The sequence below is a fragment of the Aeromonas sp. 9A genome, assembly GCF_963900955.1.
Lineage (GTDB): Bacteria > Pseudomonadota > Gammaproteobacteria > Enterobacterales > Aeromonadaceae > Aeromonas > Aeromonas salmonicida.
The window spans coordinates 3,047,371-3,103,295 of record NZ_CAWRFG010000001.1 but is presented as its reverse complement, the minus strand read 5'-3'; the positions used below and the strand labels follow the sequence as shown (position 1 = coordinate 3,103,295).

Sequence of the window (55,925 nt, the reverse complement as noted above, 5' to 3'; positions counted from 1 at the left end):
CCAAGATAGGATTTCGTAAAGGATCTTTCCTGCGCACCTATATGTATGACTTCATGACCCGTTTCGCCCCGCACCTGACCCGGGATGTGGTGGAGCGCGCCATCGCGCTGCGCTCCAGCGATGACGTGGATGCCATGTTTGCCGACATAGAGCTGCCGGTTCGTTAGCGTCATACCAGCCAGCAGTATGGATCAATAAAAACGCCTCCCGATGGGAGGCGTTTTTATGCCAGCGTCTGGTCACCGGAGTCATTTTCTGAACCTGTGATCCAGCTTGTTCGCTTTGGCCAAAAGGCAGGCCTCTTTGTGAGGCTCACTTCTTGAACATGTGGTCCAATTTATTCGCTTTGGTCGAGAGATAGAACTCGTTGTGAGGATTGCGGCCCTCCTGCAGGGGAACTCGCTCCGTCACCGGAATGCCAAAGCTCTCCATCGCCTTCATCTTGCGTGGATTATTGGTCATCAGGCGCAGGCTGGTGACGTTCAACGCTTTGAGCATATCGGCACAGATGGTGTAGTCGCGCATGTCGGCAGCAAAGCCCAGCGCCACATTGGCTTCGACGGTATCGGCGCCCTGATCCTGCAGATGATAGGCCCGGATCTTGTTGAGCAGGCCGATGCCACGCCCTTCCTGGCGTACATACAACAAAACGCCACGACCCGCTTTGGCGATGTTCTCCATGGCGGCCTGCAATTGGAAGCCGCAGTCGCAGCGAAGGCTGAACAAGGCATCTCCGGTCAGGCATTCAGAGTGAATACGGCCCAGCACAGGTTCATCGCCCGTGACGTCGCCCATCACCAGCGCAGCATGATCCTTGCCGGTGCCGGCTTCCTGAAAGCCTACCAGCGTGAAGGTGCCCCAGGGGGTCGGCAACTTGGATTTGGCCACGAGGGTAACGCTGCTCATAGGTTGCTCCTTACTACAGCTGCTTAAAAAGGGCGGCCAGTTTAGCGCGCCTTGTCCATAACAACCATAAGAACAAAACCTTGTGCTATTTAATGACTTGAGCAGTTGTATATAAACAACGCAGTCGCGACGGCTTTTGCGCAAATGTGCGCCCTGACGACTGCCAGACTCGGCACATTTGGGTATAATCGGCGCCCATTACCTCATTCCCTCCGGGATGTGTGCAACAAGTGTGCAGGAGATAAGTTATGCCTCAGATGGCCCCCGTGATGACAATCGATGGCCCGAGTGGTGCCGGTAAAGGCACCTTGTGTCAGTTGCTGGCTGAAAAACTGGGTTGGCACCTGCTCGATTCCGGCGCCATCTACCGGGTATTGGCCCTGGCTGCCTTGCACCATGATGTGGAACTCGATTCTGAAGCTGCGCTGGTCCCCCTTGCCGCCAATCTGGATGTGCAGTTCCAGGTGGATAGTGAACAGGTCAAGGTGGTGCTGGAAGGGGAGGATGTCTCCCGCACCATTCGTACCGAAGAGGTGGGCAATGCCGCGAGTAAAATTGCTGCCTTTCCGCGAGTGCGTGAAGCCCTGCTGCGCCGCCAGCGCGCATTTCGTCAAACCCCTGGCCTGATTGCCGACGGCAGAGACATGGGGACCGTGGTTTTTCCGGAGGCAGAGGTAAAAATTTTCCTCGACGCCAGTGCGGAGGAACGGGCCCAGCGCCGCTATAAGCAGTTGCAAGATAAGGGCTTTGATGTTAACTTTGAGCGTCTTTTAACCGAGATTCGGGAACGTGACGATCGCGACAGAAATCGCGCCGTAGCGCCCCTTAAAGCGGCAGAAGATGCTCTCGTGGTGGATTCTACCTCCATGACCATAGATGAAGTGCTGGCAACAGTGCTCGCCTATGCAGAGCAACAACTTGGTGATGCCAGCGCAAGCTGACATCCGGTCGTCTGCACCAAGGATGGCGCAGATTATTTAAAACAGCCCCGCTTGTGCCGGATTGCAAGTGGATGTTTCATTTGTGAAATAAACAATGATCGAATCTTTTGCTCAACTCTTTGAAGAGTCCCTGAACTCCGTTGAAACCCGTCAAGGTTCCATCGTCAAGGGTACTGTCGTTGCTATCGAGAACGGTTTCGTACTGGTTGACGCCGGTCTGAAATCTGAGTCCGCCATCCCGGCTGAAGAATTCAAGAACGCCCTGGGCGAGCTGGAAATCAGTGTGGGTGACACTGTTGACGTAGCTCTGGACTCTATCGAAGATGGTTTCGGCGAAACCAAGCTGTCCCGTGAAAAAGCCAAGCGCCACGAAGCCTGGCTGCAGCTTGAAAAAGCTTACGAAGAGCAAGCTACCGTTATCGGTATCATCAACGGCAAGGTCAAGGGTGGTTTCACCGTTGAACTGAATGGCATCCGTGCCTTCCTGCCGGGTTCTCTGGTTGACGTGCGTCCGATCCGTGACACCGCTCACCTGGAAAACAAAGAACTCGAGTTCAAAGTCATCAAGCTGGACCAGAAGCGCAACAACGTTGTTGTTTCCCGTCGTGCCGTGATCGAGACCGAGAACACCTCCGAGCGCGAGAGCCTGCTGGCTAACCTGCAAGAAGGTCAAGAAGTCAAGGGTATCGTCAAGAACCTGACCGACTACGGTGCATTCGTAGATCTGGGCGGTGTTGACGGCCTGCTGCACATCACCGACATGGCGTGGAAGCGCGTTAAGCATCCTTCCGAAATCGTCAACGTTGGCGACGAGATCGCAGTCAAGGTTCTGAAGTTCGACCGCGAGCGTACCCGTGTATCTCTGGGTCTGAAGCAGCTGGGCGAAGATCCCTGGGTTGCTATCGCCAAGCGTTACCCGGAGACCACCCGTCTGTCTGGCCGCGTGACCAACCTGACCGACTACGGCTGCTTCGTTGAAATCGAAGAAGGCGTTGAAGGCCTGGTACACGTATCCGAGATGGATTGGACCAACAAGAACATCCACCCGTCCAAAGTTGTTAACGTTGGCGACGTGGTTGACGTGATGGTTCTGGATATCGACGAAGAACGTCGTCGTATCTCCCTGGGTCTGAAGCAGTGCAAATCCAACCCGTGGCAGCTGTTTGCCGAAACTCACGCCAAGGGCGACCGTGTTTCCGGTAAAATCAAGTCTATCACTGACTTTGGTATCTTCATCGGTCTGGACGGCGGCATCGACGGTCTGGTTCACCTGTCTGACATCTCCTGGAACAACCAGGGTGAAGAAGCAGTTCGTGAATTCAAGAAAGGCGACGAGATCGAAGCCGTTGTTCTGCAAGTGGACCCGGAGCGTGAGCGCATCTCCCTGGGTGTCAAGCAGATCGAAGAAGACCCGTTCAATAAGTACCTGTCTGATAACAAGAAAGGTGCTATTGTGAAGGGTAAGGTTACCGAGGTTGATGCCAAGGGTGCCGTGATCGAACTGGCTGACGGCGTAGAAGGCTACCTGCGTGCCTCCGACGCTGCTCGTGACCGTGTCGAAGACGCGACTCTGGTACTGTCCGTTGGTGATGAAGTTGAAGCCAAGTTCATGGGCGTTGATCGTAAGAACCGCACCGTAAGCCTGTCTGTCCGTGCTAAGGACGAGGCTGACGAGCGTGTTGCTATCGATAGCCTGAACCAACAAGAAGAAGTTGTGTTCAGCAATGCTATGATGGAAGCGTTCAAAGCTGCCAAGGGTGAATAATCCTTGATGCAAGAAAAGGGCGGCTTCACGCCGCCCTTTTTTATCTTGGCGTAATGAATATTGCATGTGATCGGGGAAGGAGATTTAACGTTATGACCAAATCAGATCTCATCGAACAATTGGCTGCGAGCCGCATGCATATGCCGGCCAAAGATGTCGAAGCTGCCATCAAGGAGATCCTTGAGCAGATGGCATCGACTTTGCAAAACGGCGACCGGATTGAAATCCGTGGATTTGGAAGTTTTTCACTGCACTATCGTGCCCCCCGCGTGGGTCGTAATCCCAAGACCGGGGACAAGGTTGAACTGACCGGGAAATATGTCCCTCATTTCAAACCTGGCAAAGAGTTGCGCGAGCGCGTGAACATTATTGAATAATGCAGAAAACGGCATACTTGGGTATGCCTTTTTTGTTTTTGTGGCTTCTCTTGTGTCAATTGTCTGGTTTCTCCAAGTCTTTTCCCATTCGCTCTAGAGTCTGCCCGTGATTTTAAGGATAATCAGCCTTTCATTAGATACTGACAGGGAGCTCCTATGAAGCGTATCTTGGCCCTCATTCCGCTGGTGCTGGTGTTTATTCTGACCCTGGCCATCGGTTCGCAAAATGGTCAGCTGGTGCAGTTCAATTATTTGATTGCCCAAGGGGAGTTTTCGCTCTCCATGTTGCTGGGTCTCTTCTTTGGCGGTGGCTTCCTGCTGGGCTGGCTGGTCTTTGGTCTGCTGTTCTTGCGTCTCAAGATGCAGAACCGCACACTCAATCGCACCATGCGTCGTCAATCCCGCGAGTTGGAGCTGGCTCGGTCGACAGTCAAGGAATAATGTCCCTCGATGCTTGAACTGCTTTTCCTGCTGTTGCCCATTGCCGCCGGTTATGGCTGGTACATGGGGCGCAGGAGTGTTCGCCAGGACACCCAGAAACAGAGTAATCAATTCTCCCGCCAGTACGTGGCGGGCCTCAACTATTTGCTGTCTGACGAGTCGGACAAGGCGGTGGATCTTTTTATCCAGCTGCTGGAAGTGGACAGCGAAACCATCGAAACACACCTCTCTCTTGGTAACCTGTTTCGCCAGCGTGGCGAGGTGGACAGAGCCATCAAGATCCACCAGAACCTGGTCACCCGTCAGCTGACCCGTGAACAGCGTCAGCTTGCGTTGCAGGAGCTGGCCCGTGACTTTCTGGCCGCCGGTTTGCTCGACCGCGCCGAAGCGCTCTGGAACGAGCTGTGCGAAGACAGCGACTATGAAGAGACGGCGCTGGCCCAGTTGTTGATTATCCATCAGCAGTTGCGTGACTGGGACAAGGCCATCGATGTCGCAGTGCGACTGCAGAAATATCAGGGCAAGAAGCTGGCCGATCCCATTTCCCACTTTTATTGCGAACAGGCGGAGAGTGCCTTGCGTGATGGCGATGAGTCTATGGGGCGCGCCAAGCTCAAACGCGCGCTGGGGGTCAATCCTGCCTGTGCCCGTGCCAGCCTGCGCTTGGCCGAGCTGGCGATGGTGGCACAAGACTATGAACAGGCCGGCAAGGATCTGCTGCGGGTGTTCGAGCAGGACATGGATTTTGCCTCCGAAGCCATCCCTCACCTCACAGAGTGCTACCAGCGCCAGGGGCGTTCCCTCGAACTCATTCCCTTGCTGGAGCAGGCGGTGGAGGATCACGCCGGGGTGAGCGTGACCCTGGCCCTTGCCAAACTGGTGGAGGAGCGCGATGGCCTGAACCAGGCCCGTGCTCTGGTGCTGCGTCAGTTGCGCCGTCACCCCTCCATGAAGGGGTTCTACCAGTTGGTGGGCTTTCAGCTGGCCAGCGCGGAGGAGGGGCCCGCCAAGGAGAGTCTGGAGCTGCTGCAACAACTGGTCGGCGATCAGATCAAGATCAAATCAACCCACAAGTGTCGGCAGTGTGGTTTTGCCACCCACTCGCTGTTCTGGCAATGCCCATCCTGTCGCCAGTGGGGTTCCATCAAGCCGATCCGTGGCCTGGATGGTGAGTAATCGATAGAAAATGAGATGCCAGATACTTCCAGTGCTGCGGCAGCGCCATCAGGCCGGGTCTGGATGGTGAGCAACAAACCAGATAGTGATAACAATCAATAGGAAGTGAGATGCTAGATCCCAAAGTACTGGTAGCGCTGGATTATCAGCACGAAGCCGATGCCTTCGCGTTCATTGAACGTATCTCTCCGGCCCAGTGCCGCCTCAAGGTCGGCAAGGAGATGTTCACCCTGTTTGGTCCCCAGTTTGTACGCCAGCTGGTGGTCAGGGGATTCGATGTCTTTCTGGATCTGAAGTTTCACGACATTCCCAACACAGTGGCCAAGGCTGTGGCCGCCAGTGCCGAGCTGGGTGTCTGGATGGTCAACGTCCATGCCAGCGGTGGCGAGCGGATGATGCGTGCCGCCAAGGAGGCGCTGGCTCCCTATGGTGACAAGGCTCCCCTGTTGATCGGTGTGACAGTGTTGACCAGCATGGAGCAAGCCGACATGGCGCCGCTTGGTCTGGATGTGAGCCCGGCCGAGCAGGTGATCCGTCTGGCCACACTGGCCAAAGCCTCGGGGCTGGATGGGGTGGTCTGTTCCGCTAATGAAGCCTGCGAGCTGAAAGCCTTGCTTGGTGCAGACTTCAAGCTGGTGACGCCAGGTATTCGTCCTGCGGGCTCTGATGCAGGTGATCAGCGTCGGGTGATGACGCCGCGTGCTGCGATGGATGCCGGGGCTGACTATCTGGTGATTGGTCGGCCCATCACTCAGGCAGATGATCCCGCCGCTACTCTCTCAAGCATCAATAGCGAGCTGGCAGGGCGATAAGGTTTGAAGGGGACAGGCCGATTGACCGCCCGGCCTGTCCTGTTCTGCCGGCACAGCACTCTGCCGGTAGAAGTCACTCCTTGACGGTTTGGGTACCCAGACTGACGGGCAGCAGGCCGAGCAACAGGCCCGCTCCCGAGCCAATCAGATGCGACTCTATGTGTACCCGGGCGCCGATAAGGGCAGATACCGGACTTCCCCCCGCGCTGTAGAAGTCCACCCCCAGTTTGATGGTCACCCCCAGCAACATCAGCCAGCCCGAATAGCGGCGATAGCGGATATCCTGCAAGGCTCCCCATACGAACAGGCCGTGCAAGGCCCCTGACAACCCCATATACCACTGGGTTTGCGGACACCACCACCAGATCCCGAGGCCGACGGCGCAACCCAAGAGCAGCAGCAGTACCGGCAGGCGGCAACCCGTCAGGTATTCCCGAAACAGACTGTAGAGCACGCACAGACCGCTCAGGTTGAGCAACATGTGCCACAGATTGGTATGGGCCAGATTGCCTGTTATGATGCGCCACCCTTCGCCTTGGGCGATCAGGGCTCGCTCGAAGGAGAGCAGGTGATTCGGTACGGTGAAAAAGAGCAACAAGCTGGCGAGTGAAAGCGTGATAACCCAGAGCAATCCTGATTTTTCAGACAACATGAAACGGCCCAACGACAAGAACAGTCGATACTGTACACGTTGCACCAGAGCCCTCAAAGCCTGCCTTTGTGATTATATTCGGCAGGTATCCCATCTCGCTCCCCTTCATATTCTGCAGCACCCGAGCGAAGCAGGGCATCCCAAGGGTACAGCCGCTCTGCTGGCCGCGTCCCTGACCCGGGCCCGTATTCATGTGGGAGAAGACTTTGCCGGGGCTCAGTGGCTCAATGCCTTGCTGGCGGATCCCAAGATGCACTGTTATCTGCTCTGGCCTGACGAGCAGGCTCTGGGGCTGGATCAGGTGCGAGAGCGAATCGTGCAAAACGATGAGGGCGGCAAGGTCTGCTTCATCCTGCTCGATGGCACCTGGCGCAAGGCGTATCGCATGTTGCACAGCAATCCGGCCTTGCTGCGGTTGCCCAGGATCAAGCTCGGCGCCATCCCTGGCCAGTACTCCATTCGCAAGAAACCCTTTCCCGAGGCACTGTCGACCCTGGAGGCTGGCTACCATCTGTTGTCCCAGTGGGAGGGGGAGCCCGAACGCTTCGCCCCGCTGATGACCCTCTTTACCCATTTAAACCAGCAGTGGCATGACTTTGCACAAGGTCGCCGCGTGTGAATTGCAAACCAGGAGTGATGAACGTGAAAAAAGCCGTCGTAGTATTCAGTGGTGGGCAGGACAGTACCACCTGTCTGGTACAGGCTCTGGCCCATTATGACGAGGTGCACGCCATTACCTTCGATTATGGCCAGCGCCATCGGGAGGAGATTGAGACTGCTCGCCGGTTGGCCACTCAGTTTGGGATCGCCGCCCACAAGGTGATGGATGTGACCCTGCTCAATGAACTGGCCGTCTCGGCCCTGACCCGGGACGAGATCCCGGTCAGTGGTGAATTGCAGGACAACGGCCTGCCCAACACCTTCGTACCGGGCCGCAACATATTGTTTCTGACCCTGGCGTCCATCTATGCCTACCAGGTGGGTGCCGAGGCGGTGATCACAGGGGTGTGCGAGACTGATTTTTCCGGCTACCCAGATTGCCGTGACGAATTCGTCAAGTCGCTCAATCAGGCCGTCTCTCTGGGGCTTGATCGCGGCATCCGTTTTGAAACCCCGCTGATGTGGCTCGACAAGGCTGAAACCTGGGCGCTGGCGGATTACTACGGCCACCTCGACACGGTGCGCCAGCAGACACTCACCTGTTATAACGGCATTGCTGGCGATGGTTGTGGTCACTGTCCTGCCTGCGAACTGCGTAGCCGGGGGCTGGATCTGTATCTGGCCGACAAGGCGGGGATCATGGCCCGGCTGTACGAGAAAACCGGATTGTGTGAGAAAAGCGGACTGTGAGCCTGCGTCTTGCCCTTGCTTGGGGTATAATCCGCGACTTTTGCAACAAGCCGTGACCGTGATGCACTACCCAATCAACGAGATATTCCAGACCATCCAGGGGGAGGGCATCTTCACCGGCCTGCCCGCCATCTTCGTTCGCCTGCAAGGCTGCCCCGTGGGTTGTCCCTGGTGCGACACCCGTCATACCTGGATTGTCGATCCTGCTCGTGAAGTGGGGGTACAGGCGGTGCTGGACTGCTCCAACGAGTCTGATAGCTGGAGCAAGATGAGCACGGATCAGATCCTGGCCAGTTTTCAGCAGCTAGGTTATCAGGCTCGTCATGTGGTGATCACGGGGGGCGAGCCTTGCCTTTATGATCTGCATGAGCTCTCCACCGTCTTGCTGGCGGCGGGATATCAGGTGCAGATCGAAACCAGCGGTACCAGCGAGATCAAGACTCACGACAGTACCTGGGTCACTGTCTCGCCCAAGATTGGTATGAAGGGGGGCCTGCCCGTGCTGGTATCGGCGCTTGAGCGTGCCAACGAAATAAAGCACCCGGTCGCGACCGAGCGCCATATCGAGGAGCTCGATGCCCTGCTGGCAACCGCCACTTTGCGCCCGGATGTGGAAATTGCGCTGCAGCCCATCAGCCAGAAGCCCCGTGCGACCCAGCTGGCGATGGCAGTCTGTATCGCCCGTAATTGGCGGCTATCTATCCAGACTCATAAATATCTGGATATTGATTAATATGGAGTGGTTATCCGACGAGCGTGTGCTGCTCACCCTGGCCAACAAGATGCCTTATGGCAAATATCAGGGGCGGCGCATCATCGATATTCCGGAGCCCTATCTGGTGTGGATGGCACGCACCGGTTTTCCTGCCGGTGCGCTGGGTCAAATGCTGGCCCTTGCCTATGAAATCAAGCTGAACGGGCTCGAATCCATGATTGTTCCCATTATTAACAGGATGTCGGTATGAGGATATATACGAGGCAGGGCGATAAAGGCATGACCCGACTGGCTGATGGTGTGCAATTGGCCAAGGATGAGCTGCGGGTCGAAACCTATGGCTATATCGATGAGTTGAATTCTCATATAGGTCTGCTCATTGCGGAGGTGCCCGCAGCTGAAACCGGTTTATTAGCCGATCTGGTATTATTGCAGCAAGAGTTGTTCGATTTGGGTGGGGAGTTGGCTTTTTCCAGCGATGGCCAGCATGAGGCCATCTGGCAGGTAAATAACGAATGGACCTTGCGCCTTGAGCAGCAAATCGATGCCTACAGCGCCAATTTACCCCTGCTGCGCAATTTCATTTTGCCCAGTGGTTCCCGTGCTGCGTCACAAGCTCACGTGGTGCGAACCCTGACCCGTCGCTGTGAGCGCCTGCTGCTGAGTTTGAGTCGTGCAGAGCAGATCAATCCGGCCATACTGCCCTATGTAAACCGGCTGAGTGACTGGTTCTTCACCATAGCCCGCTACCTGCTGGCCTGCACCGGGACGCCGGAAGTGCTCTGGGTCAAGGCGGCCGAACGGGGCTGATGGCGTTATATCAGGCAATAAAAAAACCTCGCAGTGCGAGGTTTTTTATTGGTCGGGGATTTGCCAATCAGATGGCAAATTCCTCGATGGATTTGCCTTCGGCAACGGCCTTGGCAATCGCGGAAGGCATACGACCCTGACCGGTCCAGGTCTTTTCAATACCATTATCCAGATAGCGGTATTTGGCAGGGCGTGGGGCACGCTTGCCTTTTTTCGCAGCCTTGGCTGGCTCGTTAGCCACTGTGCCAACCAGCTCGGCAGGATCAATGCCAGCGGCTTTCAGCATTTCGGTATATTCGTTAATTTTGCGCTGATGTTCTTCACGGGCCTGACGATCGGCGGCTTCATCCTGCTGACGTTCGGCAACAATAGCAGAGAGTTTTTCCAGGCCTTCTTCCAATTGTTCCAGAGTCAACTCACGGCACGCTGCGCGCAAGCTACGGATATTCAGCAGTACTTTCAAAAATTCGTTCATAGTGTCCACCACGCGAGCAAAGGAGGGAATTAAATCAAAAGAGTAATTTTGGGTAATTTATACGCCAGCTTGCTATTAAGTCAAGATAAGCAAAATAATAAATTCAGCGTGCAAAATAAGTGAACTGTTTTGAGTTCAGACTGGATTCAGTAATATTGAATACGTCATACCCGACTGAGTTCCAAGCAGGTGAAAATAGCGGCAAAACCAAAATATTTGCACCATTTGACTACCTTTTCCCCATTTTAAAATGGCCAACGTGGGGATTTAATCAAAAAACTTGCCATAACGTGCCAGCACGATAAAATGTGCCCCGAATACCTTTAAGTAGAGGCGCGCTGCCTATGACTACTTGTGCGGAGGGTGATGCCTGTGATGCACAAGGAAAGGAGTCAGCGCCGAAGTAGCCAGGCCATCATACCGGGCTGCTGGTTCTGCATCGAACAGGTGCAGGACTGCCATAGTCATCCACTATGGAGCGCTACCTGAAGGGGCTGAGGAGTATGACCTCCCCATGGGTTTTGTTTCTTTATCCTCTCGGTAGATCTCCACCTGCTGTCTTTAGGTGCAAAGAGATCATGGACATCATTCAGTACGCCGACTCAGGTTGGTCTGTCGTTCCCCCCTTGTTGGCCGTCGCCCTGGCGATCCTGACCCGCCGCGTCCTGCTGTCGCTGGGGGCGGGGATCCTGACCGGCAGCCTGCTGCTCAATCAGTTTTCTCCCCTCGACTCCCTGCATTACATCTTGAACACAGTGCTCAAGATCTTCTGGGTCGATGGCGCGCTCAATCGTGACAACGTCAACATGATACTGTTCATGCTGCTGCTGGGTGGCCTCATCAGCTTGATGAGCGTCTCCGGCGCCACCCGCGCCTTTGCCGAGTGGGCCGAGCGCCGTGCCAAGACCCGCAAGGGGGCCAAGGCGCTCACCGGCATGATGGTGTTTGCCTTCTTTATTGATGACTTCTTTCACAGTCTGTCGGTGGGAGCCATCTGCCGTCCGGTGACGGATCGCTTCCAGATCTCCCGCGCCAAGCTGGCTTATCTGCTCGACTCCACTGCGGCTCCCGTCTGTGTGCTCATGCCCATCTCCTCTTGGGGGGCCTACATTATCGCCCTGGTAGGCGGCATCATGGCGGCGCACGGTCTGACCGAGCAGAGCCCGATTGCCGCGTTTGTCGAGATGATCCCGATGAACCTCTATGCCGTCTTCACCCTGATCATGGTGCTGGTGGTGATCGCGTTTCAGCTCGATATCGGCCCCATGCGTCAACATGAGCAGTGGGCGCTGGAAGGCAAGCTGTGGGATGAGTCCAAGGGCCGTCCCATCGGTCTGGATATGGAGAGCCCGGAGGAGAGCAATGGCGGCATGATTGACATGGTGCTGCCGATCCTGACGCTGACCGCCGCCACCGTCTACTTCATGATTGACTCAGGGGCTGCCGTGCTGAGCGAGAAGGGGCTGCCCTTCAGCGTGCTCGGTTCGTTCGAGAACACCAATGTCGGCTCCTCTCTGGTTTACGGTGCCCTGTGCAGCCTGGTGGTTTCCATCGGCCTGGCGCTGCGCCTCAAGCTGGGTGCCAAGAACTGGATCAAGGCCGCGCCCCAAGGGGTGATGGCCATGCTGCCGGCGATCACTATTCTGCTGTTTGCCTGGGCTATCGGCTCTGTGGTGCGGGATGTGGAAACCGGTAAATATCTGGCTTCCCTGGCGAACGGCAACCTGCCGATCGAAGTGCTGCCTGCTGTGGTGTTTATCCTCTCCTGCGCCATGGCATTTGCCACCGGTACCAGCTGGGGCACCTTCGGCATCATGTTGCCCCTGGCCGGTGACATGGCGGCCGCCAGTGACATCAGCCTGATGTTGCCTATGCTGGCCGCCGTACTCGCAGGCTCAGTGTTCGGGGATCACAGCTCGCCCATCTCCAGTACCAGCATATTGTCGGCCACGGGTGCCGGTTGTCATCATATCGATCACGTCATGACCCAGCTGCCCTATGCGCTGACCATCGCCTTTGGTGCCGCGCTCGGCTACCTGGCCATGGGGTTGATGCATTCCGTGCTGGCGGGCTTTAGCGTCAGTGCACTCTGGTTCGTGGTGTTTACCACTTATCACCTGCGCAAAGCGAAAACACGGCCGGCGCTGGCCACCGCATAACGCACAAAAAACACACTTGAAGAGCAGGGGGCCCATGGGCCCCTTGGTTTTGTCCGGGGCTTTGGTTAGCATGCGCCCCATAAATTCAGTTTCGGAACAGCATAATGGCTTCACTGCACTACAAATTTGCCACCATGAATTCAGGCAAATCCACCCAGCTCATCCAGGCCCACTTCAATTATCTGGAGCGTGGCATGCAGCCCCTGGCCATGACACCGGCCATCGACGATCGCTTCGGTGCCGGGGTGATCAGTGCCCGGGTTGGATTGGAGTTGAAGGTGGAGGTGTTCAGTGATACCTGCGATCTGTTCGACATGGTCAAGGCGCGCCATGCAGTAAAACGCATCGATGTGTTCATCGTCGATGAGGCCCAGTTTCTGACCCGCGAACAGGTCTACCAGCTGGCCCGCATCGTCGATGAGCAGGATATTCCGGTGATCGCCTATGGCCTGAAGACCGACTTTCGGGGGGAGCTGTTCCCCGGCTCCTACCATCTGCTATGCCTCGCTGACAAGTTTGAGGAGCTCAAAAGCATCTGCTGGTGTGGCAACAAGGCCCACATGAACTCACGGGTGAGCGAAGCCGGGCAGGTGATGCGCGATGGGGAGCAGGTGGAGATAGGCGGCAACGATCGCTATGTGTCCCTGTGCCGCAAGCACTATCTGGCCGGGCGGGCATATAAATAGCCTGATAGGAATGACAGCAAGGGCGCCTCTATGGCGCCTTTTTTGTTGCCGCCCGCGGCTCAGTCTATCTCTATATCCACCGGCGCTATGATGGGGTCGGCCACCGGCAGGCGGTGAAACAGTTGGCGAAAATGGTGCTGTACCCGGCCTATGTCCACCAGAGACATGCCGGAGGCGAAACCAAACCAGACATAGAGTCCGGTGAGGTCGCGAAACATGGGGGGCAGATAGCGGGGGGCATCGATCAAGCCCTCAAGATAGTGCTGATAGAGCACTGGAATGTCATCCAGCGTCACCTTGCCGACGAACAGCATGGGCAGGATTTCAGGTACCCCTTCCAGCACGGCGCTGCGAATGAAGTTGACCGTTTCCACGTAGCCACGCACGTAGGAGAGATCCTTGGTAAAGCAGGCCCCCCCTTCGACCATGCCGCCGCGAAATACCCGCTGGGTGATCTTGTAGGCATCGTGCTCGCTGGTGCCTTGTTTCACAAAGTGCTGGAACACTTCGACAAAGTCGGCGCCGTGCTCCGCCATGTCGATGGCCATCACCCTGTCCGAGATGCGCTTGGCCCGATCCGGAAAGGAGCTGAAGGTGAGGGTTTCAATCAATACTGCCAGCCCCTCCTGACAAGCGGTGATCCGCGGCGAGCCGGCACTGAGCCAGGTGGCGTAGGGTTGCTGGCGGCCGTTCAAGGTCGTGCCCACGTGGACCCAGCCTTCGTGTACTTCCAGCACTTGCAGATCCAGCTCGGAGAAGCGGGCGTGGGAGCTGAGCTTGATGTAATCCCCACCGGCGGCGGCATCTGAAACGATGCCATCGCTCAACTTGACCTGCACAGTCCCCTCGCTGAAGTAGCTCGACAGCTTGCCCTGCAGCTTGGCGACCGCCGCTTCCCCCTCGAATTCCTTGGGATAGGGGCGCACCAGATGACGGGCGCCGGGCAGGGAGAAGATATCGCACAGACGGGCACCCAACTCCTTGAGGGTTTTGCGATCGCCGCGCAGGTGGTCGCTGGCGGAGCCATAGAGCAATTGGCTGTAGCGCAGAAAGTCAGGTTGTCCGCGCTGGCGGAGCATCTCGATCACCACCATGTACTGATCGACCGTTTCTTGCAGAATGCGGCCCAGATCGTCCTGGGGGCCCAGCTTTCTGCGGATCCTGTCCCTCAGCTCTTTGAGCTCCAGATACTTGTTGCGTGGATCGAAGCCAAGGGGGAGGGCTTCGTAGAAGTGCTGGCCGATGGCGGGCAACGCTCGTCCCCCCTTGGCCAGAAACTCGGCCTGAAGATGACGGGGCCACTTGATGGCATCCAGAATACGGATGGGCTTTTGCAGAGTCAGCAGTTCATCCGAGAGGGATTTCAGATGCAGGCGATACTTTTCTTGGATGGTCATCTGGCCTTCTGTCGAGCGAAGGTGGTGCGAGAATGGGCTGAGTATATGCATAGCGCTTGCCAAAAAGAAGCGGAGCCCCTGCTTATCCGGCCACTGCACTTTTGGTTGCCGGAAAATTGGTTTAGACTGCGCCCCTTGATCCTTATCGTGTCGTGGAAATGATGAATATCCCCAGCTCTGAAATGATAATGCGTTGGTTGCAGCAGGCTCGCATCGAGCACTATGTTTGCGACCAGTGTCATGGCATCCACATTGTCTCCCTGCAGTCTGTCGACGGCATTCAGGAGAGCCGGATCTTTGTCGAAGAGGAAGGGTTGCTGTTTTCATCCGAACTGGAAGTGCGCCCTTCGGCGCTGCTGCCGCTGATGGCCGAACTGGGTCGTCTCAACATGCAATACCCCTCGCTCAAGGTGTTCCTCGATATCATCGACGACAACCTGCCGCGCCTCATCGTCGGTCACACTGTCTTCACCAAGGCGGGCCTCTCCGTGGAGCAGTTCCTGTTGTTCGTTGAAAGCACCACGGCCGCGACCCACGAAGTGGTCTCTGAATGCGAGCGCCTCGGCTTCCTGAATCTGCCTGAAATCCAGGTCGGATCCGAATCTGTGCATTGATTTGTGCGTTAAATGTGCGAACGGTTTCTTTGGCGAAAAAAGCCGTTGACGCAGACGGGGCTTTCCCCTAAATTACGCCCCGTTCCAGCGCAACAGTGCTGCGAACCTAGTGTTGGCTGAACACGTTAATCAACAGACCAAAATTTGGTGGGGTGTCCAAGTGGCTGCCCACCGACGAAGTCGGCAAGAAAGCGCGCGTAGCGTGCTCCGAAAGCCACTTCAAAGAAGTAAAAATTTGGTGAGGTGTCCGAGTGGCTGAAGGAGCACGCCTGGAAAGTGTGTATACGGCAACGTATCGAGGGTTCGAATCCCTCCCTCACCGCCAAATAAAAGAAAAGGGCCTGTCTTGCGACAGGCCCTTTTCTTTTATTTGGCAATAGGAACCTGGTCCCAACTTTGCTCCATCGATAGTGGGTTGGGCAAAGGGGTGTGCCTGCGCTGTCACCTCATTAGCTGATGGAGTGAGGCAGGGCGCAGCAGCTTGTATTGCACCAGCAGCAGCTCTGCTGTGGCTACCGCATCTATCAGCGCCTCGTGGCAGGGATAACTGGGCAATCCATGTCGGCTTCTGACCGAAGAGAGGCGCAGATCAGCGGGTATATCCCTGATGTATCGGGTCCGACGGCGCTCGATTTCCAGCGTGTCCAGCCAAGGTAGCGGCAAAGGGGGCAGGCCATGGCGCTGTTGCAGGTAGTGATCGATGAAACGGCGCTCCACCGAGCTGCCATGGGCAAGCAAAATAGCGCCGCTCATGCGTTGAAGCAGTTGATCCATGGCCTGATCCAGACTTTTTCCGGTGGCCAGCAGTTGAGGGACCAGATGGTGGATGATGACGGTATCGGCTTTGACCGGGCAGGGGTTGTCAATCAAGGTCTGTCTTGCGGTTTGCAAGTCGATGCGTCCCTCTGTGATGTCGACCGTGCCGATACTCAAGATCTGATCATCCTGGGGTTGCAGTCCGGTGGTTTCGAAATCCAGCGCCAGCAGGCGGGTCCCATCCAGCGATGACTCCAGTGCAGTCACAGGCGCTTGCAGCAGCGCCTTGACCAGTGCAGGAAGTGTCGGCCGTGTCAGATAACGGGCTCTTGCCCGCTCGAGACGCTGGCGGGCAGAGAAGTAGTCAAGACAGCCCATCAGTGTGCTCACTCTTTGATAAAGCGAAATTTTGCAAAATCCTGCAGCTCGCCAATGATGCGAAAGGCATCTTTCAAGTGCTTGCGTTCGAAGCTGCCAAAGCGATCCGGGTCTATGTGATTGTCGGGTTTGAGGCCTTTCTTCAATGCCATGAGTTGGTGGACAAAGCGCACTTTCATGATGAAGCGATAAGCGCCGATGATATTCTTGTAGCTCTCTTCCGAGAGCTGTTGCTGCTCATGGGCGTGGAGGAAACGCGCCTCTGTGCCGTTATGGGTAGACCCGGCGCTGAGTCCGTAAATCCGGGCGAGATCGATGATCAGGGTCAATGCATAGCGCTTGATATTGAGGACCTTGCTGTTGTCGCCATTTTTCTCCAGTACCAGATTCTTGAAGATACCAAGGGGCGGTTGGGTTGAAATGGCATCCCGGGTCAAGGATCGAATGAACGAAGAGTGTGCCTGCACCAGGGAAAACAGATGGTGCTGCAGTTCATCGCACAACGCCATGTTGCCGTGGATGGCTCGCAGTTCGAGGAAGACGCTGGCATTGAGCAGCTTGTCGTACTCGGGATTGGCTATCCACTTGCGGTAGTACTCTTTCCACACCTTCAGAGGCTGGCACCATTTATGGGCGGCAGCCATGAAATGGCCGGAGCAGAGCGGATAACCACAGGCATCGAGCCCGTTGCAGACATACATCGCCAGGTGATTGAAGTAGATCCTGTCGTTGTCGGTGGCGTCATCCGCCAGAATGAGGGCGCTGTCCTGATCCGAGAGCATATGGACTTCGTTGCGGGCCTGTGAACCGGCTACCACCCAGGCATAGTCGCAAGGGGCCACTCCCAGTCTGGCTTCTCCCATCTGTAGCAGCCGTCGACAATAGGCATCCATGATGAGTGTCATGACGTTGCCTATGCTCTCTCCTGCCACTTCCCCTTCCACCAAGGCTTCAAAGATGGCCTGACGCTCAACCGTCAGGAGCGCCAGAGCCTCCACGGTTTCGCAATACTTGATCTTCTCGATGAGAAATATTGCCTGAACCCTGTGGTTTTGCACCAGATGGGAAGTGGTCAGCAATCCCAGCACCTGCTGCTCTCGCACAATGGGCAGGCCGCGAATATTGTGCTGCATCATCAGGTAGGCGGCTTTCAGGGTCAGCTCGTCCGGATGAATGGTGATGGGGGCCGGTGTCATTATCTCCCGGATAGGGCGACTGGTGGTCAGCCCTTCGGCGATCACCCGCATTGTCATGTCCCGATCCGTGACGATACCCATGATCTCTCCCTGCGCCATCACGACGGCGGTGGAGGAGCGGCAGACCATGCGCATCTCCTGGGCTACTTGCTGAATACTCATGTCGGCATCGACCACGGCTATCTTGCCGCTGTTTACCTCGCTGACCCTGCGCATGAAGAGCCCTTTGTCGTTGTCAGACCAGACGACATTGAGGGCCGATTGCAGGCGCTCCCTGGCCTGGGAGGCGAACAGATTGGCGTATTGCGGATACTCTGCCAACAGTTGTTTCAGTTTGCTGTGGGGGATCTGGTAGAGCAGGGTGTTATCGAGCGCGGTCACGTTGTAACAATCGGCAGGGTTGCCCGGTGTGCTCTCCAAAAACGTGAAGCCGAACAGATCGTCTGGCCCCAGCCGGCCCCTGAGTACGCCATTTTGCATGCGTTGCTCCAGCGACCCGGTACGTACTATATAGAGGTAGCGCTCCGGATCCTCGATGTTGAACGGCAGGCTTTCTCCCTGACCCAGATAACTTATCTTGACGGTACGGGCAACGCAGTGCTGCAACTGAGGGGGCAGCCTGTCGAAGGGATCTATTCTGGCGATGAAGTCGATGATATTGGGCAGCAATGTCTGGGGCATGATGGCGGCCTTATTGGCATGAAGAGAGGGAGGCACCGTGCCGAGGGCGTCTCCAGGCTATGGGGTTGCCCTGGGTGGTCAGACAGGATCTGCTGGCAGGGTAGCCAGGTAGAGGGCCGGTTTGCCATCACAGTCGGAGGTAAACAATACCTGCCGATCGTCCGGGGTAAAAGAGGGGTGTGGATGGGTCACTTGACGATCCCCCTGAAACACCCGCCAGGAGGTGTTATGGGCAGCCAGCTGATAGTAATACCCCTGGCGTACATCGAAAACATAAAGGAAGGGGTCATTGTCGATGGTGTAACCATGGGTATCCTTCACATCCACAGGCGTGCCGGATCCATCCCCCACCAGCAAGGAGCCGTCGTGGTTGCTCATCAGGTGTGAGCAGGCCGGCATAGCCATGACGGGCTCATCCACCCCACTGTCCGGGTTGAAGCGACGAATGATGCGATCCTGTTGTCCCTTGAGATAGGAGACGTACATCAGGTATGAGCCGTCCGGTACCCAGAATTCGTGAGTGCAGCTCTCACCTTCCAGATGGGATCTCACCTTGCGTACGGCCGAACCATCTTCATTGACCAGCCACATGCGGGCATCGACCAGATCGTGGGGCCCCTCATGGCAGAAGGCGACAGTCTGATCATCGAAGGGGCGATAGATGGGGTGTCCAAGCCAGCCTTGCTCCTCATGAATGACCCGGGTCTCTCCGCTGGCGAGATCGACCCGCAGCAGTCGGCAGTGGGGTTTGGTGTGGTAGAAAGAGTGGAACAGGCTCCAGTCGGTGAGCGGGATCCAGTCCGCCTTGGCAATTTCTATCCCCACCAGCTTGGTACAGTCACTGTTTGCCACCCAGGTACCATAGCCGACCCATTGTTCCGGGACCTGATAGACCTGTGTTTCGACCAGGGTATCCAGATCGACTCTCAGCAGATCCCTGCCATTTTTCACGTAATAGAGAGTGCTGTCATCGGGGGAAAGAAAGCCGCCAAAGGTGTTGTCACCGGCCCCCTCTGTCAGTTGGCGGGCCTGGCCACTGGCCAGGTCCAGCAAGTAGTAGTTCCAGTGACCATCAAACTCGCCGGCGAACAGCAGCTGGCTACCGTCATTGGTAAAACATTTCTGGTAGAAGTAGTTGCGGTGACAGGTTACCTCGGGTGGGGTGAGACGGCAGACAGCCGCACCGGTATCCGGATCCAGGTAGTGGTGATAGGTGAGTGAAACGATCGAACCCTTGGCCATATGTTCCTCTTGCTGGTTAGCATCCAAAGCTGGGCCTGTATGCCCATGATGGATAAATTATAGAAACATCGTTTTAATTTTTATTGACGCTGATCACCATAATGAAATGAGAGCGAAGCAACCACAATTAATGTGACAGATATCACAGGGTATGCGTGATCAAAGCATTGTTTTTGTTTATGAATTTTACCCCTTCCTTTGATATGCAAGTCATTTCAAATACAATGAAACAACTAACTCATATTTTTGGAATTTGACTATGTCGGTGATAGATAACTCTCCAGACTCGGTGTCATCCGTCCTCAAGGTGTTTGGCATCTTGCAGGCATTGGGAGAGCAAAAAGAGATAGGGGTGACTGAGCTGTCCCAGCGGATCATGATGTCCAAGAGTACGGTTTACCGCTTTTTGCAGACCATGAAAACCCTGGGCTACGTGACCCAGGAGGGGGAAACGGACAAGTACACCCTCAGCCTCAAGTTGTTTGAACTGGGCGCCAAAGCCCTGGAGCACCAGGATCTGATCCCGATTGCAGATGTCCAGATGCACCGCCTCGGCAAGCTGACCAAGGAGACCCTGCACCTGGGGGCGCTGGATGAAGACAGCATTGTCTATCTGCACAAGATCGATTCCGAATACAACCTGCGGATGTACTCCCGGATTGGCCGCCGTCGCCCGCTCTATAGCACAGGGCTTGGCAAGGTGATGATGGCTTGGCTTGAAGAGAGTGAGGTGCGCGCCATGCTGGCCAGTGTCACCTTCGAACGTTTTACCGAACATACCCTGGCCGATGTGGATGCGCTGCTGATGGAGCTCGCGCTGGTGCGCGAGCAGGGTTATGCCGAGGACAACGAAGAGATGGAACATGGCCTGCGCTGCTTTGCCGTCCCCATTTACAACCGCATGGGGCGGATCATCGCCGGCCTGTCACTCTCTCTGCCGGTGGTGCGCTTCCAGGAGGAGAACAAGCAGGCGCTTGTGGCGCAGCTCCATGGGGCAGCAGCCCGTATCTCCGCCGAGCTTGGCTTTCACGATTACCCTTTCCCTGGTGTGTGATGCTGCCCAGATGAATTAAACATCCGGCCCCTGACGTAAGGGGCCGGATTTTTTGTGGCTGCGGGTGACACATGGTCAGAGCTAGGGGGATGAGGTCTCGGCCAGGCCTGCACGACGCTGGCGATAGAGATGGAAGCTGGTATGGCCGTTGAGCACTATCACCAGGCTTTCCAGCATGATGCCACCCCAGGATCCCAGCCAAAGGTTGTGAGCAAGCCAGCCGATGCTGCTGGCCAGCATGCAGAGGCGAAGGGAGAGACTCTCGAGCCGGAACAGGGCATAGGTAGTGAGGGTGGTGCCCAGCAGCGGCAGCAGTTGCATTGGGTGAGTCAGCTTGGGCAGTACCAGTAGCCAGCTGGTCACCAGAAAGAAGGTCATTACCCCTTTGCCGCGGTAGTAGCCAGATACCAGGGTGCGCACGGCACTGAGGGTGGTGTTGATGGCCGAGGCGGGGGAGCCGAGCAGCAGAAAGTGCATTCCCATCAGCAGACCGTTGAGGGTGAGCTGAGCGCGCAATTGCTTATCCTGACGTTGCAAAAAGGCGCTGGCTCCCATCAGGCAGGCCAGCAGACCGATAAGTTGGGCAAAAAAAGGGTGATCCTGCAACAGCATTATGGGGTGACCGCAAGAGAATAAAAGGCGCCTGACGAGGCGCCCTGAGGGTTAACGGGCGAGCCAGCCGCCATCCACCGCTATGGTGTAGCCATTGATGTAATCGGATGCAGCCGAAGCCAGGAACACGGCCGGCCCCATCATGTCATCCGGGATACCCCAGCGACCGGCGGGAATGCGTTCCAGAATGGCGGCATTGCGATCTTCATCGGCCCGCAGGGCAGTGGTGTTGTTGGTGGCCATATAGCCGGGAGCGATGGCATTGACGTTGATCCCCTGGTTGGCCCATTCGTTGGCCAGCAGTCGGGTGATCCCCATGACACCGCTCTTTGATGCCGTGTAGGAGGGGACACGGATCCCGCCCTGGTAGGAGAGCATGGAGGCGATATTGATGATCTTGCCTCCCTTTCCCTGGGCCAGGAACTGTCTGGCAACGGCCTGGGACATGAAGAAGACGCTCTTGATGTTGATGTTCATCACGTCATCCCAATCCTTTTCACTGAACGAGATGGCATCTTCACGGCGAATGATCCCGGCATTGTTGACCAGGATGTCGACATGACCGAAACGGGAGACGGCCTGATCAACCAGGGCGGGCAGTTGATCTACCTTGCTGACATCGGCCTTCAGGCTCAGGAAGGCACGGCCTGTCGCAGTAACCTTGGCGATGGTATCGGTTGGCTCGACGATATTGATGCCGACGATATCACAGCCCGCCTGGGCCAGCCCCAGGGCCATGCCCTGTCCGAGGCCAGTGTCACAACCTGTCACTATGGCCACTTTGCCTGTCAAATCAAACGTATTGAGAATCATGGTGTTTCCTCTTGGCCACCACAGGTGGCGTTAGTCGTTGTCACGACCTGGCGCTGGCGACGGCGCCCGGTCGCCCTTGATTAGCGCAGATCCTGGACGGCGACATGATCCATGTCGGCAAAGACCTGGTTTTCTCCCACCATGCCCCAGATAAAGGTATAAGCCTGAGTGCCGACCCCTGAGTGGATTGACCAGCTCGGGGAGATCACCGCCTGCTCGTTGTGAACTACCAGATGGCGGGTCTCATCAGGTTTGCCCATCATGTGGAACACGGCACCATCTTCTTTCATGTTGAAGTAGAAATAGACCTCCATGCGGCGTTCATGGGTGTGACAGGGCATGGTGTTCCACAGATTGCCCTCTTCCAGCTGGGTCATCCCCATCAGCAGTTGGCAGGTTGGCAGTACGTCAGGTACCAGATACTTGTAGATGGTACGGCGGTTGCTGGAGAGCGAGTCCCCCAGGGTGACCGGAGAGGCTTCGGCCTGAGTGACCTTGCGGGTCGGGAAGTGGCTGTGAGCAGGAGCGCTGTTGTAATAGAACTTGGCTGGCTGGGCTGCTGTCACGCTGGCAAAACTGAGCTCACGCGCCCCTTGTCCCACATAAAGCGCTTCGGCATGACCTATCTCATAAGTGGTGCCATCGACCACAATCACTCCGGGCCCCCCGATATTGATCAGCCCCAGCTCGCGGCGCTCCAGGAAATAGCCCACACCAAACGCGGTGCCGAGATCGCCTGAGAAGGCCAGCGGAGCCTGGGCAGGCATGATGCCACCGAACACGATCCGGTCGATGTGGCTGTAAGTCATGGTCAGTTCATTGGGAACAAACACCTGCTCAACCAGAAACTCGCGGCGCAGCCCCTGGGTGTCCAGTTGTTTGGCGTGGTCGCTGTGGATACTCTGACGAATTTGCATATTGAACCTCGATTCCAGGCCGTTGCCGGCATTCATGAAGAGGGGTTAAAACCCCTTCGTTGCAGTGACAATATCAAAACAGAAAAATAGGATCAAATTAAAATAAAACATCGTTTTATTTTTTGTGATGCTGGTTGGTTAATTTATGCATTAGTCAGGCGTCCGCTTTTCTCTATGGGGTGCTGACGTGCGGATTAGTCGCATTTCCCGGCGGGCACTGAGATAAAGGCCAATGCCCGCCAGCAGCACCGCCAGTACGATCAGACCATGGAGGTAGTCTGTGGCGAGCCAGATCAGGGGGGATAGCAGGAAGGAGAGCAGCAGTAAGAGGCGGCCGAGCAGCAGGGTCTGGCGTGGATTGCCGAGGGTTATCTCTGACGGCTGCAAAGGCCGCTTCAGGTTGGCAAAAAATCGGGCCACCTGACGAGCCCGCTGAGGTGCATACCCTTTGGGTTGATACCAGAGGCGAGTGAGCAAGAAGAAGCCGCAGGTCACCACAAGATGTGCCAGCACTGTCACGGAAAACGTCAGATCCACAGCCTCTCTGGGGGTGAGTGTCGAGCCACTCAGCCAGGCGGGAAGCTGGGTGGGATGAAAGCCAAGATAGAGACTGGCCGAGACCAGGGTCCCCACCAATACGGTACTCCACCCAGCCCAGTCGGGGGTACGGCGTACTATTACCGCCAGCAGGGCTGGAATAGTCAGCGGCATCTGGATCAAGGAGCTGACCGCCATGACCAGTTCAAAGAAACCGAGCTTGTCTTGCTTCGCGATGGCCCAGGCCAACAAGGTAGCGAGCAAGCCGTTGAGCAGGGTTATCCAGCGTCCCGCCTTGAGTAGTCTGGCTTCACTGTGATGGGGGGCCTGGTAGATGTTGCGAATAAAGATACCGGCATTGCGATTGAGGGCGGTACTCATGGGCGAGATGGTGGCCGCCAGCATGGCGGCCAGCGCCAGCCCCAAGGTGCCGGCTGGCATCATATGGGTGACGAAGTACAGGTAGGCGCCATTGATCGCTTGCTCTCCCAGCTGAGGATAGCTGCTGCCTAGATCCACCCCCTGGCCTGCGCTGAACCAGGGGGGAATGAACCACATTACTGGCCCTATGATGAATAGCACGCCGGCCAGCCGCGCCGCCTTGCGGGCATCCGGTTCGTTGCGAGTGACCAGAAAGCGGTAGCAGCTGTTGGCATTGTTGGTCGAAACCGTCTGTTGCAGCAGCACCATGGCAACCCATCCCAGCAGTAAAGAACTGTGCGGCATCTCGCTCCCGAGCCAGAAATTGCCAGGAAAGTGTGTGATGAGAGGGCCAGGCCCGTCTGCGAGCCAGAGGGCGTAGGCACCAGTGATCAGGGTAATGGCCAGGATCAGCACCAGCTGGATCACATTGGTGGCATTGACGGCCCAGGCGCCGCCGCTGGCGGAGATAAGGGTAATGAACAGACCTGTAACCAACAGGGTAGGAACAATGTCAATGCCGCTGATGGCCGAGATGATATAGGCCAGCCCGTTGAGCCAGATGGCGGCCGTCAAGGTGGAGAGTGGAAACTGCAGCCAGGTAAAGAGGCGTTCAGTAGGGCGGCCAAAGCGCTGGGCAATGACATCCATTGGGGTCTCTACCCTCAACTTGCGGTAGCGGGCAGCGAAGAAGCGGGCGGCAATGAAAAAGCCCAGGGCATTGCCCCAAAAGAGGGCCAGGATGGCGACACCGTCAGTGAATGCCTTGCCTGCTGCCCCGGTGAAGGTCCAGGCTGAAAACTGGGTCATGAAGGCGGTGGCCCCGGCCATCCACCAGGGCATGGCATTGCCTCCGTTGATAAAGTGGTGGCTGTCGAGGGCGAACCGGCGAAACCCGAATGCCGCCAGTACGATAAAGATGAAGTAGCCGATGACGATGGCAAAATCGATGAGCTCCATGGCAGTTGGCCTGCTTGCAGTAAATAGAGAGGAAGGGTGGGCTGGTGGTGAAAACGGAAAAGGGCGCCTTTGGAAAGGCGCCACGGATAACGGTTTGAGGGATGGATCATGAGGCCGAGCGGCTTGCCATACTCGGTTTGAGTATGGGTTTAGCCTGCGGCAAGGCCCCTGCACTGCGTTTGAGCAGGTAACCGACCAGCAGGATTGCGCCCGCACAGGCGGCGAACAGCAGACGACCCCAGAGCGGGTTGGGTACCAGTACCATCAGCATCAGACCGGCGCCCATCATCAAGGTGATATGGCCCAGCTTGCTGCGTTGCAGGCGGTCAAACTCATCCTGCTCATCATCGGCAACCACCGGCGTTTCCAGCGCCACGAAGAAGTCGGCGGTGCGCTGACGCTCTTTTGCCGTGAAGGACTCTTCTTTATAGAAAAGGCTGGTAGCCCAGAAGAAACCACCGGTCAGGATCAGATGAGCAGCTACCGTGATGGTGGTGGTCAACTCGGACAGCTCGCGAGCGGTCAGAGTCACGCCGAACAGGCTGGCGCCCCACTGGGCGGTGAACACATTCATTACCAGCCAGGAGACAAACATGCCGAAGCAGACAGTGCCCCAGGCTGCCCATTTCGGGGTTCTGCGAATGAACATACCAAAGAAGAGCGGCACCAGCATGGGGGATTGCAGCAGGGTGGCGACGCGCATGGTCAGGTCAAACAGGCTCAGTCCCTTGAGCTGGGCAAACAGTTGGGCGATGAGGATTACCAGAATGCCGTTGATCAGTGTAACGCCCTGGCTAAGACGTAGCATGTTGGTCTCGCTCATGGGCTTGTTGCGGCAAATGATCGGTGCCCAGAAGCTGCGCACGAAGATCCCGGCGTTGCGGCACAGTGCCGAATCCATGGAAGACATCGTTGCGGCAAACAGACCGGCTACCAGCAGACCTATGGTGCCCAGAGGCATGTACTTCTCGGCAAACACCAGATAGACAGCATCACTTGCCTTGTTGCCCAGCTCGGCGTGAGCAGCGGCGGCATCCGGCACCATGATGGCCATGGCCCAGGGCGGGATGAACCAGATCAGGGTGCCGCAGATCATCAAGCCCATGGCCAGCAGTGCGGCTTTGCGGGCATTGTTGGAATCCTTGGCGTTGAGGAAGCGATAGGAGTCCTGGATGTTGTTGATGCTCTGCATCTGTTTGACGATGAAGAAGAGGAAAGAACCCACCAGCAGCACCCCATAGTTCATATCCGGCCCCATGATGAAGTCGGTCGGGAACTTGGTGATGATCTCGTCCGGTCCGCCAACGGCAAACAGGGCAACCGCAGCGCAGGCGACCGAGATGACGGCGACCACCAGGGTCTGCACGAAATCACTGGCGACCACCCCCCAGGCACCGCTCAGCATGGAGATAAGCAGTACTGAGAGACCGGTCACCCAGATGGTGGTCGTCATGTCATAGCCAAACACGGCACCGACAAAGATGGCCAGGCCGTTCAACCAGACACCGCCACTGAGGATGCTCAGGGGGATGATGGCCCAGGTAAAAAACTGCTCGTTGGTCTTGCCAAAGCGTTGTTCGATAGCCTCGGTCGGGGTATCCACCCGCATCTGGCGAAAACGATGGCTGAACCACCAGTAAGAGAGGATATAAGCCGCGATATTGCCAAGAAACACAAAGGTAACGGCAAAACCATCGGTAAAAGCCTTGCCCGCCGCACCGGTAAAGGTCCAGGCGGAAAACTGGGTCATGAAGGCGGTCGCCCCCACCATCCACCAGAGCATGCGGCCACCACCACGAAAGTAGTCACTGCTTGATTTGCTCGCCATCTTTTTGAAGGCAACACTGATGAGGATCATCAGTATGAAATAGCCTCCCACCACCAACATATCTATGTTCATAAGTTCACTCACTCATGGCAGTCCAGGGTAATCCTATCCTCATCAGAAAAAAGATGAGTTGCTGACAGGCGCATTTTTCAAAAAACGTTTCAAAAAAACCTTAAACAATTCGATGCTTCATTTTAGAAACGCTGTTCCAAAAAAATAGTGACGTAATTCCCAAAATCCTCACGGTGAAGGTAGCCATGCTGCCAATTGGGAGCTGGATCGTGTTTTGAAAAGGCGGTTCATTTTTCTGTTTGCATAAAAGCCTGCTGTTGTGGCAGCCCCTTTCGATCCTTTACAACAGATGTCAGCGAAGATTTGCGCATTGTCACAAAAAATTGAAATGTAATTTCAATTGTTTTGACTTGGTTGTTTTCAGTCATAAGATGGAAGCACTACCAGAAGGGGGAGCCTATGGCTGTCAAAATTGCCGTGATTGGCGAATGCATGGTTGAGCTGGCGCAGCGCAGCACAGGCATGACGCGTGGTTTTGGAGGGGATACCCTCAATACGGCTGTCTATTTGAGTCGCGTCAATCCGGCGTTGACTGTGCACTACGTAACAGCCCTGGGGACGGACAGCATGAGCCGTGACATGCTGACCCAGTGGCAAAAAGAGGGGATACACACAGATCTGGTGCAGCGCAGGGCAGACAAGTTGCCCGGGCTCTATCTCATCGAAACTGACGGGAGCGGTGAGCGCACCTTTCACTACTGGCGTAGCGATGCCGCAGCCCGTTACTGGTTACAAGGCGATGCGGCCTTGCAGGTATGCCAGCAACTGCCTCAGTTTGATTACCTTTATCTGAGCGGCATCTCACTGGCCATACTGGACGAAGCCGACCGCCACAAGCTGTTCGCCTTGTTGGCCGAATGTCGCGCCGGGGGAACCAGAATCCTGTTTGACAACAACTATCGCCCTCGCCTGTGGCAGAGCCAACATGCGGCACAAGCAGCCTATGGCACCATGCTGGCACTGACCGATATCGCTTTCCTGACACAAGATGATGAAGATGCACTGTGGGGCCTCGCCTCGCCAGAAACCGTGTTGGCACGGACCCGTCAGGCAGGAGTGGGGGAGGTAGTCATCAAGCGGGGAGCCGAGTCATGTCTGATCCTGCAGGGTGATCAGCAATACAGTGTGGCTGCCATACCCCTTGCCAAAGACGCTGTGCGCGATACCACAGCGGCAGGTGACTCCTTCAGCGCCGGTTACCTCGCCATGCGTCTGGCAGGTCAGAGTGCCGTGGCGGCGGCTCATTATGCTCACCAGCTGGCCGGGACTGTGATCCAGTACCCCGGCGCCATCATTCCGGCGGCCGTCATGCCGGTCGCACCTTTGTCTTCTGCCCTATCCAGTGAGGTTCACCATGTCAATATTGCTTGAAAAACTCTCGACCCTGAAAATCATCCCAGTCATCGCGATCAAGGAGGCCGATGACGCCGTGGCCCTGGGCAAGGTGCTGATTGAAAACGGTATGCCCAGTGCCGAGATCACCTTTCGTACCCCGGCGGCAGCCCAGGCCATCGCCCATCTGCGTGAAGCTTACCCTGATATGGTGATTGCAGCGGGAACTGTGCTGACCACGGATCAGGTGGATCAGGCTATTGCTGCCGGGGTTGATTTCATCGTCAGCCCGGGTTTGAACCCGCGTATCGTTCAATATTGTCAGGCCAGAGGGGTAACCATGATCCCGGGGGTAAACAGCCCGAGTCTGGTGGAACAGGCGATGGAGCTGGGGCTGCGCCATCTCAAGTTCTTTCCAGCAGAGGCATCCGGTGGCCTGGCCATGCTCAAGGCCATGAGCGCCGTCTATCCGGTACGCTTCATGCCCACCGGTGGCATTAGCCCGGACAACGTACAGGCTTACCTCTCCCTTGAGTCAGTATTTGCTTGTGGTGGTACCTGGATGGTGCCGACTGATCTCATCGATCGTCGCCAGTGGGACAAGATAGGCGAGCTGGTGAAGGCCGCCGTGGCTGCCTTGTAAACGAAAAAGCAGGATGGAATACCATGTTTGTCATCAATGAAGAGTGTGACCTGGATGATCTGGGGAACGGAGTAAAACGCAAGCTCCTGGCACATGCCGGTGGCCTGATGTCGGTGGAAGTGCATTTTGAGCACGGAGCCGTGGGGCCCTTGCACAACCACCCCCATGAGCAATTGACTTATGTGTTGTCCGGGGTATTTGACTTCACCATAGGGGAAGTGACCCGTCAGGTGCGTGCCGGTGACACCTTGTATAAGCAACCTAATATTATTCATGGCTGTGTTTGTCGCGAGAAGGGGGTATTGCTGGATATATTCACTCCGCAACGGCAAGATTTCTTGAAATCCTGAAGTATGACAAGCCATCCATCACGGATGGCTTTTTAATGAGTTGGTAAAACAAAAAAGAAACACTGTTTTGTTTTTGTGTTCTAGATCTAAAAATTATATTTTCAACTCGGTATTATTATGTTGTAACCAACAATAATCAGCGAGATGACCATGAAACTGACTAGCACCTCCACCCTGTTTACCCTGATCTCTTTACTCGGCGCCGGTTCACTTGGTGCGACCACGCTGGATTATCGTCATGAGTACCTTGATGATACAGAGCAGCATGCCGATCGGGCCCGGGTCTCCCATCGATTTGATAATCAACTGGGTTTTGCCGTGGAAGCAAAATGGGGTTCAAAGGCCAGCACGGGCGAGAGCAATCTATTTGAAAACAACTATGCCAAAGGCCATGAGTTTGAACTCAATTACCAGTACAAGGTTGGCCAAAAACTCACGCTATCGCCCGCCTTCGTGCTTGATTCATCATCTTCTTCAACCACTTACAAAGCACAACTGAAAGGGACTTACCAGCTTACCGACAAGTTGTACGGTGCGGTCAGATACCGTTATGGCTTACAGAACTACACCTCTGTGAGCACAGGTGATCGCCACTTCAATCAGGGTAACTTCCAGCTCGGTTACCAGTTTGGATGGGGCAAGGTTGAATATGATTTTGAATATAAGGATACCAATTACCCAAGCCTGCGCGGCAAGGATAATACCTATTTGCATAATCTGGTGGTACAGGTGCCAGTCAATAAAGAATGGGTACCTTACGTTGAATTAGGATATGTACCTTATCGCAATGATACCAAAGGTGGCTATGAGAGTGGTGCTGTAAAATATGACAATGATTTTCAAGTCCGCTATCGCATGGGTATAAAATATAATTTCTAAATTTCGTCTGTTCTAGTTTTTTCAAAAATATATGTCACCTCTTTCTATAGAGGGGGCGGGCACATCTCTATTTATTCGCCTGCCATATTCCATAAAATATGATTGGATTGAGAAAATGAAAACAAACTATTCAGTGATTTTTTTAAGCATGCTGATGGCCTCTGCTGCGTCTGCGCAAACGGATGCCTGGTTTTACAAGGCATTTGGCCAGTCCACTGACAGCAATTTTTCCAGCAATGTGCTGCCAGCCAAAGTCGGTGTCAATCAGGTTAGCCGCAGCGAGGGAGAAGCGCCGCTGCGGGCCGATGTCGCCTATCCCTTGCCTGCCTCTTTCATACTGGAGAGCCGAGGCGGCAAGCTGGCCAATTCCCATGATGGAATGACGGTGTTTTATCAGGCCATCCCGGTTGATCGGGCTTTCGTCTTGCAGGCGGAAGTGAGCGTCTCGCAGTTCGGCCCTGAAAACGGCAAGACGCCCAATGGGCAGGAGGGGGTCGGGCTCTTTGTCAGGGACAGCCTGGGACCCCAGCGCAAGGTACCGCAACCCCTCGGCCATGAGGAGTTTCCCCATGCGGCGAATATGGTGCTCAATGCCGTGCAGACGCACAACAAGAGTGACGACAATCGCGTTGACCTGGTGTCAGTGGCGCGCCAAGGGGTGGTCAATCCTTGGGGTAACGAAGGGGTGAAGGTGGAGCGTATCCCTTATCAGAAGGGGGTCTCCCTCGATGATGGGCACTTCCTGCTGCGCCTTGAACGCAAACAAGGAGTGTTTGAGCTGACCTGGTCGACACCGGATGGGCAACGGCAGGCCGTGCAGCGGGTGGTCGATAAACCGGGTCTGCTCGACAGCCAGGATCCTCGCCACGCCTATCTGGGATTTTTTGCCGCCCGCAACGCCAAGGTGCGTTTTGACAATGCCAGTCTGACATTGGGGGGCCCCATCGCCATGGTGGATGAGCCGAGTGCACCCGCAGCAGCTCAGTCACCTCTGCTGGAGATAGCCTCCGCCACCAACAGCTCCCAGCTCTCCTATCTGCTGCAAGTGCGCAGCAATCTGGCGGGGACCTTGCAAGTGGCGGGGCAAACAGTGACGCTGCAAGCGGGCCGTTTCAGCCAGTTGCCGTTGGTGTTGGCAGAGGGAGAAAATCTGCTGCAGCTGACATTTACGCCGGCCAGCCAGCCTGTCGCTACTGCAGTAGAACAAACGGTACAACAAATCGTCATCACCAGAGCGCCGGCCCGGGTTGCGGATGTTCGCCACATTTATGTCTCCCCAACGGGGCAAGCTGACAATGCGGGTACCCGTACCGCACCTGTGGATCTGGCCACTGCCCTTGAGCAGTTGGTTCCGGGCGGCACCATAGTGCTGGCAGATGGCCATTATCCGGGGATGACACTTGCAGCCGAGCAGAGTGGCCTGCCGGGAGAGCCCAAGCGGCTGGTGGCCGAGCATCGCCATCGGGCAATCTTTACCGGCCAGACATCGCAACTCAATGCCAGCTTCTGGCATCTGGATGGTCTGGTGTTTGATGGCAACCCCGATGGCGCCAAGGCCGAGCACGATCCTGCCTTCTTGCGGGTGGCGGGCAGCCATAATCGGCTTGAGCGTTTGATTGCTCGCAACAATGCCGACACTGGCGTCTGGATCACCGGCAATGGTGTGTATGGTCAGGCCAGCCTGTGGCCTGCATACAACCAAGTCATCAACAGTGATTCTTACAATAACCGCGATGAATCCGGGATCAATGCCGATGGGTTTGCCGCCAAGCTGGGCGTGGGGCCGGGTAACTTGTTCAAGGGCTGTGTGGCTCACAACAATGCAGATGATGGCTGGGATCTGTTCAACAAGATTGAAGATGGCCCCAATCAAGCCGTGACCATTATCAACAGCGTGGCTTATGGCAACGGGCTGCCGTTCGGGCATCCGGCTCCGGCAGGCACCATAGGGAACGGATTCAAGCTGGGGGGAGAAGGGCAACCGGTTGCCCACCAGATTTACGGCTCCCTCTCGGTGCGCAACAACATGGACGGATTTACCGATAACTTCAATACGGGGGCGCTACTTCTCAAGGGGAATATTGCCCTGGATAATGCCCGTTATAACTACATCATGCGCGACAACCCCTATGGGACTGGACAGCATAAGGTCACCTTCATGGATAATGTGTCACTGCATTATCGCCAGCAAGGGAAATATGCCGATTATCTGGGCAACCAGGTCGTCAAGCCGTGGCATGCGCCCGAACCGATGGACAAGCACCAGCAGATATTACTGGCCAGATCTCTTGAGGATATGGCTACGCTCGAGCGCGACGGTGTCGGAAATTTGATCATGCCATGGGCTGTGTCACCCTCATCGAAATGATCATGTTGGGGAACGTTAATAAGGGATTGATATCTTCCCGTTATTGGGTGGGTGACGAAGGTCTCGCCACCCACCAACAGACGTAAATGCATTGAATATATACCTGATGATTATGTCATCTGATATTTATGGCGGCCTTGTCTATTGGGGCTGTCTGTTTCCCCCTCACGGAACCTGGGTGAGGCTTTTACTGTGCTATTTTTCAATTGAAGGAATAAATATGAAAAAGACCCTCGTCTGTTCAGGCGTAGCCGCAGTGCTGGCATTGTTCACCATGCCTGCTTACAGCGCCGCACTCTTGATTGCCAAGGCTACCGAGGTTGCGCCCAAGTCGGGGTGGGCCGGATATGATGCTGGCACCACGGGTGGTAGCAAGGCAACCAGTGCCAACATCTATCAGGTCAGGAACAAGCAGCAACTGGTGGATGCCATCAAGAATGGGGGCGACAGTGCCAAGATCATCCAGGTGATAGGCACCCTGGATATCAGTGAGGGGGCCCCGTATCGTTCCGTTGCAGATCAGAAGAGCCGTAGCCAGATCCCGCTCACTGCCAATACCACTCTGATCGGCACAGATAAAAACGCCAAAATTGTCAACGGCAGCCTGGTGGTCAGCAAGGTAAACAATGTCATCATCCGCAACCTGTATCTGGAAACACCGGTGGATGTGGCACCAAAATTTGAGAGTGGTGATGGCTGGAATGCCGAATGGGATAGCCTCACCATTTCGGAATCAGAACATGTGTGGGTCGATCACGTTACTTTTTCCGATGGCAGCTTTACCGATGATCAATATGGCAAGAAAGATGGCTGGAAATACGTGCAGCACGACGGCATGCTGGATATCAAAAAAGGTTCTGACTATATCACCGTCTCTCACTCCCATTTCAATCAGCATGACAAGACAATGTTGATTGGTCATAGCGACAGTAATAAAAGCCAGGATGCAGGGAAATTACGCGTCACCCTTCACAATAACTTATTTGAAGACGTGACTCAGCGGGTACCCAGAGTGCGGTTTGGTCGTGTCCATGCCTATAACAACCTCTACTTGGGGGATATCACCCGTCCTGTTTATCCCTACCTCTACAGCTTTGGCATTGGTAAGGAGGGGGGCGTGCTCTCCGAGAAAAACTATTTCTCCGTCAATGGTGCAACCGATGGTTGCGAGTTGGTGAAAAGCTTCACCGGTACCCTGTTCAAAGACAGTGGTTCTGTATTGAACAATGCTGGCATGACCTTGTCGGGAAAATGCAGCTTCTCCAGTGCTCTGCCCCAACCCCCCTATAGCTACAACCCGGTGGAGCCTGGCAAGTTGCCAAATCTGGTCAAGGCCAACGCCGGGGTCGGCAAGATCTAGTCGCTTTGGGCTGGGCACAGCTTGTCTGCCGTTACTTTGAGCGCTGACGGGATGAGCGTTGTCGCTCATTCTGGCGACAAAGCTGGTGAGCTTGTACGGCCAACAGCCAGATCCCGGGCAAGCAGATTGCCCGGGATGTTTTTTCATGCAGGCCTGTCTCGGCGGCGGGCTGAACTGATGCAACCGCAGGACGAGGCGAGTGCTGGTCACATAGGAAGAGGGCTCAAGCCCCTGACAGCGACAATGCCCGATCGCATTGATGGGTGAGCTTGATAAAGACCCGGGAAGTGAGTCGGGTCAGGAGCTCATAGGGGATGGTTCCTATCTTTTCTGCCACCTGCTCCACCGGCAGGCCATCCCCCCACAGGATCACCTCATCCCCCGTCTTGTCACCGGCACCGGGCCCAAGATCGACCGTGATCATGTCCATGGACACTCGCCCCACTATGGGGACCTGCCGACCATTGATGAGCACAGGGGTTCCCTGAGGTGCCATGCGTGGATATCCATCCCCATAGCCGACCGCAACCACGCCCAGAGTGGTGTCATGATGGGCCACCCAATGGCCGCCATATCCTACCGACTCCCCTTGCTCGCACGGTCTGATGGCGATGAGCTGGCTCCTGAGGGTCATGACGGGACGCAAATCATGATCGGATGCCAGCTGTCCGCCAAAGGGGGAGGCGCCATAGAGCATGATACCCGGCCTTATCCAGTCGCTGCGAGAGTCTGGCCAGGCCAGGATCCCCGCCGAGTTGGCCATGGCTCTCTCGCCCTGCATCCGGGCTGTGAGTGCATTGAACTCCTCGATCTGCTGCGGGGTGGCTTGGCTGTCCTGCTCGTCGGACTGGCTGAAATGGGTCATGAGATGAAAGGGCTGCACCACGTTCTTGCAGTTGGCCAGCCGCTCGACAAAGGCGGGAATATCCTGCGCCCTGAGCCCCAACCGGTTCATTCCCGTATCAAGCTTGAGCCAGACGGTGATCGGTGTCGGCAGGTCGGCCTGCTCAAGCAGTGCCAGCTGATCCCAGGTATGAATGGTGGTCTGTAAGCCGTGAGCTGCCAGCAGGAGGAGTGCCTTTGCCGAGAAGAATCCACCCAGCACCAGAATGGGCTTGGTGATGGCGTTTGCCCGCAGAACCAGCGCCTCTTCGATCCGCGCCACCCCATAGGCATCCGCCTGAGACAGGGTATTGGCGACTTGCAACAGACCATGTCCATATGCGTTGGCTTTGAGCACGGCGATGATCTTGCTGTGGGGAGCATGGCGCCGCACAACGGCAAAATTATGGTGCAGTGCATCCACATCGATGCTGGCAGTAACAGTATTCATGATGGGTTATTTCTTCCATGAAAATGAAGATGGATATTGCCGGCAGCACAATAAGCATGGCGTGTTTGGCAAACGTCATTCAGTCATCGCACTCCTTGTGCGATTAAAGATTTACAATGTCATTTTAATATCTAATTGGCATAGGCATTATCTTTATATTCAGCCATGTGCTGACGAGCCAATACCTATTTTAAAAATAAACCCTCACTGGTATATGGATATAAAATATCGGCCAGTTTGTCTGAGCCCCCCATGGTGAACGGCTTCAATACAGGTAGCGACTTTGTAGGGGGCATGGTCACTACACTGTTAGCACATACACCTGCTTATGTGGTAATTATGTTACCAGTCGTACTTGTAATGGTAAATAGTGTATGATGAATAATCGTTTTTTGACAAAATCATGGCATTTTCATCTGCCAATGTTTTTTGGCTGGTGATTTCTATCGCGTTTCCTTGTCGGGGAATTATTTCTGTCTGCAGCCAGGAAACGAATTGCTCCCGGAGGATCGCAAGGGGACATAGCGACAAGAGAAAAATCCACAGTGGTTTCCCTCTCTTTTCCATTATCTCTGTATGCCTGATATGAGAAACCCCGTGTTGATGAGCGATGATATGTCGCTGGTATTTGGAACTGGGCAATAGGTACAAGCAGGGCCTCCGAGGCAATGATGAAGGCTCTCGTATGAGTTATTTGTTGGCGTGCTTATGATACGGTGTCGCCATTGGAGGAGCCTGCGCAGCAAGTGGATGACCCTTTTGAGGCTCTTCGTGTCAGCTTCTCATGTCTGTCGATTAAATACCTGGCCATATGATAGCGCGTCTTATTGGTACCTCCGTTCGCTTCGGTAATATTTCATTTACATTAAATAAAGGTGTATCTGGTAGCGGTGTTTATTTTCACCGGGATTACTCAGTGTCAGTAACACCTGCATGGGACAATTTGTGTGATCAGATATCCGCTCTGAATATTTAGCATCGAGAATTAATGCGTAATTTTAATGTTGTTAATTAAATTACAGCATTAATTACCCCCTTATGGGTATTTGTGCGTGCCGATGCTGGAATAGTTAAGAGTTTGCTACATATGGTTTTTTTGATTAATGGTGATGGGTTTTATATTTTGGTAATGCCCTGTGGCTTGATAAAGATCAACACGTGAGGAGAGGGGAGTCCTTAGCATTTCCGTCATTAAGCATTTACCAAACAAGTGCTCATTAACGGGAATAAGAAGAATGGTCGAGGATAATTTTTTATCGGCTCATGGAATTAATCGCCGTGACTTTATGAAATTGTGCGCCGGGATGGCCGCAACCCTGGGTCTAAGCCAGAATGCTGTGGCCAAGATGGCTACTGCGCTCACCAGCCCCGAACGGCCGCCGGTGATCTGGATAGGGGCGCAGGAGTGTACCGGCTGTACCGAGTCGCTGCTGCGCGCCACCCACCCCACCATCGAAAATCTGATCCTCAATACCATTTCGCTGGAGTATCACGAGGTGCTCTCGGCGGCCTTTGGTCATCAGGCGGAAGAAAACAAGCACAACGCCATCAAGCGTTATAAAGGCAAGTACGTGCTGGTGGTGGATGGCTCTATTCCTCTCAAAGATGGCGGCGTCTACTGCATGGTGGCAGGTGAGCCCATCGTCGACCATATTCGACGCGCCGCGGAGGATGCTGCCGCCGTCATCGCCATCGGCTCCTGCTCCGCCTGGGGCGGCGTGCCTGCCAGCGGCGGCAACCCGACCGGTGCCGTCAGTCTGGAAGAGGCGCTGGGCAATATCGGTACTCCCATCATCAATATCCCGGGTTGCCCGCCCAATCCCCACAACTTCCTCACCACGGTCGCTTACTACATCACCTATGGCAAGCTGCCGGCGCTGGATAGCAAGAAGCGTCCGCTGTTTGCCTATGAGCGGCTGATCCACGAGAACTGCGAGCGTCGTCCGCACTTCGACGCGGGCCGTTTTGCCAAGGAGTTTGGTGATGAGGGCCACCGTCAAGGCTGGTGTCTCTACCATCTGGGCTGCAAGGGGCCGGAGACCTACGGCAACTGCTCGACCCTGGAGTTTTGCGATGTGGGCGGCGGCATCTGGCCGGTCGGCATCGGTCACCCCTGTTATGGCTGTAACGAGCAGGGGGTGGGTTTCAGCAAGGGGATCTTCCAGCTGGCCAAGGTCGAGAACCCGACCCCGCGGGTGGATAAACCCGATGTGAAGATCCAGGAGGGGGGCTATACCTCGCCCACAGCCACGGGTCTCATCGGGGGAGCACTCGGGGTGCTGGTGGGGGTAAGTCTGATGACGGTGCGTGAACTCGGCCGCCAGCAGAAGCGCCACGAAGCGGGGCAGCACCCATCACGGGAGGAGTAACCGTGAACAGACGCAATTTTCTCAAATTCGCCTCTGCCAGTGCACTGGCGGCAGGGGCAAGCGTGCCTGGCACTGCGCTGGCGGCGGCCAAGAACAAGCCGCCCATTCCCGGGTCGCTCGGCATGCTCTACGACTCCACCCTCTGCGTCGGCTGTCAGGCCTGCGTGGCGGAGTGCCAGCGTTTGAATGGCAACCCGTCCAATCCGGAGGGAGCACAGACCTGGTCCACCAACGACAAGCTGACGCCCTACACCAACAACATCATTCAGGTGTGGAAGAGCGGCACGGGTGAGCATAAGGATCAGCTGGTGGATGGCTATGCCTACATCAAGAAGCAGTGCATGCACTGCGTCGATCCCAACTGCGTCTCGGTCTGTCCGGTGCAGGCTCTTACAAAAGATCCCAAGACCGGCATAGTCCACTACGACCCGAGTGTCTGTACCGGTTGCCGCTATTGCATGGTGGGCTGCCCGTTCGATGTGCCCAAATATGACTACGACAACCCCCTCGGGGCCATCCACAAGTGCGAACTCTGCAACCAGAAAGGGCTTGAGCGGATCACTCAGGGCAAGCTGCCCGGTTGTGTCGAGGTGTGCCCGACCGGCGCCGTGATTTTTGGCACCCGCGAGGATCTGATGGCCGAGGCCAAGCGCCGCCTGCTGGCGAGCCCCGGCAGCGAATACGCCTATCCGCGCCAGACCCTTACCGCCAACGACCCTTATCTGCATGAAGTGCCGAGCTACCAGCCTTACGTCTATGGCGAGAAGGAGGGAGGCGGTACCCAGGTACTGGTGCTGGCCGGGGTGCCCTATACCAAGCTCGACATGCCCGACCTGCCGGAGCTCTCCTCCGGTGCTCGTTCCGAGCATATCCAGCACACCCTCTACAAGGGGATGGTGCTGCCCATGGTGGTGCTGACCGGTCTCTCCGTGCTCATTCGTCGCAACAGCAAGCAGAACGGTCACGATCACCATCAAGGCGATGGCCATGATCTGGGCTCGGGCAAGCAGGGCCATGAAAAGGGAGGCAAGGATCATGAGTAATCACAAGGCGTATCCCCTTGGCGGCAAGCTGGTCAGCTGGCCTGTGCTGGTGCTGGCCCCCTTTGCCGTGCTGTGCGGCATGCTGATCCTCAAACGTCTCTTCTTCGGGCTGGGCTCGGTCACCGATCTCAACGGGGGTTATCCCTGGGGGTTGTGGATCTCCTTTGACCTGCTGATCGGTACCGGTTTCGCCTGCGGCGGCTGGGCATTGGCCTGGGCGGTTTACGTGTTCAACCGGGGCGAGTATCACCCCCTGGTGCGACCGGCGCTCTTGGCCAGTCTGTTCGGCTATTCGCTGGGGGGCCTCTCCATCACCATAGACGTGGGGCGTTACTGGAACCTGCCGTACTTCTACCTGCCCGGCCACTTTAACACCTCCTCTGTGCTGTTCGAGACGGCGGTCTGCATGACCATCTATATCGGGGTGATGGCGCTGGAGTTCGCGCCCGTGCTGCTGGAAAAGTTTGGCTGGAAGGCGTCACTCATTCGCCTCAACAAGATCATGTTCTTCGTGCTGGCGCTGGGTGCCCTGCTGCCCACCATGCACCAGTCCTCCATGGGCTCCCTGATGATAGTGGCGGGGGAGAAGATACATCCGCTCTGGCAAAGCTATGAGCTGCTGCCGGTTTTCTCCTTGCTGACCGCCTTCATCATGGGCTTCTCCATCGTGGTGTTCGAGGGATCCCTGGTGCAGGCGGGGCTGGCGGGGCGGGGTCCCAACGAGAAGTCGCTGTTCTACAAGCTGACCCAGGTGATCGATATCTTCCTGATCCTGTTTGTGGCGCTGCGCTTTGCCGAGATCGTCATCAATGACAAGTCGGCCTATCTCTCCGAGTTCAATCGCTTCTCTATCATGTTCTGGAGCGAGATTGCGCTGATGATCTTCCCGCTGCTGGTGTTCCACTGGGACAAGAGCCGCCGGGATTCCCGCATGTTGTTCCTGGGGGCCCTCAGCATGCTGCTGGGCGCGGCCCTCTGGCGACTGGATTACTCCCTGCTCGCCTTCAATCCCGGCAATGGCTACCACTACTTCCCCTCCGCGGAGGAGGTACTGATCTCCCTGGGTTTCGTCGCCATTGAGGTGTGTGCCTATTTGCTGTTGATCCGGCTCTTGCCGGTACTGCCATCACTTGAACGTGTTCACCAAGATTATCAGGCCCGAGGGAAAGCCAACGTATGAGCCAACGTATCACCATAGACCCCATCACCCGCATTGAGGGGCACCTGCGTATCGACTGCGAGATCGAAGGCGGCATAGTCACCAAGGCCTGGTCGTCCGGCACCATGTGGCGCGGTATGGAGGAGATTGTCAAAGGGCAAGACCCGCGCGATGCCTGGATGATAGTGCAGCGGATCTGCGGGGTATGCACCTCCATCCATGCCATCGCCTCGGTGCGGGCGGTGGAGAACGCCATCGGTGCCAAGGTGCCGGTCAATGCCCAGTTCATCCGCAACCTCATCATCGCGGCCCACAACATCCACGATCACATCGTCCACTTCTACCAGCTCTCCGCGCTGGACTGGGTGGACATCACGGCGGCGCTTAAGGCTAACCCGCAAAAGGCGGCGGACATCCTCAAAGGGGTGTCGACTTGGTCCCTCAACAGCGCCGAAGAGCTGACCAAGGTGCAGGACAAGACCCGCGCCCTGGTGGCGAGCGGCCAGCTCGGCATCTTTGCCAACGGTTACTGGGGTCACAAGGAGATGAAGCTGAGCCCGGAGGTGAACCTCATCGCCGTGGCTCACTACCTGCAGGCGCTGGAGTGCCAGCGCGATGCCAACCGCATCGTCGCCATCCTGGGTGGCAAGACGCCCCACATCCAGAACCTGGCGGTGGGCGGGGTGGCCAACCCCATCAACCTGGATGCGCCAAGCGTGCTCAACCTGGAACGGCTGCTCTATGTGAAGAGCTTTATTGACCGGCTCGGCGAGTTCATCGAGCAGGTCTACAAGGTGGATGCAGCCATCATAGCCGCGCACTACCCCGAGTGGCTGGCGCTGGGGCAGGGGGCCAAGCACTATCTGAGCGTGCCCGAACTCCCCACCGACGCCGACGGTGGCAGCTTCCTGATGCCGGGTGGCTACATCGAGAATGGCAATCTTGCGGGTTATCGCCCCATAGAGAGCCATCAGGATGGCTGGCTGATGGACGGCATTGCCGAGAGCAACAAGCACGCCTGGTACAAGGATGATGAGCCTCTCAAGCCCTGGGAGGGCAAGACCGAACCCAACTACACCGGCTGGCAGGATGATGGCAAATACTCCTGGGTCAAATCCCCTACCTTCTACGGCAAGGTGGTGGAGGTGGGGCCGCTCGCAGACCTCTTGGTGAAACTGGCTGCCAAGCACCCGGAGACGGTGGCGCACTTCGATCAGCTGAACGGCATCTACAAGGCACTCACCGGCTCTGCCATCAAGACCGAACAGCTGCACTCCACCATGGGGCGCATTATCGGCCGCGCGGTGCGCTGCTGCGTGCTGAAAGACACCCTGGCGCACCAGTGGAAGGCGCTGGTGGACAACATCGGCAAGGGGGATTTCACCGCCTACATCAAGGCCGAGATCCCGGCGGACAAGGAGTTTCGCGGGGTGGGTTTTGAAGAGGCCCCGCGCGGCATGCTCTCCCACTGGATCGTCATCAAGGAGGGCAAGATCGCCAACTATCAGGCGGTGGTGCCATCGACCTGGAACTCGGGCCCGCGCAACTTCAATGACGAGCCCGGCCCTTACGAGCAGGCGCTGGTGGGCACGCCGGTGGCGGATCCGGCCAAACCGCTGGAGGTGGTGCGCACCATCCACTCGTTCGACCCCTGCATGTCCTGCGCGGTGCACGTGGTGGATACCCAGAATGGCGAAGTGACCCAGGTGAAGGTGCTGTGATGAACACCCTGATCCTGGGAGTGGGCAACCTCTTGCTGAGTGATGAGGCGGTGGGTGTGCGCCTCGTCGAGGCGCTGGGGCGCGAATACCGTTTCGCCCCCGGCATCGAGCTGCTCGACGGCGGTACCGCCGGCATGGAGCTGCTGGAAGCCATGGCCAGTCGCGATCACATCATTCTGGCGGATGCGGTGCGCAGCGGTAATCCGCCGGGCACAGTGGTGACCCTGAAGGATGAGGAGGTCCCGACCCTGTTTGGCCGCAAGATCTCGCCGCACCAGCTGGGGCTGGCGGACGTGCTCTCGGCGCTGCACATGACGGGGGAGTCGCCAAAGCGGCTCACTCTGATCGGCATAGAGCCTGAATCTCTCGAACCCCGCATCGGCCTCACCCCGCTAGTGGCGGCCGCGATGGGGGAGGCGAAGGATCGGATTTTGACCCTGCTGGCCAGCGTTGGCGCCCCCGCAATGCCGCTTTCCGAACAGGAAAAGGCAAAACAAGAGCAGGAGGGCCTATGGCGCAGTCCCATTTGAGCGAGGCTGACGCCGTACAGGAATGCGTGCAGGAGTTCATCGGTTTTGCCAGCAATCCTGCGCCGCTGCTGGTGGCCCAGTACGAACGGATCGCCCTGGAAGAGATGCAAGGACTGCCCTTCTATCACGCCACCATGCCCATAGTGGCCGAGTGCGTGTTGTTTGAAGAGCAGTGGCTCGGCTGCGTGCTCACCCCCTGGATGCTGAGCCTGGTGGTGCTGCCGGGGCCGGATCAACGGTGGCCGGTGCGCAGCAGCAGCGATCGGCTCGCTCTGCAGCTCCCCTGCGGCAACATGACCTTTATGGTGGGTGAATTGCCCGAGACGGGACAGCTGCTGGCCTGCTCTCTGATGTCGCCGCTCGATCCCCATCTCGGGGCCGAGGAGGGGCGCTTGCTGGTGAGCAGCACCCTCAAAATGCTGCACTCCTTGCCGTTGCAGCAAGGGGCTGGCGGCGTAGATCTGGGGCGCAGACGGCTGTTTGGTGCTCGTCGTGGCCAACCGGCATAGCCGCTAGGTTTCACGCGAAATCAAGTTTAGAATAGGGGCCCGTTTTGGCCCCTCACTCGCTTCTTCGTTTGACGTTTTTCTTCGAGGTGAGTGGTACAAACGAACAAGGAATCTTATGACCATTCAATGCCATGGCCACCGCAAGGGTGTGCCTGTCGTCGCGGCCACTTTGCTGGCCCTGTTCTCAAGCGGACTCTCTCATTCCGTACTGGCCGCCCAACCTGTGCCTGCCGAACTCAAACTCGCCATTGGCGCCGAACCCACCGAAGGGTTTGACCCCTTGCTTGGCTGGAGTCACGGCAGCTACCTGCTGCTGCACAGCCCGCTGCTCAAGCAAAACGCGGACCTCAGCTGGCAGAATGTGCTCACCCAATCGGTGACACCGAACCAGGATGGCAAGGGGTGGCTCATTACCCTCAAGCTCGGCCTGAAATTCTCCAATGGCGCGCCCCTGACCGCCGAGGATGTGGCCTTTACCTACAACAGCGCAGCCAAGGGCGGCGGCAAGATCGACATGGGCAACTTTGTCTCGGCCAAAGTGCTCTCGCCTACCGAGGTGGCCATCACCCTGAGTGCCCCCCAGAGCACCTTCGTCAACGTGTTGGGCTCGCTCGGTATCGTGTCGAAGAAGGATTACGACGCAAAAGCGTACGCTCAAAAGCCTGTCGGCGCCGGCCCTTACCGGCTGGTGAGCTTCCTGCCCGGTCAGCAACTGGTGGTGGAGGCGAACCCCTATTACGCCGGTGGCAACAATGATTTCAAACGGCTGGTGTTTGTCTTTATCGATGAAGAGAGCGCCTATGCCGCCGCCCAGAGCAGCCAGCTCGATCTGGTGCGCATTCCCCCGTCGCTGGCGCCCACTGTGCCGGATTCGCTGCGGCTCTGGGTGCGGCCGAGCGTGGAGAACCGTGGCATCGTCTTCCCGATCCCCCCTGCGGGCGGCAAGGATGCCAAGGGTTATCCCGTCGGCAACGACGTGACCGCCGATGTGGCGGTGCGCCGCGCCATCAACTATGCCATTGACCGCAAGTTGTTGGCCGATCAGCTGCTGGAAGGGCACGCCATCCCCGCTTACAGCGCGGTGGAAGGCTTGCCCTGGCTGAACAAAGCCACCGCTTTCAAGGACGGCGATGTCGCCCATGCCAACACATTGCTCGACGAGGCTGGCTGGAAGATGGGCAGCGATGGCATTCGCCACAAGGGTGACCAGCGCGCCGCCTTTACCCTCTGGTACACCAGTGGCGACAGTACCCGCCGGGATCTGGCGGAAGCGGTGCGCGCCATGCTCAAACCCATCGGTTTCGAAGTGAGCCTCAAATCCGGCAGCTGGGAGCAGGTGGAGCGCGAGATGCACGCCAACCCGGTGCTGATGGGGTGGGGGAGTCTGGACCCCATGGAGCTCTATCACCACTATCAGAGCGGTTCCGGCGGTGTGGAGTTCTATAACCCGGGCTATTACAGCAACCCTGTGGTGGATGGCCATCTCAAGCAGGCGCTGGATGCCCCGAACTGGCAGGCGGCCGTACCGTTCTGGCAGCAGGTTGAGTGGGATGGCAAGACCGGTGCCGGGGTGCAGGGGGATGCCGCCTGGGCCTGGCTGCTCAATGTGCAGCACACGTATCTGGCCAACCGCTGCATCGACCTTGGCAAGGGGGCACCGGAAATTCACGGTAGCTGGTCTTTGCTCAACAACCTGCAGGATTGGCGGTGGACGTGCCGTTAAGTTCGACCTTGAGTCATTCCGGTTATCTGTTGCTAAAAGCCCTGCTGCGTCTGGCAGGGCTCTTGTGTCTGGTCTCTGTCGCCACCTTTGTGCTGCTGAGCTACTCCCCCATTGATCCCATCAAGGCCTATATCGGCAACAATCTGCTCCATGTGCCTCCGGAACAGTATGCCCGCATCGCCGCTCGCTGGGGGCTGGATCAGCCGTTGTGGCTGCGCTACTGGCACTGGTTTACCCAGGTGCTGCAGGGGGATCTCGGTTACTCCATGCTCTACAACGCGCCTGTGGCTCAGGTGGTCGGCAGCCGCTTTGCCGCCTCCTTCCTGCTGCTGGCGGGTGCCTGGCTGCTCTCCGGCTTTTTCGGCATTTTGCTGGGACTGTGCGCCGGTCGCTATCTCAACCGCTGGCCCGATCGCCTTATTTGCCGTTTTGCCTACCTGCTCGCCTCCCTGCCCACCTTCTGGGTCGGTCTCTTGTTGCTCGCCCTGTTTGCGGTGCACTGGCCGCTACTGCCCGTTTGTTGCGCCTGGACGCCGGGCCTCTCTGCCGATGAGGCGGACTGGCTGATGCGATTGCGCCATCTGCTGCTGCCAGTGACCACACTGGCGCTGCTCGGGGTGGGCAACATTGCCCTGCATACCCGGGGGCGGGTGGCCGAGGTGCTGGAGAGCGACTTTATCCGCTACGCCCGCGCCCAGGGGGATGGCGGCTGGCCCATGCTGCGTTTTCATGTGCTGCGCCACGCCCTGACCCCGGCCATCTGCCTGCAGTTTGCCTCGCTGGGTGAGCTGATTGGCGGGTCGCTGTTGGCGGAGAAAGTTTTCTCTTATCCGGGGCTCGGGCAAGCCACCGTGGATGCGGGGCTGCGGGGAGATATCCCCTTGCTGATGGGTATTGTCCTCTTTTGTACCCTGCTGGTCTTTATTGGCAACACAGTGGCCAGTTTGCTGCTGGCGCGCATCAATCGGGGTTGGGAGGGTGAGCATGCTGTTTAATCCGTTCCCCTCAATATTGCGGTTGGCCGTGGCTCTGATCGGATTGGCACTGCTGGCCGCCTACGGCTGGAGCCTCTCTCATCAGGATGTGCCGATAGATCTGCTGGCGCGCCAGCAACCCCCCTCGTTGGTCCACTGGTTTGGCACCGATCAGATGGGGCGGGATCTCTGGTTGCGGGCCTTTCAGGGCACCCTCACCAGTCTGGAGCTGGGGATCAGCACGGCCCTGTGCAGTGGTCTGCTGGCCATGGTAGCGGCAAGCGTGTCGCTTATTCATCCCAGATGCGATGTGGTGGTGCGGCTGCTCATTGACGCCATGCTGGCGCTGCCCCATATGCTGCTGCTGATCCTGATCTGCTTTACCGTGGGGGGCGGCATGCGCGGGGTGATCCTGGCGGTGGCGCTGACCCACTGGCCTAAGCTGGCGCTGATCCTCTGCGCTGAAGCGCGGCGGATCGCCTGCAGCGACTATGTGGTGCTGGCCCGCTGTCAGGGGATGGGGGCGCTGCGTCGCTGGCGCACCCATCTGCTGCCGGGGCTGTTGCCCCAGTGGTTTATCGGCACCCTGCTGATGTTTCCCCATGCGGTGCTGCACAGTGCGGCTTTGAGCTTTCTCGGTTTTGGGCTGGCGGCCCACGAGGCCTCGCTGGGCCTGCTGCTGGCCGATGCCCTGCGTTATCTGGCTGGTGGCGGCTGGTGGCTGGCCCTCTTCCCGGGGCTGATGTTGCTGCTGCTGGTGTTGCTGTTTGATCAGGCTACCCGCGCCTTGCAACAGCTGTTGTGGCACAGGAGTGAACCATGCTGAGTTTTGATCAGGTGACCATAGAGGCGGCCCACTACTCCTGGCTGGGACGGCGCAGCTGGCAGCCTTTGCTGACCGATATCAGCCTGCAACTGGCGACCGGGGAGATAGTGGCGCTGGTGGGGGGGAGCGGCGAGGGCAAGAGCCTGCTGCTGCAAAGCGCCCTGACCCTGCTGCCGGACAACCTGAGGATGCGCGGCAGCATCTCCCTCGATGGCACGCCTCTGTGCGACGCCAGCCGGGCCCGTTTGCGCGGTCACACCCTCTGCTATGTGCCGCAGGGGGTAAGCGCCCTTAATCCGCTGCTGACGGTGGAGCGCCAGTTGGGCCGCGCGGCGCGTCTCTGCGGCCAAAACGGTTCCCGCGAGCGGCTCGGCGAGCAACTGTTGCGCTACCAGCTGCCCGTGACCACCCTGGACAGATTCCCGCGCCAGCTCTCCGGCGGCATGGCCAAGCGTATTCTGGCCTGCACCGCGGCGCTCGGCTGTGCCCGCTACATTTTGGCAGACGAGATCACCGCCTGGCTCGACGAAGAGCTGGCCTGTCTGCTGCTCGGCCAGTTGCGTGAATTGGCCAATCAGGGCAGCGGCATCCTCTGGGTTACCCACGATCTGGCGCTGGCGGCCCGCTTTGCCGATCGCATAGTTGCGCTGCATCAGGGGCAGGTGAGCGATACCTTGAGCAGTCACCATCTGCGCCAGGGGCTGGGGAGCGAGATGCTCCGCGCCCACTGGCAGGCGCTGCCGGAGTTCAACGCGCTCTTCTCTGTGCCGGAGGTTTCCTGATGTTTGAAGTACGAGATCTTACCCTTGCCCAGGGGGAACGTCCCCTCTGGCAGGGGTTGTCGCTGACGGTGAAAGCGGGTGAGCGGCTTGGCATCTCTGCTCCAAGCGGTTATGGCAAGACCACGCTGGGGCGGGTATTGGCGGGCTGGCAACCGGTTCGGGGAAGCGGGGAAATGCGGCTGGATGGGCAGCCTGTGCCTGCACAGGTAAAAGGCTATAACCCCATCCAGCTGGTGCCCCAGCATCCGGAACTGACCTTCAATCCCTATCGCACCACCGGGCAGGCGCTGTGGGATGTGTGGCGCCCCGATGACGCCATGCTGGCCCGTTTTATGGTCAAACCTGCGTGGCTCGGTCGTAAACCCGGTCAGCTCTCCGGTGGCGAGCTGGCCCGCATCGCGTTGCTGCGCGCCCTCGATCCCCGCACCCGGTTGCTTGTCGCCGATGAGGTGACCGCCCAGCTGGATCCGCAAATTCAGCGCCAGCTCTGGCAGGAGTTGATGATTGAGTGCGAGCTGCGCGGGCTCGGCATGCTGGTTTTCAGTCACCAGCAAGCGCTGCTGCGCCAGATCTGCCATCGAGTGCTGCGTTTTGGTGAGGCACCTGCTGAGCAGGAGTCGATGGTTTGCAATGTGGCCTGAGGGGAGCAGTCAGCACAATAAAAAAGAGGGAGGCATCAGCCTCCCTCTCTTGCTATCCGTCGTTAGTAACGGCGTTTAACTGGTTCAGGTTCAGGCTGTTGCCAGCCAGTTGAGCCAGGCATCCATCCCTTCGCCGGTGGTGGCGCTCACCTGGATCACCTGAATATAGGGGTTAACCCGTTTGGCATTCTCGATGCAGCGAGCCACGTCAAAGCTGACGTAGGGCAGCAGATCGATCTTGTTGATCACCATCAGCTGGGCGGCGGCAAACATGTCCGGGTACTTGAGGGGTTTCTCTTCCCCTTCGGTGACAGAGAGGATCGCCACCTTGTACTTCTCGCCGAGATCGAAGCTGGCGGGGCAGACCAGATTGCCCACATTCTCGATAAAGAGGATGCCCCCTTCATTGGCGGGCAGCTGGTGGCAGGCATCGTGAACCATTTTGGCGTCCAGATGGCACCCCTTGCCGGTGTTGATCTGCACGGCAGGCACGCCGGTGGCACGGATACGGTCTGCATCGGCGCTGGTCTGCTGATCCCCTTCGATCACAGCGCAGGGGCGTTTGTCGGCCAGCTGGCGCAGGGTTTCGCACAGCAAGGTGGTCTTGCCTGAACCCGGGCTCGACACCAGGTTAAGCACCAGCTGGGCTGCCTCGTCGAAGTGCTCGCGGTTGTGGGCCGCCAGCGCGTTGTTCTTGGCCAGCACATCCATCTCGATGGCGATCAGCTGGCGCTGCCCCATACCGGGAACCGACAGTCCCGCTTCCCCTTTGCCATAGTGCAGATCACCCTGCTGATGGTCATGGTCATGGTCATGGTCATGCGAATGAGCGTGGGAATGTCCGTGGTCATGGGTGTGGGCATGATCATGATGGTCGTCGTGGGGGTAATCATGGTGGTGCTCGTGCGGGTGATCATGACCCTCTGCCACCGCGGGTGCCCGTACACCGTGGTAGTGGTGGTGGACATCCCCCTGATGGTGATAGTGGTGGTGAATGATCAGGGTGCGCGGTGCGCTCTGCTCATGGGCATGATGATGATCGTGCTTATGGCCATGTTCATGATGGTGCTCATGATCGTGTTCATGGTCGTGATCGTGGGGGTGTGCATGGTCATGATCATCTTCATGGACGGCGATCCGCGCCTGGCCGCATCCGCATACGCTACACATATCAACTTACCTCGATGTCGGTGATGCGCAGGCTATCGCCCTGCGCGACTCGTAATTTGTATCCGCCACACTCGGGACAGGCTTGCCCGCGCTCGGTGAGGGTGACTGTCTTGTTGCAGTCGTAACACCAGGCCTCTGCCGCCTGGTGCTGAAAGTGGAGCTGGGCTCCTTCGACGGCGGTGCCCTTGGCGGCAGCCTCGAAACAGAAGGCGATGGTGTCCGGGTCGACGCAGGAGAAGCTGCCGACCTCGAGCCAGAGTGCGGTCACCTTGTTAAAGCCCCGCTGGGTGGCCTGTTCGGCCGCCAGATCGATGGCGGCCATGGCCAGAGACATTTCATGCATGGTGATTCCTTAACAGATCCGCGGGAGGAGTTCCCCTTGCGGCAGCTCCAGATAACGGCGGCTGCCCCAGGGGTTATTGAGGATCACCTTGTGGCGATCGCTCGCCTGCACCACGCCGATATGGCTGGCGGCTGGGTTGAATTGCCGCAAGATGCCCAGCGCGTCCTCGGCCTGTTCGGCAGGCAGGGCCAGTACCATGGTCCCCTCGTTGGCGAGATCATGGGGCTCGAAACCGTAGAGCTCGCACAGGCCGCGCACCGGATCGCACACCGGAATGGCGGACTCTTCCAGCTCGATAGCCACTTCAGATGCCGTGCTCCACTCGTTGAGCACGGCCGCAAGTCCACCGCGGGTGGCATCGCGCAGGGCGTGAGGGGTGATCCCCGCTTGCAGCAGCGCTTCTACCTGAGGCCAGAGGGTGGTGCAGTCGCTTTTCAGATCAGATCCCAGCTGCAGGGCGTCACGGGCCATCAGGATGCAGGCGCCGTGGCTGCCGATATCCCGCGACACCAGAATGGCGTCACCGGCCTTGAGGTTGCGCACCGAGATGCCCCGGCTCTGTTCGGGCAGCGGAAAGGTGCCGACCCCGCTGGTGTTGATAAAGATCTTGTCGGCTGCCCCCTTGGGCACCACCTTGGTGTCGCCACAGACGATGTGGGCGCCGCTGTTGGCAAGTTCAGCTGCCATCGACTCGACGATGCGGACGAGATCCGCGTAGGGGAACCCCTCCTCAATGATAAAGCTGGCGCTCAGATACTCGGGCCTAGCCCCCATCATGGCCAGATCATTGACCGTGCCAGCGATGGCCAGTTTGCCGATATCGCCCCCCTCGAAGAACAGCGGCGAGACGGTAAAGCTGTCGGTGGTGAAGGCGACGGGGCCCTCTACCGGCAACAGGGCGGCATCTTCACCGCGCAGCAGGATCTCGTTGCCAAAGTGGCGAAAGAAGAGCTGGTTGATCAGCTGGTTCATCTCCACGCCGCCGCCGCCGTGGCTAAGTTGGATTTCTCTCATCGGGTATGGTTCTCCACAAGATTGCAGAAACAGGCTGGTTCATCTCTCCTCATCACCCGACCGCCGTGGCTTAACTGAATTTCTCTCATTGGATCCCCATATATCGGTAGTAGGCATTGCAGGCCCCCTCGGAGCTGACCATGCAGCTGCCCATGGGCTGGGTCGGGGTGCAGCCCCGGCCAAAGACTTTGCACTGGTTCGGTTTGGCCAGGCCGCGCAGGATATCGGCGCACTGGCACGCCTTGTGGTCATCGATGGGGGTCTGATCAAGCAGGAAGTGACGCTCCGCATCCCGTGCGGCGAACGCATCCCGCAGGCGCAGGGCGGAGTCGTTGATATCCCCCAGGCCTCGCCAGCGAAAGTGCTCTCGAGTCTCGAAAAAGTGCTCGACCAGCCGCTGGGCGGCTTTATTGCCGCTGGCGGTGACGGCGCGGCTGTACTGCACCTCCAGCGCGTAGCGACCCTCCACCTTCTGGCGCACCATCATCAAGAGCGCCTCCATCACATCCACCGGCTCGAAGCCGCTCACCACCACCGGCACCTGATAGCGATCGACGATGGGCAGGTAGATATCGGCACCGGTAATGACGCTGACGTGAGAGGGGCCGATAAAGGAGTTCACTTTGGCCACTCCGTCGGCCATCACCGCATGAATGGCGGGGGGGACCAGTACATGGTTGATATGAAATAGAAGATTCTCGACCCCTTGCTCTTCAGCGGCAGCCAGGAGCGCGGCGGTCATCGGGGTAGAGGTCTCGAAACCGATGGCGAAGAAGACCACGGTTTTCTCCGGGTTCTCATGGGCGATACGCAGGGCGTCGAGGGGATCATAGACGGGGCGGATATCACTCCCCTTGGCGCGCTGCTGGGCTAGCGAGCCTTTGGATCCCGGTACCCTGACCATATCTCCCAGGGTGACCAGAATGACATTCGGTTGACGAGCCAGCTTGATGGCCTGATCGATGCGCTCTTTGGGCATGATGCAGACCGGGCAGCCGGGGCCGTGGACAAACTCGATACTGGCGGGCAGCAGCTGGTGCAGGCCGTACTTCATGATGGTGTGGGTATGGCCGCCGCACACCTCCATCACCCGCAGCGGTTCGGGGAGTAATTTGGCCAGTTCGGTGATCTGGGCGGCGAGGGCGCGGATGACGTCGGGCTGACGAAAGCCCTGAAACAGGTCATTCAAGGTCAGCATGGCAAGATATCCTGCTTGGGCATCAGGGCCACCATCTGGCGGAAGCTCTCGAGGCTGGCCTGCGCCTCCTCTTCGTCAATCTTGCTCATCACAAAGCCGATATGGAGCAGCACATAATCGCCCACCTGGAGAGGCTCTTCGAGCAGCATGCAGCTGACGCGCCGTTGCACCCCCAGGGTATCGACGGTGACGCAGTTATCTTCGGGGTGCAGCTGCACCACCTGAGAGGGGATGGATAGACACATGGATTTCAGGACTCCGACAAGATGGCACCACCGATTGTGTCGGGCTGGTGCGTGGTAATATGGTGGATGGCAAACCAGAGCTGACCGGCGGCGATGCCGCCGTCATTGAGCGGCAGGGTTTCGCTGATCAATACCTGCTGGCCGGCGGCTTCGAGGCCGGGCACAAGCTCGTCCATCAGCACCCGGTTTTGAAATACGCCGCCCCCCAGCGCCACCGGATAGCCGGGGAAACGCTCGGCCAGAGCGATGACCAGAGCGCTGACAGCACGGATAAAACCGGCGGCCAGGCGGGCGGTGGAGGTGCCTTTGCTTTGCTCGCTGATAAGCAGATTGAGCAGCTCTACCCACTCAATAAGTAGCGGCCCCTCTGCGCTCTGGTTCAGGCCAAAGGCGAGGGGGAAGGGCAATTCATCCGGTGTCAGCTGCAAGGCGGCTGCCTCCAGCAGGAGCCCGGCTTCGCCTTCGTAATCGGGGGTGTCGATCACCCCCAGCAGCGCCGCGACGGCATCGAACAGACGGCCGATGGAGCTGGTATAGGGGGTGTTGCGGCCCAGGCGCCAGAGCTGATGCAGGTTGTTGATCCGCTCAGGTGGCAACGCGTTGATCAACGCAATATCGAGGGCGCGGATCTGCTCCACGCCATACGTCTCGAACAGCAGCCCCAGCAGCTGGCGTACCGGCTCGCGGATGGCCGCTTCGCCGCCGATGAGCTTGAAGGGTTTGAGGTGCGCAATACGCTCAAATCCTTGCACATCTGCGATCAGCAGCTCGCCGCCCCAGAGGGTGCCGTCATTCCCAAGGCCGGTGCCATCGAAGGCAACACCCAGCACTGGGCCCGTGATGTCATGTTCGGCCATCACCCCTAGCAGGTGGGCGTGATGGTGCTGCACCTCGAGATGGGTTGCACCCTGATCGTGGCAATAGCCCTTGGCCCACTGGTGGCTGAGATAGCCGGGGTGGCAATCCGAGACCAGCAGTTCGGGCTGGAGATCGTAGAGATCGCGAAAGGTAGCGAGGGTCTGCTCGAAGTGGCCCTGCATCGGCAGGCTGTGCAGATCGCCGATATAGGGGCTGTAGATGCGCTGGCGACCGAAGGCCAGTGCCAGCTGGTTCTTCTGCTGCGCCCCGACCGCCAGCAGCGGCACATTGACCGCCTGTTTCAGGCTGGGAGTGCAGGGGGCATAGCCCCGGGCCAGCCGCAGGGTCTGGCGCCGTCCGCCTGCCCACTGCACCAGACTGTCGTCGCACGGGTGCAGTATGGGGCGGTTGTGATCCAGGATGCCGTCAATCTCGCTCCCAAGTTCACTGACCACAGCGTCGTACTCGATGAGGATCGGGCTGCCGCGACCATTGGCGCTGGTTGCCACCAGCGGCATGGCGCAGGCATCCAGCAGCAACTGGTGCAACGGGGTATAGGGGAGCATGACCCCAAGGTAGGGGATGCAGGGGGCGATCCCTTCGGCCAGCGGCGCGGCTGGTTGCCCAGTTTCTGAGAGCCGATCATCGTTAGTGCGCTTGCGCAGCAGGGTAATGGGTCTGGCCTGAGAGGCGAGCAGCGTCCACTCCGCCTCGCAGCCGGTGACATGCAGTTTGGCCTCGGCAAGGGAGCCCATCATCACCGCCAGCGGCTTGCGCGCGCGCCGCTTGAGCTTACGCAATCTGGCAACGCTCTGTTCATTACGGGCATCACATAACAGGTGATAACCCCCCATCCCCTTGACCGCAATCAGCGCCCCCGCTTGCAGGGCGAGAGCTGCCGCTTGCAGCGCATCCTCGCGCTCGGCCAAGGCATCGCCGCGGCCATTTCGCCAGCTGAGGTGGGGCCCGCACTCGGGGCAGCTCACCGGCTGGGCGTGGTAGCGTCTGTCCAGCGGGTTTTCATAAGCCGCCGCGCAGCGCGGACACATGGTAAAGCCCGCCATGGCGGTGTGGGGTCTGTCGTAGGGGAGGCGGCGGATAATGGTGTAGCGCGGGCCGCAGTGGGTGCAGTTGGTAAAGGGGTAGTGATGGTGGCGATCGTTGGGGTTGGCCACATCCGTGGCGCACGCCTCGCACATCCCCTGATCCGGCGAGATGGCGACCGTGGCCGCGCTCTGCTGCTGGCTGGCTTTAATTCGAAACTGGCCATGAAATTGGCCATCGAAGTCGGGATCATGAGCAAGGGGCAGCTCCCGCTCGCTGAAATGATCGATGCGGCTCAGTGGCGGCGCCAGTTCCCGCAGTTGGCGGGCAAAGGCTGTGAGCTGCTCAGGCGATCCTTCGGCGCCGATGGTGACGCCGTTGGCGTCGTTCAGTACATAGCCGGCAAGGCTGTGGCGCAGTGCCAACCCATAGACGAAGGGGCGAAAGCCGACCCCCTGCACTACGCCGTCGATATGAAATTCGCGGCGCAGCCGGTTGGCAACCGGATTGGAAGAGCCAGAGGGGGCGATGGTGGCGCTCATGCCAGCTCCATCTCATCTTGAGTCTGCGGTAAACGCAGCACCCGGCGTTCGTTCTCCTCGCGCCGAACCCAGCCATCCATCTCCATGCGCAGGCAGAACGGAATGGCGTATTTGCGCGACAAACCGGTGATCTCCTTTAAGGATGCCATGTCAATCAGATCTCCCACCTGCTGGCCCGCCAGCACGGCGGCAACCATCTGGTTGTAAAGCTCGGCGTCGTAGTAGATGGGGCCATCGAGCTGCACCAGATACTTGAGTCGCGCCAGATTGCGCAGCTGCTTTTGCAGGGCGCCTTTTTGTTGCAAGCCCTGCTGCAGGGTGGCGGGCAGCTTGCGGGTGATAAAGGGATCCAGCTCCACGCCGCCGGGGCCCAGTTTACCGGGCTCGTAACCCTCCTTGCCTTGATCTCGCACCACCTTGAGCACCAGCTGTGCCTCTTCCCCCAGATCATCTTCCGACTCGCCGCTGCCCGGCTGCCACTTGTCATGGTGCAGGCGAATGTGCTGCTCGCTCTTGAGCTGCTGGAGCAGGGCCTGAGTGACCGGCAGGGCGATGCCAAAGCGGGTCGCCAGCTCGGCGGCACTGAGCGGTTCGCTTTTCAGCGTGGCGAGCAACTGATCGCGGCTCTGGGCCAGCCAGCAGCTATCCAGCAGCCAGTCAGCGATGGGGGTGACCTGCTCGGGCTGCTGGTCAAAGCGGCTGGCCAGCACATAGCCATTGAGCCCCAGCTGCAGGGTGGCCGGGTTGTAGTGCTCGAGCTCATCTGGCAGCTCGCCCAGCAGGGCGTGCAGCGCCTTGCGTCTGGCGGGATGGATGTCGCCGCACCAGACGATGCGGGCGCCGTGCAGCAGTTCGCTGCTGCCGTGGCGAATGATGGCGAGCGGCTGGCCAAAGAAACAGGGGATGGGGCTGGTAAAGATCAGCCGTACCAGCCGGGTATCCTTGATGGGAACAAAACGGGCTCGGCCATGCCAGCTGCCGAGGGCTACTTCCACCTCCTGTGTGCGTAGTGCCTTGCCGCTCAGGCTTTCGGCGTTGAGCCGCACGATAAGATGGGTTGCCGCCTCGCACTGGCCGACAGTGCTGGTGAGGCAGTGGCCGCGGGCCACCTCCTTGTGGGGCACCTTTTTAAGGCCCACCGCCACCCGGCAGACGGCGCCAATCTCGTCGACGCTCTGGTGATAGGCCTGCAGGGAGCGCACCTGCACCTCCCGATCTGCAGGGTAGAGGCGCAGCTTGTCCCCCACCTTGAGGCTGCCCTGTTGCAAGGTGCCGGTGAGCACGGTGCCGGTGCCGTTGGCGGTAAAGACCCGGTCTACATAGAGGCGCGGCGGCGCCTCTTCACAAGAGCGGCGCGGGGCGCCCTGCTCGCGGGCAGCGCGTGAGGCTGGCAGTTCGGCAAGCTGGCGCACGATGGCGGTGTGCAGGGCAGCCATATTGGCGCCGGTTTTGGCGCTGACGCTGACGATATCGGGCACCATGCCGCTCTCGTCCATCACCCGCTCCAGCAGGCTCTCTTCAAGCAGTAAAAGCTCGTCGGGGGAGACCAGATCGCACTTGTTGATGCAGACCAAGAGACGCGTCACCCCCATCGCCTTGAGCAGGCGCAGGTGATCGCCGGTCATCGGCATCCACCCCTCGTCGGCGGCGATGACCAGCAGCACCAGATCCAGACTCCAGAGCCCCGCCACCATATTGTGGATATAGCGCTCGTGGCCGGGCACGTCGATGACGCCTATGGTGTTGCCCTGACCGTCGTCGAAGTGGGCAAAGCCGAGATCCTGGGTCATGCCGATGGCCTGCTCGTGGGCGCGGGCGGTGGTGATGCCGGTGAGGGCCTTGATAAGCAAGGTCTTGCCGTGATCCACGTGGCCGGCAAGGCCGATAACGGCATGATAGGGGGTCATGGGATCAGGACTCCTCTGTAGCATTGATCGAGGCAGGTAGCAGCAGCTCGTGAAGCTGGGCGATCAGCAGTTCCATTTCAGTCGGCAGCAGGGTGGCCATATTGAGCAGCACCTTCTGCTGGCGTACCGTGGCAATCACCGGCACCTGCAGTTCCCGCAGGGCATCGAGCAACTGCTGGGCCGGACGTGGGTCGGTGCACTCCAGCGCAGGGGCCGGATAAAACTCGTCCGGCAAGGTGCCGCCGCCCACCACCAGCTGGGCGGGGACCGGCACAAAGCAGCCGGGCAGGGCGGCCATCAGCTGATCTGCGCGAGCCTGC

Annotated in this window: 55 protein-coding genes, 1 tRNA gene and 1 riboswitch (2 of these 57 only partly in view); of the genes, 35 read left to right on the top strand and 21 right to left on the bottom strand. The window is 57.9% G+C overall.

Annotated elements, in window-relative coordinates; all coding sequences use genetic code 11:
- Positions 1 to 167 carry the 3' portion of an HTH-type transcriptional regulator CysB gene (gene cysB, locus AACX78_RS14355; RefSeq protein ID WP_005315034.1) on the top strand. 808 nt of this gene lie to the left of the window's left edge, so the window shows 167 of its 975 coding nt (coding positions 809–975); its start codon lies off the left edge, out of view; its stop codon occupies positions 165 to 167.
- Positions 168 to 312: 145 nt separating this feature from the next.
- Here cysB and ribA read toward each other — a convergent pair whose 3' ends face one another.
- Entirely contained in the window at positions 313 to 906 is a 594-nt protein-coding gene (gene ribA, locus AACX78_RS14350; protein WP_021140653.1) for a GTP cyclohydrolase II, read from the bottom strand.
- 248 nt (positions 907 to 1,154) lie between these two features.
- Between ribA and cmk the strand changes: the two genes are divergently transcribed.
- From cmk to pyrF, 6 genes are all read left to right on the top strand, one after another.
- Complete coding sequence (gene cmk, locus AACX78_RS14345; protein WP_159166617.1) at positions 1,155 to 1,847, top strand: (d)CMP kinase; 693 nt, start codon at positions 1,155 to 1,157, stop codon at positions 1,845 to 1,847.
- Between the two features lie 94 nt (positions 1,848 to 1,941).
- Entirely contained in the window at positions 1,942 to 3,612 is a 1,671-nt protein-coding gene (gene rpsA, locus AACX78_RS14340) for a 30S ribosomal protein S1 (RefSeq protein WP_005315043.1), read from the top strand.
- A 92-nt stretch (positions 3,613 to 3,704) separates the two neighbouring features.
- Positions 3,705 to 3,989: an integration host factor subunit beta gene (ihfB, locus tag AACX78_RS14335; protein ID WP_005299934.1), complete on the top strand. Its 285-nt coding sequence runs from the start codon at positions 3,705 to 3,707 to the stop codon at positions 3,987 to 3,989.
- Between the two features lie 156 nt (positions 3,990 to 4,145).
- Positions 4,146 to 4,430: a LapA family protein gene (locus AACX78_RS14330; protein ID WP_005315045.1), complete on the top strand. Its 285-nt coding sequence runs from the start codon at positions 4,146 to 4,148 to the stop codon at positions 4,428 to 4,430.
- 9 nt (positions 4,431 to 4,439) lie between these two features.
- Entirely contained in the window at positions 4,440 to 5,606 is a 1,167-nt protein-coding gene (lapB, locus tag AACX78_RS14325) for a lipopolysaccharide assembly protein LapB (protein ID WP_005315046.1), read from the top strand.
- Between the two features lie 110 nt (positions 5,607 to 5,716).
- Positions 5,717 to 6,418: an orotidine-5'-phosphate decarboxylase gene (gene pyrF / locus AACX78_RS14320; RefSeq protein ID WP_159166616.1), complete on the top strand. Its 702-nt coding sequence runs from the start codon at positions 5,717 to 5,719 to the stop codon at positions 6,416 to 6,418.
- A 73-nt stretch (positions 6,419 to 6,491) separates the two neighbouring features.
- Here the strand turns inward: pyrF and rrtA are convergent, their stop codons facing one another.
- Positions 6,492 to 7,070: a rhombosortase gene (gene rrtA / locus AACX78_RS14315; RefSeq protein ID WP_236556338.1), complete on the bottom strand. Its 579-nt coding sequence runs from the start codon at positions 7,068 to 7,070 to the stop codon at positions 6,492 to 6,494.
- Between rrtA and AACX78_RS14310 the strand changes: the two genes are divergently transcribed.
- The 5 genes from AACX78_RS14310 (at position 7,069) to AACX78_RS14290 (ending at position 9,945) form a co-directional block, all read left to right on the top strand.
- On the top strand, positions 7,069 to 7,689 hold the full coding sequence (locus tag AACX78_RS14310) for a tRNA-uridine aminocarboxypropyltransferase (RefSeq protein ID WP_005315053.1): 621 nt from the start codon (positions 7,069 to 7,071) through the stop codon (positions 7,687 to 7,689). The two genes, rrtA and AACX78_RS14310, sit on opposite strands and share 2 nt — an antisense overlap.
- A 23-nt stretch (positions 7,690 to 7,712) precedes the next feature.
- Positions 7,713 to 8,420 (top strand): 7-cyano-7-deazaguanine synthase QueC, encoded by a 708-nt coding sequence (gene queC / locus AACX78_RS14305; protein WP_159166614.1) that lies wholly within the window; start codon positions 7,713 to 7,715, stop codon positions 8,418 to 8,420.
- A gap of 61 nt (positions 8,421 to 8,481) precedes the next feature.
- Positions 8,482 to 9,153 (top strand): 7-carboxy-7-deazaguanine synthase QueE, encoded by a 672-nt coding sequence (queE, locus tag AACX78_RS14300; RefSeq protein ID WP_005315059.1) that lies wholly within the window; start codon positions 8,482 to 8,484, stop codon positions 9,151 to 9,153.
- 1 nt (position 9,154) lies between these two features.
- Entirely contained in the window at positions 9,155 to 9,385 is a 231-nt protein-coding gene (locus AACX78_RS14295; RefSeq protein ID WP_159166613.1) for a DUF3820 family protein, read from the top strand.
- The gene (locus AACX78_RS14290) at positions 9,382 to 9,945 is read left to right on the top strand and encodes a cob(I)yrinic acid a,c-diamide adenosyltransferase (protein WP_011898638.1); all 564 of its coding nucleotides are present in this window, start codon (positions 9,382 to 9,384) and stop codon (positions 9,943 to 9,945) included. The genes AACX78_RS14295 and AACX78_RS14290 overlap by 4 nt, the downstream gene beginning before the upstream one ends.
- Positions 9,946 to 10,012: 67 nt before the next feature.
- Here the strand turns inward: AACX78_RS14290 and AACX78_RS14285 are convergent, their stop codons facing one another.
- A complete protein-coding gene (locus AACX78_RS14285) occupies positions 10,013 to 10,420 on the bottom strand; it encodes an H-NS family histone-like protein (protein ID WP_021140294.1) in 408 nt (135 codons plus the stop codon).
- A 320-nt stretch (positions 10,421 to 10,740) separates the two neighbouring features.
- A riboswitch (Lysine riboswitch) is annotated at positions 10,741 to 10,912 on the top strand.
- 86 nt (positions 10,913 to 10,998) lie between these two features.
- Here AACX78_RS14285 and AACX78_RS14280 point away from each other — a divergent pair.
- The gene (locus AACX78_RS14280) at positions 10,999 to 12,579 is read left to right on the top strand and encodes a Na+/H+ antiporter NhaC family protein (RefSeq protein ID WP_021140293.1); all 1,581 of its coding nucleotides are present in this window, start codon (positions 10,999 to 11,001) and stop codon (positions 12,577 to 12,579) included.
- A gap of 104 nt (positions 12,580 to 12,683) precedes the next feature.
- Complete coding sequence (locus AACX78_RS14275; RefSeq protein WP_005315094.1) at positions 12,684 to 13,265, top strand: thymidine kinase; 582 nt, start codon at positions 12,684 to 12,686, stop codon at positions 13,263 to 13,265.
- Between the two features lie 59 nt (positions 13,266 to 13,324).
- Here AACX78_RS14275 and AACX78_RS14270 read toward each other — a convergent pair whose 3' ends face one another.
- Positions 13,325 to 14,662: a flavohemoglobin expression-modulating QEGLA motif protein gene (locus AACX78_RS14270; protein ID WP_021140292.1), complete on the bottom strand. Its 1,338-nt coding sequence runs from the start codon at positions 14,660 to 14,662 to the stop codon at positions 13,325 to 13,327.
- A 158-nt stretch (positions 14,663 to 14,820) separates the two neighbouring features.
- Between AACX78_RS14270 and AACX78_RS14265 the strand changes: the two genes are divergently transcribed.
- The gene (locus AACX78_RS14265) at positions 14,821 to 15,276 is read left to right on the top strand and encodes a YbjN domain-containing protein (RefSeq protein ID WP_080561576.1); all 456 of its coding nucleotides are present in this window, start codon (positions 14,821 to 14,823) and stop codon (positions 15,274 to 15,276) included.
- 237 nt (positions 15,277 to 15,513) lie between these two features.
- Positions 15,514 to 15,601: transfer RNA gene (locus tag AACX78_RS14260), tRNA-Ser, on the top strand.
- Positions 15,602 to 15,717: 116 nt separating this feature from the next.
- Here the strand turns inward: AACX78_RS14260 and AACX78_RS14255 are convergent.
- The 3 genes from AACX78_RS14255 to AACX78_RS14245 form a co-directional block, all read right to left on the bottom strand.
- A complete protein-coding gene (locus AACX78_RS14255; RefSeq protein ID WP_021140291.1) occupies positions 15,718 to 16,410 on the bottom strand; it encodes an exonuclease domain-containing protein in 693 nt (230 codons plus the stop codon).
- 8 nt (positions 16,411 to 16,418) lie between these two features.
- The gene (locus tag AACX78_RS14250; RefSeq protein WP_159166612.1) at positions 16,419 to 18,287 is read right to left on the bottom strand and encodes a putative nucleotidyltransferase substrate binding domain-containing protein; all 1,869 of its coding nucleotides are present in this window, start codon (positions 18,285 to 18,287) and stop codon (positions 16,419 to 16,421) included.
- Positions 18,288 to 18,365: 78 nt separating this feature from the next.
- A complete protein-coding gene (locus AACX78_RS14245; RefSeq protein WP_159166611.1) occupies positions 18,366 to 19,529 on the bottom strand; it encodes an oligogalacturonate lyase family protein in 1,164 nt (387 codons plus the stop codon).
- Positions 19,530 to 19,788: 259 nt separating this feature from the next.
- On the opposite strand from AACX78_RS14245, the gene kdgR reads away from it, so the two are divergent.
- Complete coding sequence (gene kdgR, locus AACX78_RS14240) at positions 19,789 to 20,583, top strand: DNA-binding transcriptional regulator KdgR (protein ID WP_099992911.1); 795 nt, start codon at positions 19,789 to 19,791, stop codon at positions 20,581 to 20,583.
- Between the two features lie 81 nt (positions 20,584 to 20,664).
- Here the strand turns inward: kdgR and AACX78_RS14235 are convergent, their stop codons facing one another.
- The 5 genes from AACX78_RS14235 to AACX78_RS14215 form a co-directional block, all read right to left on the bottom strand.
- Positions 20,665 to 21,195 carry a YgjV family protein gene (locus tag AACX78_RS14235; RefSeq protein ID WP_236556337.1) on the bottom strand — a complete coding sequence of 177 codons (531 nt, stop codon included), beginning with the start codon at positions 21,193 to 21,195 and terminating at the stop codon, positions 20,665 to 20,667.
- 51 nt (positions 21,196 to 21,246) lie between these two features.
- On the bottom strand, positions 21,247 to 22,008 hold the full coding sequence (gene kduD, locus AACX78_RS14230; RefSeq protein WP_021140286.1) for a 2-dehydro-3-deoxy-D-gluconate 5-dehydrogenase KduD: 762 nt from the start codon (positions 22,006 to 22,008) through the stop codon (positions 21,247 to 21,249).
- A gap of 80 nt (positions 22,009 to 22,088) precedes the next feature.
- Complete coding sequence (gene kduI / locus AACX78_RS14225) at positions 22,089 to 22,925, bottom strand: 5-dehydro-4-deoxy-D-glucuronate isomerase (RefSeq protein ID WP_159166610.1); 837 nt, start codon at positions 22,923 to 22,925, stop codon at positions 22,089 to 22,091.
- 150 nt (positions 22,926 to 23,075) lie between these two features.
- Positions 23,076 to 24,842, bottom strand: a complete 1,767-nt coding sequence (locus tag AACX78_RS14220; protein ID WP_159166609.1) for a sodium:solute symporter family transporter — start codon at positions 24,840 to 24,842, stop codon at positions 23,076 to 23,078.
- A gap of 106 nt (positions 24,843 to 24,948) precedes the next feature.
- The gene (locus AACX78_RS14215) at positions 24,949 to 26,742 is read right to left on the bottom strand and encodes a sodium:solute symporter family transporter (RefSeq protein WP_021140283.1); all 1,794 of its coding nucleotides are present in this window, start codon (positions 26,740 to 26,742) and stop codon (positions 24,949 to 24,951) included.
- Positions 26,743 to 27,141: 399 nt separating this feature from the next.
- On the opposite strand from AACX78_RS14215, the gene AACX78_RS14210 reads away from it, so the two are divergent.
- The 6 genes from AACX78_RS14210 (at position 27,142) to AACX78_RS14185 (ending at position 33,674) form a co-directional block, all read left to right on the top strand.
- Complete coding sequence (locus AACX78_RS14210; protein ID WP_159166608.1) at positions 27,142 to 28,113, top strand: sugar kinase; 972 nt, start codon at positions 27,142 to 27,144, stop codon at positions 28,111 to 28,113.
- Positions 28,097 to 28,717, top strand: coding sequence for a bifunctional 4-hydroxy-2-oxoglutarate aldolase/2-dehydro-3-deoxy-phosphogluconate aldolase (locus tag AACX78_RS14205; protein ID WP_159166607.1), 621 nt, complete (start codon positions 28,097 to 28,099; stop codon positions 28,715 to 28,717). The genes AACX78_RS14210 and AACX78_RS14205 overlap by 17 nt, the downstream gene beginning before the upstream one ends.
- 23 nt (positions 28,718 to 28,740) lie before the next feature.
- On the top strand, positions 28,741 to 29,067 hold the full coding sequence (locus AACX78_RS14200) for a cupin domain-containing protein (RefSeq protein ID WP_159166606.1): 327 nt from the start codon (positions 28,741 to 28,743) through the stop codon (positions 29,065 to 29,067).
- 150 nt (positions 29,068 to 29,217) lie between these two features.
- Entirely contained in the window at positions 29,218 to 29,946 is a 729-nt protein-coding gene (locus tag AACX78_RS14195; protein ID WP_034524122.1) for an oligogalacturonate-specific porin KdgM family protein, read from the top strand.
- Positions 29,947 to 30,094: 148 nt separating this feature from the next.
- A complete protein-coding gene (locus tag AACX78_RS14190; RefSeq protein ID WP_159166605.1) occupies positions 30,095 to 32,314 on the top strand; it encodes a right-handed parallel beta-helix repeat-containing protein in 2,220 nt (739 codons plus the stop codon).
- Positions 32,315 to 32,534: 220 nt separating this feature from the next.
- Positions 32,535 to 33,674 carry a pectate lyase family protein gene (locus AACX78_RS14185; protein ID WP_021140277.1) on the top strand — a complete coding sequence of 380 codons (1,140 nt, stop codon included), beginning with the start codon at positions 32,535 to 32,537 and terminating at the stop codon, positions 33,672 to 33,674.
- A gap of 223 nt (positions 33,675 to 33,897) precedes the next feature.
- On the opposite strand, the gene alr is transcribed toward AACX78_RS14185, so the two are convergent.
- A complete protein-coding gene (gene alr / locus AACX78_RS14180) occupies positions 33,898 to 35,007 on the bottom strand; it encodes an alanine racemase (RefSeq protein WP_159166604.1) in 1,110 nt (369 codons plus the stop codon).
- Positions 35,008 to 36,242: 1,235 nt separating this feature from the next.
- Here alr and hybO point away from each other — a divergent pair.
- The 11 genes from hybO to AACX78_RS14125 all read left to right on the top strand — a co-directional run bounded on the left by hybO (position 36,243) and on the right by AACX78_RS14125 (position 47,284).
- Entirely contained in the window at positions 36,243 to 37,376 is a 1,134-nt protein-coding gene (hybO, locus tag AACX78_RS14175; protein ID WP_159166603.1) for a hydrogenase 2 small subunit, read from the top strand.
- A gap of 2 nt (positions 37,377 to 37,378) precedes the next feature.
- Positions 37,379 to 38,419, top strand: a complete 1,041-nt coding sequence (gene hybA / locus AACX78_RS14170) for a hydrogenase 2 operon protein HybA (protein ID WP_159166602.1) — start codon at positions 37,379 to 37,381, stop codon at positions 38,417 to 38,419.
- A complete protein-coding gene (hybB, locus tag AACX78_RS14165; protein WP_113721238.1) occupies positions 38,412 to 39,599 on the top strand; it encodes a Ni/Fe-hydrogenase cytochrome b subunit in 1,188 nt (395 codons plus the stop codon). The genes hybA and hybB overlap by 8 nt, the downstream gene beginning before the upstream one ends.
- Entirely contained in the window at positions 39,596 to 41,299 is a 1,704-nt protein-coding gene (hybC, locus tag AACX78_RS14160; RefSeq protein WP_159166601.1) for a hydrogenase 2 large subunit, read from the top strand. Before hybB ends, hybC begins: the two co-directional genes overlap by 4 nt.
- Positions 41,299 to 41,829: a HyaD/HybD family hydrogenase maturation endopeptidase gene (locus AACX78_RS14155; protein WP_159166600.1), complete on the top strand. Its 531-nt coding sequence runs from the start codon at positions 41,299 to 41,301 to the stop codon at positions 41,827 to 41,829. The genes hybC and AACX78_RS14155 overlap by 1 nt, the downstream gene beginning before the upstream one ends.
- A complete protein-coding gene (hybE, locus tag AACX78_RS14150) occupies positions 41,811 to 42,338 on the top strand; it encodes a hydrogenase-2 assembly chaperone (protein WP_159166599.1) in 528 nt (175 codons plus the stop codon). Before AACX78_RS14155 ends, hybE begins: the two co-directional genes overlap by 19 nt.
- 115 nt (positions 42,339 to 42,453) lie before the next feature.
- Complete coding sequence (locus AACX78_RS14145) at positions 42,454 to 44,061, top strand: ABC transporter substrate-binding protein (protein WP_159166598.1); 1,608 nt, start codon at positions 42,454 to 42,456, stop codon at positions 44,059 to 44,061.
- Positions 44,046 to 45,056: an ABC transporter permease gene (locus AACX78_RS14140; RefSeq protein WP_159166597.1), complete on the top strand. Its 1,011-nt coding sequence runs from the start codon at positions 44,046 to 44,048 to the stop codon at positions 45,054 to 45,056. Before AACX78_RS14145 ends, AACX78_RS14140 begins: the two co-directional genes overlap by 16 nt.
- Complete coding sequence (locus AACX78_RS14135) at positions 45,046 to 45,861, top strand: ABC transporter permease (RefSeq protein ID WP_159166596.1); 816 nt, start codon at positions 45,046 to 45,048, stop codon at positions 45,859 to 45,861. The genes AACX78_RS14140 and AACX78_RS14135 overlap by 11 nt, the downstream gene beginning before the upstream one ends.
- Positions 45,855 to 46,643, top strand: a complete 789-nt coding sequence (locus AACX78_RS14130) for an ATP-binding cassette domain-containing protein (protein ID WP_159166595.1) — start codon at positions 45,855 to 45,857, stop codon at positions 46,641 to 46,643. Before AACX78_RS14135 ends, AACX78_RS14130 begins: the two co-directional genes overlap by 7 nt.
- The gene (locus AACX78_RS14125) at positions 46,643 to 47,284 is read left to right on the top strand and encodes an ATP-binding cassette domain-containing protein (RefSeq protein WP_159166594.1); all 642 of its coding nucleotides are present in this window, start codon (positions 46,643 to 46,645) and stop codon (positions 47,282 to 47,284) included. Before AACX78_RS14130 ends, AACX78_RS14125 begins: the two co-directional genes overlap by 1 nt.
- Positions 47,285 to 47,374: 90 nt before the next feature.
- Here AACX78_RS14125 and hypB read toward each other — a convergent pair whose 3' ends face one another.
- Positions 47,375 to 48,214 carry a hydrogenase nickel incorporation protein HypB gene (gene hypB, locus AACX78_RS14120; RefSeq protein WP_201302953.1) on the bottom strand — a complete coding sequence of 280 codons (840 nt, stop codon included), beginning with the start codon at positions 48,212 to 48,214 and terminating at the stop codon, positions 47,375 to 47,377.
- Here hypB and AACX78_RS14115 point away from each other — a divergent pair.
- Positions 48,098 to 48,478 (top strand): hypothetical protein, encoded by a 381-nt coding sequence (locus AACX78_RS14115; RefSeq protein WP_236556336.1) that lies wholly within the window; start codon positions 48,098 to 48,100, stop codon positions 48,476 to 48,478. The genes hypB and AACX78_RS14115 overlap by 117 nt on opposite strands.
- Here the strand turns inward: AACX78_RS14115 and hypA are convergent.
- The 7 genes from hypA to selA all read right to left on the bottom strand — a co-directional run.
- Positions 48,456 to 48,797 carry a hydrogenase maturation nickel metallochaperone HypA gene (hypA, locus tag AACX78_RS14110; RefSeq protein ID WP_021140355.1) on the bottom strand — a complete coding sequence of 114 codons (342 nt, stop codon included), beginning with the start codon at positions 48,795 to 48,797 and terminating at the stop codon, positions 48,456 to 48,458. The genes AACX78_RS14115 and hypA overlap by 23 nt on opposite strands.
- A 9-nt stretch (positions 48,798 to 48,806) precedes the next feature.
- Entirely contained in the window at positions 48,807 to 49,811 is a 1,005-nt protein-coding gene (hypE, locus tag AACX78_RS14105; protein ID WP_159166592.1) for a hydrogenase expression/formation protein HypE, read from the bottom strand.
- An 85-nt stretch (positions 49,812 to 49,896) separates the two neighbouring features.
- Positions 49,897 to 51,009 (bottom strand): hydrogenase formation protein HypD, encoded by a 1,113-nt coding sequence (gene hypD / locus AACX78_RS14100; protein ID WP_159166591.1) that lies wholly within the window; start codon positions 51,007 to 51,009, stop codon positions 49,897 to 49,899.
- Positions 51,003 to 51,254, bottom strand: a complete 252-nt coding sequence (locus AACX78_RS14095) for a HypC/HybG/HupF family hydrogenase formation chaperone (protein WP_040065728.1) — start codon at positions 51,252 to 51,254, stop codon at positions 51,003 to 51,005. The genes hypD and AACX78_RS14095 overlap by 7 nt, the downstream gene beginning before the upstream one ends.
- A 5-nt stretch (positions 51,255 to 51,259) precedes the next feature.
- Positions 51,260 to 53,698: a carbamoyltransferase HypF gene (hypF, locus tag AACX78_RS14090; RefSeq protein ID WP_159166590.1), complete on the bottom strand. Its 2,439-nt coding sequence runs from the start codon at positions 53,696 to 53,698 to the stop codon at positions 51,260 to 51,262.
- Complete coding sequence (locus AACX78_RS14085; protein ID WP_159166589.1) at positions 53,695 to 55,605, bottom strand: SelB domain-containing protein; 1,911 nt, start codon at positions 55,603 to 55,605, stop codon at positions 53,695 to 53,697. The genes hypF and AACX78_RS14085 overlap by 4 nt, the downstream gene beginning before the upstream one ends.
- A gap of 4 nt (positions 55,606 to 55,609) precedes the next feature.
- Positions 55,610 to 55,925 carry the 3' end of an L-seryl-tRNA(Sec) selenium transferase gene (selA, locus tag AACX78_RS14080; protein WP_159166588.1) on the bottom strand. 1,154 nt of this gene lie beyond the right edge of the window, so 316 of the gene's 1,470 nt are visible here — the last part of the coding sequence; its start codon lies beyond the right edge, outside the window; its stop codon occupies positions 55,610 to 55,612.

What these genes read in the sequence shown, in the direction of transcription:
- kduD (WP_021140286.1), bottom strand. Translation starts at nt 22,008, where the DNA reads ATGATTCTCAATACGTTTGATTTGACAGGCAAAGTGGCCATAGTGACA.
- AACX78_RS14130 (WP_159166595.1), top strand. Translation starts at nt 45,855, where the DNA reads ATGCTGAGTTTTGATCAGGTGACCATAGAGGCGGCCCACTACTCCTGG.
- AACX78_RS14265 (WP_080561576.1), top strand. Translation starts at nt 14,821, where the DNA reads ATGATGAATATCCCCAGCTCTGAAATGATAATGCGTTGGTTGCAGCAG.
- AACX78_RS14270 (WP_021140292.1), bottom strand. Translation starts at nt 14,662, where the DNA reads ATGACCATCCAAGAAAAGTATCGCCTGCATCTGAAATCCCTCTCGGAT.
- rrtA (WP_236556338.1), bottom strand. Translation starts at nt 7,070, where the DNA reads ATGTTGTCTGAAAAATCAGGATTGCTCTGGGTTATCACGCTTTCACTC.
- AACX78_RS14250 (WP_159166612.1), bottom strand. Translation starts at nt 18,287, where the DNA reads ATGCCCCAGACATTGCTGCCCAATATCATCGACTTCATCGCCAGAATA.
- ihfB (WP_005299934.1), top strand. Translation starts at nt 3,705, where the DNA reads ATGACCAAATCAGATCTCATCGAACAATTGGCTGCGAGCCGCATGCAT.
- alr (WP_159166604.1), bottom strand. Translation starts at nt 35,007, where the DNA reads ATGAATACTGTTACTGCCAGCATCGATGTGGATGCACTGCACCATAAT.
- hypD (WP_159166591.1), bottom strand. Translation starts at nt 51,009, where the DNA reads ATGCTGACCTTGAATGACCTGTTTCAGGGCTTTCGTCAGCCCGACGTC.
- AACX78_RS14155 (WP_159166600.1), top strand. Translation starts at nt 41,299, where the DNA reads ATGAACACCCTGATCCTGGGAGTGGGCAACCTCTTGCTGAGTGATGAG.
- kduI (WP_159166610.1), bottom strand. Translation starts at nt 22,925, where the DNA reads ATGCAAATTCGTCAGAGTATCCACAGCGACCACGCCAAACAACTGGAC.
- AACX78_RS14280 (WP_021140293.1), top strand. Translation starts at nt 10,999, where the DNA reads ATGGACATCATTCAGTACGCCGACTCAGGTTGGTCTGTCGTTCCCCCC.
- hybO (WP_159166603.1), top strand. Translation starts at nt 36,243, where the DNA reads ATGGTCGAGGATAATTTTTTATCGGCTCATGGAATTAATCGCCGTGAC.
- kdgR (WP_099992911.1), top strand. Translation starts at nt 19,789, where the DNA reads ATGTCGGTGATAGATAACTCTCCAGACTCGGTGTCATCCGTCCTCAAG.
- hybC (WP_159166601.1), top strand. Translation starts at nt 39,596, where the DNA reads ATGAGCCAACGTATCACCATAGACCCCATCACCCGCATTGAGGGGCAC.
- pyrF (WP_159166616.1), top strand. Translation starts at nt 5,717, where the DNA reads ATGCTAGATCCCAAAGTACTGGTAGCGCTGGATTATCAGCACGAAGCC.
- ribA (WP_021140653.1), bottom strand. Translation starts at nt 906, where the DNA reads ATGAGCAGCGTTACCCTCGTGGCCAAATCCAAGTTGCCGACCCCCTGG.
- AACX78_RS14145 (WP_159166598.1), top strand. Translation starts at nt 42,454, where the DNA reads ATGACCATTCAATGCCATGGCCACCGCAAGGGTGTGCCTGTCGTCGCG.
- AACX78_RS14185 (WP_021140277.1), top strand. Translation starts at nt 32,535, where the DNA reads ATGAAAAAGACCCTCGTCTGTTCAGGCGTAGCCGCAGTGCTGGCATTG.
- AACX78_RS14125 (WP_159166594.1), top strand. Translation starts at nt 46,643, where the DNA reads ATGTTTGAAGTACGAGATCTTACCCTTGCCCAGGGGGAACGTCCCCTC.
- AACX78_RS14085 (WP_159166589.1), bottom strand. Translation starts at nt 55,605, where the DNA reads ATGACCCCCTATCATGCCGTTATCGGCCTTGCCGGCCACGTGGATCAC.
- hypA (WP_021140355.1), bottom strand. Translation starts at nt 48,797, where the DNA reads ATGCATGAAATGTCTCTGGCCATGGCCGCCATCGATCTGGCGGCCGAA.
- AACX78_RS14135 (WP_159166596.1), top strand. Translation starts at nt 45,046, where the DNA reads ATGCTGTTTAATCCGTTCCCCTCAATATTGCGGTTGGCCGTGGCTCTG.
- AACX78_RS14290 (WP_011898638.1), top strand. Translation starts at nt 9,382, where the DNA reads ATGAGGATATATACGAGGCAGGGCGATAAAGGCATGACCCGACTGGCT.
- AACX78_RS14275 (WP_005315094.1), top strand. Translation starts at nt 12,684, where the DNA reads ATGGCTTCACTGCACTACAAATTTGCCACCATGAATTCAGGCAAATCC.
- AACX78_RS14195 (WP_034524122.1), top strand. Translation starts at nt 29,218, where the DNA reads ATGAAACTGACTAGCACCTCCACCCTGTTTACCCTGATCTCTTTACTC.
- AACX78_RS14215 (WP_021140283.1), bottom strand. Translation starts at nt 26,742, where the DNA reads ATGAACATAGATATGTTGGTGGTGGGAGGCTATTTCATACTGATGATC.
- AACX78_RS14295 (WP_159166613.1), top strand. Translation starts at nt 9,155, where the DNA reads ATGGAGTGGTTATCCGACGAGCGTGTGCTGCTCACCCTGGCCAACAAG.
- lapB (WP_005315046.1), top strand. Translation starts at nt 4,440, where the DNA reads ATGCTTGAACTGCTTTTCCTGCTGTTGCCCATTGCCGCCGGTTATGGC.
- AACX78_RS14310 (WP_005315053.1), top strand. Translation starts at nt 7,069, where the DNA reads ATGAAACGGCCCAACGACAAGAACAGTCGATACTGTACACGTTGCACC.
- AACX78_RS14200 (WP_159166606.1), top strand. Translation starts at nt 28,741, where the DNA reads ATGTTTGTCATCAATGAAGAGTGTGACCTGGATGATCTGGGGAACGGA.
- hypF (WP_159166590.1), bottom strand. Translation starts at nt 53,698, where the DNA reads ATGAGCGCCACCATCGCCCCCTCTGGCTCTTCCAATCCGGTTGCCAAC.
- AACX78_RS14255 (WP_021140291.1), bottom strand. Translation starts at nt 16,410, where the DNA reads ATGGGCTGTCTTGACTACTTCTCTGCCCGCCAGCGTCTCGAGCGGGCA.
- AACX78_RS14220 (WP_159166609.1), bottom strand. Translation starts at nt 24,842, where the DNA reads ATGGAGCTCATCGATTTTGCCATCGTCATCGGCTACTTCATCTTTATC.
- AACX78_RS14235 (WP_236556337.1), bottom strand. Translation starts at nt 21,195, where the DNA reads ATGCTGTTGCAGGATCACCCTTTTTTTGCCCAACTTATCGGTCTGCTG.
- cmk (WP_159166617.1), top strand. Translation starts at nt 1,155, where the DNA reads ATGCCTCAGATGGCCCCCGTGATGACAATCGATGGCCCGAGTGGTGCC.
- AACX78_RS14330 (WP_005315045.1), top strand. Translation starts at nt 4,146, where the DNA reads ATGAAGCGTATCTTGGCCCTCATTCCGCTGGTGCTGGTGTTTATTCTG.
- AACX78_RS14115 (WP_236556336.1), top strand. Translation starts at nt 48,098, where the DNA reads ATGGTCATGCGAATGAGCGTGGGAATGTCCGTGGTCATGGGTGTGGGC.
- hypE (WP_159166592.1), bottom strand. Translation starts at nt 49,811, where the DNA reads ATGAGAGAAATCCAACTTAGCCACGGCGGCGGCGGCGTGGAGATGAAC.
- AACX78_RS14095 (WP_040065728.1), bottom strand. Translation starts at nt 51,254, where the DNA reads ATGTGTCTATCCATCCCCTCTCAGGTGGTGCAGCTGCACCCCGAAGAT.
- hybE (WP_159166599.1), top strand. Translation starts at nt 41,811, where the DNA reads ATGGCGCAGTCCCATTTGAGCGAGGCTGACGCCGTACAGGAATGCGTG.
- AACX78_RS14210 (WP_159166608.1), top strand. Translation starts at nt 27,142, where the DNA reads ATGGCTGTCAAAATTGCCGTGATTGGCGAATGCATGGTTGAGCTGGCG.
- hybB (WP_113721238.1), top strand. Translation starts at nt 38,412, where the DNA reads ATGAGTAATCACAAGGCGTATCCCCTTGGCGGCAAGCTGGTCAGCTGG.
- AACX78_RS14245 (WP_159166611.1), bottom strand. Translation starts at nt 19,529, where the DNA reads ATGGCCAAGGGTTCGATCGTTTCACTCACCTATCACCACTACCTGGAT.
- queE (WP_005315059.1), top strand. Translation starts at nt 8,482, where the DNA reads ATGCACTACCCAATCAACGAGATATTCCAGACCATCCAGGGGGAGGGC.
- rpsA (WP_005315043.1), top strand. Translation starts at nt 1,942, where the DNA reads ATGATCGAATCTTTTGCTCAACTCTTTGAAGAGTCCCTGAACTCCGTT.
- AACX78_RS14285 (WP_021140294.1), bottom strand. Translation starts at nt 10,420, where the DNA reads ATGAACGAATTTTTGAAAGTACTGCTGAATATCCGTAGCTTGCGCGCA.
- AACX78_RS14205 (WP_159166607.1), top strand. Translation starts at nt 28,097, where the DNA reads ATGTCAATATTGCTTGAAAAACTCTCGACCCTGAAAATCATCCCAGTC.
- AACX78_RS14190 (WP_159166605.1), top strand. Translation starts at nt 30,095, where the DNA reads ATGCTGATGGCCTCTGCTGCGTCTGCGCAAACGGATGCCTGGTTTTAC.